General features: G+C 34.0%; 52 protein-coding genes, 1 tRNA gene, 1 rRNA gene and 1 riboswitch (1 of these 55 running past the window's edge). Of the genes, 23 read left to right on the top strand and 31 right to left on the bottom strand.

Going from position 1 to position 45,187, the window contains the following annotated elements:
- Nucleotides 1-873 carry the 5' portion of a glycosyltransferase gene (locus tag DZ858_RS14475; protein WP_117160369.1) on the bottom strand. Its footprint begins 555 nt before the window's first position, so the window shows 873 of its 1,428 coding nt (coding positions 1-873); it begins with the start codon at nt 871-873; its stop codon lies beyond the left edge, outside the window.
- A 402-nt stretch (nt 874-1,275) separates the two neighbouring features.
- Between DZ858_RS14475 and DZ858_RS14480 the strand changes: the two genes are divergently transcribed.
- From DZ858_RS14480 to DZ858_RS14495, 4 genes are all read left to right on the top strand, one after another.
- Nucleotides 1,276-2,121, top strand: a complete 846-nt coding sequence (locus DZ858_RS14480; RefSeq protein WP_117160370.1) for a T9SS type A sorting domain-containing protein — start codon at nt 1,276-1,278, stop codon at nt 2,119-2,121.
- Between the two features lie 16 nt (nt 2,122-2,137).
- Nucleotides 2,138-2,698, top strand: coding sequence for a DUF4256 domain-containing protein (locus DZ858_RS14485; RefSeq protein WP_117160371.1), 561 nt, complete (start codon nt 2,138-2,140; stop codon nt 2,696-2,698).
- A 20-nt stretch (nt 2,699-2,718) separates the two neighbouring features.
- Nucleotides 2,719-3,273, top strand: coding sequence for a DinB family protein (locus tag DZ858_RS14490; protein ID WP_117160372.1), 555 nt, complete (start codon nt 2,719-2,721; stop codon nt 3,271-3,273).
- Between the two features lie 112 nt (nt 3,274-3,385).
- On the top strand, nt 3,386-4,570 hold the full coding sequence (locus DZ858_RS14495; RefSeq protein ID WP_117160373.1) for a porin family protein: 1,185 nt from the start codon (nt 3,386-3,388) through the stop codon (nt 4,568-4,570).
- Nucleotides 4,571-4,655: 85 nt separating this feature from the next.
- On the opposite strand, the gene DZ858_RS14500 is transcribed toward DZ858_RS14495, so the two are convergent.
- Complete coding sequence (locus DZ858_RS14500) at nt 4,656-5,501, bottom strand: DUF2911 domain-containing protein (protein WP_117160374.1); 846 nt, start codon at nt 5,499-5,501, stop codon at nt 4,656-4,658.
- A 346-nt stretch (nt 5,502-5,847) separates the two neighbouring features.
- On the opposite strand from DZ858_RS14500, the gene DZ858_RS14505 reads away from it, so the two are divergent.
- The 4 genes from DZ858_RS14505 to DZ858_RS14520 all read left to right on the top strand — a co-directional run bounded on the left by DZ858_RS14505 (nt 5,848) and on the right by DZ858_RS14520 (nt 8,656).
- Nucleotides 5,848-6,312 carry an SRPBCC family protein gene (locus DZ858_RS14505; RefSeq protein WP_117160375.1) on the top strand — a complete coding sequence of 155 codons (465 nt, stop codon included), beginning with the start codon at nt 5,848-5,850 and terminating at the stop codon, nt 6,310-6,312.
- Between the two features lie 12 nt (nt 6,313-6,324).
- A complete protein-coding gene (locus DZ858_RS14510; RefSeq protein ID WP_117160376.1) occupies nt 6,325-7,629 on the top strand; it encodes a cryptochrome/photolyase family protein in 1,305 nt (434 codons plus the stop codon).
- 108 nt (nt 7,630-7,737) lie between these two features.
- Nucleotides 7,738-7,974, top strand: a complete 237-nt coding sequence (locus tag DZ858_RS14515) for a (4Fe-4S)-binding protein (protein ID WP_117160455.1) — start codon at nt 7,738-7,740, stop codon at nt 7,972-7,974.
- An 88-nt stretch (nt 7,975-8,062) separates the two neighbouring features.
- Entirely contained in the window at nt 8,063-8,656 is a 594-nt protein-coding gene (locus tag DZ858_RS14520; protein ID WP_117160377.1) for a hypothetical protein, read from the top strand.
- A gap of 58 nt (nt 8,657-8,714) precedes the next feature.
- Here DZ858_RS14520 and murA read toward each other — a convergent pair whose 3' ends face one another.
- The 3 genes from murA to DZ858_RS14535 are packed head-to-tail and all read right to left on the bottom strand — an operon-like array spanning nt 8,715 to nt 11,035.
- The gene (gene murA / locus DZ858_RS14525; protein WP_117160378.1) at nt 8,715-10,025 is read right to left on the bottom strand and encodes a UDP-N-acetylglucosamine 1-carboxyvinyltransferase; all 1,311 of its coding nucleotides are present in this window, start codon (nt 10,023-10,025) and stop codon (nt 8,715-8,717) included.
- A gap of 19 nt (nt 10,026-10,044) precedes the next feature.
- Nucleotides 10,045-10,686 carry a DUF4290 domain-containing protein gene (locus tag DZ858_RS14530; RefSeq protein ID WP_117160379.1) on the bottom strand — a complete coding sequence of 214 codons (642 nt, stop codon included), beginning with the start codon at nt 10,684-10,686 and terminating at the stop codon, nt 10,045-10,047.
- Between the two features lie 58 nt (nt 10,687-10,744).
- The gene (locus DZ858_RS14535; RefSeq protein WP_117160380.1) at nt 10,745-11,035 is read right to left on the bottom strand and encodes a DUF493 family protein; all 291 of its coding nucleotides are present in this window, start codon (nt 11,033-11,035) and stop codon (nt 10,745-10,747) included.
- Nucleotides 11,036-11,120: 85 nt separating this feature from the next.
- Between DZ858_RS14535 and DZ858_RS14540 the strand changes: the two genes are divergently transcribed.
- From DZ858_RS14540 to DZ858_RS14560, 5 genes are all read left to right on the top strand, one after another.
- Nucleotides 11,121-11,657 carry an AAA family ATPase gene (locus DZ858_RS14540; RefSeq protein ID WP_117160381.1) on the top strand — a complete coding sequence of 179 codons (537 nt, stop codon included), beginning with the start codon at nt 11,121-11,123 and terminating at the stop codon, nt 11,655-11,657.
- Nucleotides 11,658-11,662: 5 nt separating this feature from the next.
- Nucleotides 11,663-13,567 (top strand): RecQ family ATP-dependent DNA helicase, encoded by a 1,905-nt coding sequence (locus DZ858_RS14545; RefSeq protein WP_117160382.1) that lies wholly within the window; start codon nt 11,663-11,665, stop codon nt 13,565-13,567.
- Entirely contained in the window at nt 13,564-14,511 is a 948-nt protein-coding gene (gene fmt / locus DZ858_RS14550) for a methionyl-tRNA formyltransferase (protein WP_117160383.1), read from the top strand. The genes DZ858_RS14545 and fmt overlap by 4 nt, the downstream gene beginning before the upstream one ends.
- A gap of 185 nt (nt 14,512-14,696) precedes the next feature.
- Entirely contained in the window at nt 14,697-14,969 is a 273-nt protein-coding gene (locus tag DZ858_RS14555; RefSeq protein ID WP_116695066.1) for an HU family DNA-binding protein, read from the top strand.
- Nucleotides 14,970-15,103: 134 nt separating this feature from the next.
- The gene (locus DZ858_RS14560; RefSeq protein WP_117160384.1) at nt 15,104-15,664 is read left to right on the top strand and encodes a YqgE/AlgH family protein; all 561 of its coding nucleotides are present in this window, start codon (nt 15,104-15,106) and stop codon (nt 15,662-15,664) included.
- Here DZ858_RS14560 and DZ858_RS14565 read toward each other — a convergent pair.
- The 5 genes from DZ858_RS14565 to DZ858_RS14585 all read right to left on the bottom strand — a co-directional run bounded on the left by DZ858_RS14565 (nt 15,661) and on the right by DZ858_RS14585 (nt 20,472).
- Nucleotides 15,661-16,503 carry an aminotransferase class IV gene (locus tag DZ858_RS14565; RefSeq protein WP_117160385.1) on the bottom strand — a complete coding sequence of 281 codons (843 nt, stop codon included), beginning with the start codon at nt 16,501-16,503 and terminating at the stop codon, nt 15,661-15,663. The two genes, DZ858_RS14560 and DZ858_RS14565, sit on opposite strands and share 4 nt — an antisense overlap.
- A gap of 74 nt (nt 16,504-16,577) precedes the next feature.
- Nucleotides 16,578-16,964, bottom strand: a complete 387-nt coding sequence (locus DZ858_RS14570; protein ID WP_117160386.1) for an START-like domain-containing protein — start codon at nt 16,962-16,964, stop codon at nt 16,578-16,580.
- Nucleotides 16,965-17,239: 275 nt separating this feature from the next.
- The gene (locus DZ858_RS14575) at nt 17,240-17,617 is read right to left on the bottom strand and encodes a nuclear transport factor 2 family protein (RefSeq protein WP_117160387.1); all 378 of its coding nucleotides are present in this window, start codon (nt 17,615-17,617) and stop codon (nt 17,240-17,242) included.
- A gap of 61 nt (nt 17,618-17,678) precedes the next feature.
- Nucleotides 17,679-19,526 carry a cation:proton antiporter domain-containing protein gene (locus DZ858_RS14580; protein ID WP_117160388.1) on the bottom strand — a complete coding sequence of 616 codons (1,848 nt, stop codon included), beginning with the start codon at nt 19,524-19,526 and terminating at the stop codon, nt 17,679-17,681.
- Nucleotides 19,527-19,584: 58 nt separating this feature from the next.
- The gene (locus DZ858_RS14585; protein WP_117160389.1) at nt 19,585-20,472 is read right to left on the bottom strand and encodes an AraC family transcriptional regulator; all 888 of its coding nucleotides are present in this window, start codon (nt 20,470-20,472) and stop codon (nt 19,585-19,587) included.
- A 161-nt stretch (nt 20,473-20,633) separates the two neighbouring features.
- On the opposite strand from DZ858_RS14585, the gene DZ858_RS14590 reads away from it, so the two are divergent.
- The gene (locus tag DZ858_RS14590; protein WP_117160390.1) at nt 20,634-21,650 is read left to right on the top strand and encodes a zinc-binding alcohol dehydrogenase family protein; all 1,017 of its coding nucleotides are present in this window, start codon (nt 20,634-20,636) and stop codon (nt 21,648-21,650) included.
- A gap of 132 nt (nt 21,651-21,782) precedes the next feature.
- On the opposite strand, the gene DZ858_RS14595 is transcribed toward DZ858_RS14590, so the two are convergent.
- The 6 genes from DZ858_RS14595 to DZ858_RS14620 form a co-directional block, all read right to left on the bottom strand.
- Nucleotides 21,783-22,577, bottom strand: a complete 795-nt coding sequence (locus DZ858_RS14595; RefSeq protein ID WP_117160391.1) for a haloacid dehalogenase type II — start codon at nt 22,575-22,577, stop codon at nt 21,783-21,785.
- A gap of 7 nt (nt 22,578-22,584) precedes the next feature.
- A complete protein-coding gene (locus tag DZ858_RS14600; RefSeq protein ID WP_117160456.1) occupies nt 22,585-23,229 on the bottom strand; it encodes a DsbA family oxidoreductase in 645 nt (214 codons plus the stop codon).
- Nucleotides 23,230-23,322: 93 nt separating this feature from the next.
- Nucleotides 23,323-23,871, bottom strand: a complete 549-nt coding sequence (locus DZ858_RS14605; RefSeq protein ID WP_117160392.1) for a carboxymuconolactone decarboxylase family protein — start codon at nt 23,869-23,871, stop codon at nt 23,323-23,325.
- Nucleotides 23,872-23,937: 66 nt separating this feature from the next.
- Nucleotides 23,938-24,501, bottom strand: a complete 564-nt coding sequence (locus tag DZ858_RS14610; protein ID WP_117160393.1) for a TetR/AcrR family transcriptional regulator — start codon at nt 24,499-24,501, stop codon at nt 23,938-23,940.
- Nucleotides 24,502-24,748: 247 nt separating this feature from the next.
- Nucleotides 24,749-24,822: transfer RNA gene (locus DZ858_RS14615), tRNA-Met, on the bottom strand.
- Between the two features lie 114 nt (nt 24,823-24,936).
- Nucleotides 24,937-25,395 (bottom strand): Na(+)-translocating NADH-quinone reductase subunit F, encoded by a 459-nt coding sequence (locus tag DZ858_RS14620; RefSeq protein ID WP_117160394.1) that lies wholly within the window; start codon nt 25,393-25,395, stop codon nt 24,937-24,939.
- Nucleotides 25,396-25,594: 199 nt separating this feature from the next.
- Between DZ858_RS14620 and DZ858_RS14625 the strand changes: the two genes are divergently transcribed.
- Nucleotides 25,595-26,254: an HAD family hydrolase gene (locus DZ858_RS14625; protein WP_117160395.1), complete on the top strand. Its 660-nt coding sequence runs from the start codon at nt 25,595-25,597 to the stop codon at nt 26,252-26,254.
- Between the two features lie 31 nt (nt 26,255-26,285).
- Nucleotides 26,286-26,376, top strand: a riboswitch (SAM-I-IV-variant riboswitch).
- Nucleotides 26,377-26,428: 52 nt separating this feature from the next.
- Entirely contained in the window at nt 26,429-26,689 is a 261-nt protein-coding gene (locus tag DZ858_RS14630; RefSeq protein WP_117160396.1) for a hypothetical protein, read from the top strand.
- Here the strand turns inward: DZ858_RS14630 and DZ858_RS14635 are convergent.
- From DZ858_RS14635 to hisS, 3 genes are all read right to left on the bottom strand, one after another.
- A complete protein-coding gene (locus DZ858_RS14635; protein ID WP_117160397.1) occupies nt 26,675-27,367 on the bottom strand; it encodes a response regulator transcription factor in 693 nt (230 codons plus the stop codon). The genes DZ858_RS14630 and DZ858_RS14635 overlap by 15 nt on opposite strands.
- 3 nt (nt 27,368-27,370) lie before the next feature.
- The gene (locus DZ858_RS14640; RefSeq protein ID WP_117160398.1) at nt 27,371-28,144 is read right to left on the bottom strand and encodes an alpha/beta fold hydrolase; all 774 of its coding nucleotides are present in this window, start codon (nt 28,142-28,144) and stop codon (nt 27,371-27,373) included.
- Between the two features lie 115 nt (nt 28,145-28,259).
- The gene (hisS, locus tag DZ858_RS14645; RefSeq protein ID WP_117160399.1) at nt 28,260-29,630 is read right to left on the bottom strand and encodes a histidine--tRNA ligase; all 1,371 of its coding nucleotides are present in this window, start codon (nt 29,628-29,630) and stop codon (nt 28,260-28,262) included.
- Between the two features lie 122 nt (nt 29,631-29,752).
- Here hisS and DZ858_RS14650 point away from each other — a divergent pair, with 122 nt between their 5' ends.
- A complete protein-coding gene (locus DZ858_RS14650; RefSeq protein WP_117160400.1) occupies nt 29,753-30,994 on the top strand; it encodes an ABC transporter permease in 1,242 nt (413 codons plus the stop codon).
- A 99-nt stretch (nt 30,995-31,093) separates the two neighbouring features.
- Here DZ858_RS14650 and DZ858_RS14655 read toward each other — a convergent pair whose 3' ends face one another.
- The 4 genes from DZ858_RS14655 to rpsF form a co-directional block, all read right to left on the bottom strand.
- Nucleotides 31,094-31,573 (bottom strand): DUF6495 family protein, encoded by a 480-nt coding sequence (locus tag DZ858_RS14655; protein WP_117160401.1) that lies wholly within the window; start codon nt 31,571-31,573, stop codon nt 31,094-31,096.
- Between the two features lie 248 nt (nt 31,574-31,821).
- Complete coding sequence (gene rplI, locus DZ858_RS14660) at nt 31,822-32,277, bottom strand: 50S ribosomal protein L9 (protein WP_117160402.1); 456 nt, start codon at nt 32,275-32,277, stop codon at nt 31,822-31,824.
- A 15-nt stretch (nt 32,278-32,292) separates the two neighbouring features.
- Nucleotides 32,293-32,589 carry a 30S ribosomal protein S18 gene (gene rpsR, locus DZ858_RS14665; protein WP_117160403.1) on the bottom strand — a complete coding sequence of 99 codons (297 nt, stop codon included), beginning with the start codon at nt 32,587-32,589 and terminating at the stop codon, nt 32,293-32,295.
- 3 nt (nt 32,590-32,592) lie between these two features.
- Nucleotides 32,593-32,940 (bottom strand): 30S ribosomal protein S6, encoded by a 348-nt coding sequence (gene rpsF, locus DZ858_RS14670; RefSeq protein WP_117160404.1) that lies wholly within the window; start codon nt 32,938-32,940, stop codon nt 32,593-32,595.
- Nucleotides 32,941-33,175: 235 nt separating this feature from the next.
- Here rpsF and DZ858_RS14675 point away from each other — a divergent pair, with 235 nt between their 5' ends.
- The gene (locus tag DZ858_RS14675; RefSeq protein ID WP_117160405.1) at nt 33,176-33,889 is read left to right on the top strand and encodes a LytR/AlgR family response regulator transcription factor; all 714 of its coding nucleotides are present in this window, start codon (nt 33,176-33,178) and stop codon (nt 33,887-33,889) included.
- Here DZ858_RS14675 and priA read toward each other — a convergent pair.
- From priA to nadC, 4 genes are all read right to left on the bottom strand, one after another.
- Nucleotides 33,886-36,333 (bottom strand): replication restart helicase PriA, encoded by a 2,448-nt coding sequence (gene priA / locus DZ858_RS14680; RefSeq protein ID WP_158548378.1) that lies wholly within the window; start codon nt 36,331-36,333, stop codon nt 33,886-33,888. The genes DZ858_RS14675 and priA overlap by 4 nt on opposite strands.
- A 72-nt stretch (nt 36,334-36,405) precedes the next feature.
- Complete coding sequence (locus DZ858_RS14685; protein ID WP_117160407.1) at nt 36,406-36,834, bottom strand: DUF2147 domain-containing protein; 429 nt, start codon at nt 36,832-36,834, stop codon at nt 36,406-36,408.
- A 4-nt stretch (nt 36,835-36,838) separates the two neighbouring features.
- Nucleotides 36,839-37,780, bottom strand: a complete 942-nt coding sequence (locus DZ858_RS14690; RefSeq protein ID WP_117160408.1) for a YihY/virulence factor BrkB family protein — start codon at nt 37,778-37,780, stop codon at nt 36,839-36,841.
- Nucleotides 37,780-38,637, bottom strand: coding sequence for a carboxylating nicotinate-nucleotide diphosphorylase (nadC, locus tag DZ858_RS14695; RefSeq protein WP_117160409.1), 858 nt, complete (start codon nt 38,635-38,637; stop codon nt 37,780-37,782). Before nadC ends, DZ858_RS14690 begins: the two co-directional genes overlap by 1 nt.
- A 112-nt stretch (nt 38,638-38,749) precedes the next feature.
- Here nadC and DZ858_RS14700 point away from each other — a divergent pair, with 112 nt between their 5' ends.
- On the top strand, nt 38,750-39,106 hold the full coding sequence (locus DZ858_RS14700) for a hypothetical protein (protein ID WP_117160410.1): 357 nt from the start codon (nt 38,750-38,752) through the stop codon (nt 39,104-39,106).
- Here the strand turns inward: DZ858_RS14700 and DZ858_RS14705 are convergent, their stop codons facing one another.
- Nucleotides 39,107-40,384: an NAD(P)/FAD-dependent oxidoreductase gene (locus DZ858_RS14705; RefSeq protein ID WP_117160411.1), complete on the bottom strand. Its 1,278-nt coding sequence runs from the start codon at nt 40,382-40,384 to the stop codon at nt 39,107-39,109.
- A 124-nt stretch (nt 40,385-40,508) separates the two neighbouring features.
- Here DZ858_RS14705 and DZ858_RS14710 point away from each other — a divergent pair, with 124 nt between their 5' ends.
- Nucleotides 40,509-41,003 carry an RNA polymerase sigma factor gene (locus DZ858_RS14710; protein WP_117160412.1) on the top strand — a complete coding sequence of 165 codons (495 nt, stop codon included), beginning with the start codon at nt 40,509-40,511 and terminating at the stop codon, nt 41,001-41,003.
- A gap of 12 nt (nt 41,004-41,015) precedes the next feature.
- Entirely contained in the window at nt 41,016-41,681 is a 666-nt protein-coding gene (locus DZ858_RS14715; protein WP_117160413.1) for a hypothetical protein, read from the top strand.
- Between the two features lie 95 nt (nt 41,682-41,776).
- Here DZ858_RS14715 and DZ858_RS14720 read toward each other — a convergent pair whose 3' ends face one another.
- Complete coding sequence (locus DZ858_RS14720) at nt 41,777-42,934, bottom strand: THUMP domain-containing class I SAM-dependent RNA methyltransferase (protein ID WP_117160457.1); 1,158 nt, start codon at nt 42,932-42,934, stop codon at nt 41,777-41,779.
- Nucleotides 42,935-42,992: 58 nt separating this feature from the next.
- Between DZ858_RS14720 and DZ858_RS14725 the strand changes: the two genes are divergently transcribed.
- Entirely contained in the window at nt 42,993-43,724 is a 732-nt protein-coding gene (locus tag DZ858_RS14725; RefSeq protein ID WP_117160414.1) for a class I SAM-dependent methyltransferase, read from the top strand.
- Nucleotides 43,724-44,392, top strand: a complete 669-nt coding sequence (locus tag DZ858_RS14730) for a ZIP family metal transporter (RefSeq protein ID WP_117160415.1) — start codon at nt 43,724-43,726, stop codon at nt 44,390-44,392. The genes DZ858_RS14725 and DZ858_RS14730 overlap by 1 nt, the downstream gene beginning before the upstream one ends.
- Here the strand turns inward: DZ858_RS14730 and trhA are convergent.
- Together trhA and rrf are read right to left on the bottom strand one after the other, a co-directional pair.
- A complete protein-coding gene (gene trhA, locus DZ858_RS14735; RefSeq protein WP_117160416.1) occupies nt 44,389-45,015 on the bottom strand; it encodes a PAQR family membrane homeostasis protein TrhA in 627 nt (208 codons plus the stop codon). The genes DZ858_RS14730 and trhA overlap by 4 nt on opposite strands.
- A 93-nt stretch (nt 45,016-45,108) precedes the next feature.
- A 5S ribosomal RNA gene (gene rrf, locus DZ858_RS15420) occupies nt 45,109-45,187 on the bottom strand; the annotation flags it as partial.

The following is a 45,187-nucleotide window of genomic DNA, read 5'->3' on the forward strand; positions in this document are numbered from 1 at the left end:
CAAACAAGAAAGTACAGCATCTCTACGGTAAGCTGCCAAAGCTCCAGGCGTACAAAGTACAGACTTAAGCCTGCTTTCTGCCGAACGTACAAATTCAAAACTTAATACAAAACTCACATCGAGCATTCTAGGTAATAATGCTTTAGCATTATTCAGTACACGAATATTACCTGCTACTGCACCACAATCTTCATTAGTAATGAAAGGACTTACTAAATTACGGAGTGTATCTGCATTTACAACAGAGTCACTATCCACCGTTACAAATACCTCTCCTGTACCAATATTAAAACCTCTGTACAGTGCATGACGTTTTCCTTTATTTTCTGGTTGTTGGTATATAGCTACCTGCTCGCCTAATTGTTTTTTAGCTTCTTGCATCCAATACCAAGTATCATCCTTACTACCATCATCAATGGCTAATAATTGTATTTTTTCTTTAGGATAATCACTTTTTGCTAAACTCTTTAGCGTAGCCCATACTTGTTTTCCTTCGTTATACGCCGGAACAATTACTGTTACGGTTGGTAGTTCATCATCTGTAACAGACTCAACAGGCTTATACCTAAAATATAAATAGAGTTGATAAATGAAAAAACCTGCTTTATATACAAACAAAGAAGATGCTATAGCAAAAAAGATGAATCCCCAAGTACTGCTTAGGCGTTCCGTTCTAAATTGCGCAAAGTCATTTTGCATCTGATACATCAAAAAAGCACCTCCAGCAAGAAGCAAGAAGGTATTTATTAATACTAAGATATTCCACGTTTTCGTGGCCTTTTCTGATGTTGATGAAGAGGAACTAAAAATGGAGTTTGATGTAGTTCCATTCGCGTCCGTTTTAGTTTCTGAAGTAGTTTTTTTTAGATTCATCTATGCGTAATTCTGTTTTATTATAGATTAGTATGTTTCGTTCGCCGTATATATGGCAATCGCTATGCCAACACAGTTTTAGTGGCTTTCAAAGCGATTATTAGCAACTATGGATACTAAAAGTGTATACTTTTTACACAGTAGTTGTTTATTGGTAAACAACTTTTTTGGTTTTAGAAGAAAAAGGTGTGGTATGTACCTGCCACCTTTTATACGAAATTGTTTATTTACGAGACATTAGAACACTTATAGAATTATGACACAAATAGCAACTATTCAAAAAACGCAATAATTTAACTATATTTAAACCGAAACTATTTGTTTTAGCTATTGCTTTACATAATTAGCCGATAAATATATTTTTTAGATTAATTAATCATATTTTAAACAAACATTATTTTTATGAAACAACTATACTTTCTATTCTTTTTACTTTTTTTTTCTTTTCTAAACGCACAGATAGTAACAATTCCTGATGCTAATTTTAAAAACGCATTACTAAATACCGAATGTGTTGATACAAATGGAGATGGTGATGCAGATGCCGATGCCGACTTAAATGATGATGGAGAAATACAACTTACTGAGGCGGAAGCAGTTTTAAGCTTAGACGTGAGTTTTCAAAACATAACCTCTCTTGAAGGTATTTCATCTTTCACTAATATGACCACTCTATTTTGTACCGATAATGATTTAACCGAACTAGACCTTTCAGCACTTGTGAATCTTGAAGTATTGGGTTGCTGGGATAATGATGAGATTGTTGCTCTCGACTTTTCAGCTAATATAAATTTAATTTCGTTAGAGTGTGATAGTAATCAGTCCTTGGAATATCTAAACATTCAAAACGGAAATAATAGTAACCTTGAATTGATGGTGGCAAATAATAGTAGTAATTTACGGTGCATTCAAGTTGACGATGTTACGTATGCCAATAATCAAACCTGTGGTGATGACCCTATTGCTTGGTGCAAAGAACCAAACACTATTTACAGTGAGGACTGTAGTTTGGGTATTTCCGATTTAGAGGAGATCACATTTAGCATATACCCTAATCCAGTTACAAACACATTAATACTAAATACCAAATTAGAGTATAATAACGTCAAGATTTATTCAATACAAGGGCAATTAATTTCTGAAGAAAACACTGATGAAATAGACGTTTCTAATCTGTCTTCAGGTATCTTTTTTGTATCAATAACTGTCGATGGAAGGACTATTACTCAAAAGTTTATGAAAGTTTAAAAAATATCTTTGCATTATGGCTAACAAAATAAAAAACCTAACTGCTCAAGAGAAAGAAAATCTGATCAACACGTTAAAGACCCGGTTTAACGAAAATATAAACCGTCATAAAAAAATTGACTGGACTAATGTTCAAAAAAGGTTAGAAGCAAAACCAGAAAAACTATGGAGCTTAAATGAAATGGAGAAAACTGGAGGCGAACCCGACGTAGTTGGCTTTGATGATGATGAGTATATTTTTTATGACTGTTCTCCAGAAAGTCCCAAAGGCCGTAGAAGTGTTTGTTACGATCGCGAAGGTTTAGAGTCACGAAAGAAATTTAAACCTGAAAATACTGCTATAGATATGGCTACTGCTATGGGTATCGAACTTTTAAATGAAGAAGAGTACCGAGCACTACAGATGTTGGGTACATTTGATACCAAAACATCAAGTTGGATTAAAACACCTGACAAAATCAGGAGGCTTGGCGGCGCCCTATTTGGCGATTATCGATTTGCAACTGTTTTTATATACCATAACGGCGCTCAATCTTATTATGGCAGTAGAGGGTTTCGAGGTGTAGTAAGAGTATAACTTAATTATAAAATAAAATTATGAAAAAATTAATCTTCTTATTAATTGTCTGTACTGCAATTCCAACCCATGCTCAATACACTATCGAACCAACAAAAGGGTATTCGCAAGAAATTGGTACTATGGTTTCCATGTTGCAAGACCTTAAAAATAGGGTTACTCAAAGTGTTTCAACTTTAAACCAAGAACAAACCGATTTTCTATTGGACGAAAAAGCTAACCGCATTGGAGCTATGATTTTGCACCTAGCCGCCACAGAAAAATATTACCAACTTTACACATTTGAAAATCATGGCTTTACCGATGATATGCCAAAATTTTGGGAAACAGCCCTTAGTTTAGGAGAACCAGCACGTAAAAAAGTCATAAACAAACCCATAAGCTATTATCTTAAAATATGGGATGACGTTCGTACAGAAACACTACGATTATTAAAAACAAAAGATGACACATGGTTTGCCAGTAAAACTCAAGATGGCTCTATGAATAATCATTGGGCCTGGTACCATGTGATGGAGCATCAAGCCAACCATATGGGACAAATACGATTGTTACTAAGCCGTATGCCTAAATAAAATAAATACACTATTTTCGCCACTTCACGAATTTTTAAAATCAAAGGCTTCCAAAAAATTATAATAACTCTTTTTTGCAAACCTATGAATGTCCTAAAAACAATACCTGTACATGAAAAAAACAATACTCATTCTATTAGTATCATTTTTAAGCCTCAACACATTTGCACAAATTAAATTTGAAAAAGGTTATTTTATCAACAATCAAGGTATAAAAACCAATTGTCTAATAAAAAATATGGACTGGAGAGACAGTCCCACCGAAATTGAATATAAACTTTCTGAAAACGAAAAAGTAAAGAAAGCTTCTATTGCAACAATTAAAGAGTTTAAGGTTTCAGAAACACAAAAATACGAACGTCACATAGTTGAAATCGATAGGTCTAGTGATGTGTTGAGTAGGATAAACTACAAAAAAAAACCTACTTTTAAAGAAGAACAGCTTTTTTTAAAAGTATTGGTTGAAGGAAATGCAACTTTATACCTGTACAAAGACAGTAATTTAAGTCGTTATTTTTATAAAACTGAAACCAAAGAGATAGAACAGTTGGTTTTCAAGAAATATATAATTGAAACTTATAAAGTAGCCGAGAATAATAGGTACAAACAACAATTATGGAATAATTTAAAATGCGATGACTATTCAATGAACAGCATTGATAAGATAGGATATAACGCTGGTAATTTAACTAGATTTTTTGTGAAATATAACGAGTGTATTAATGCAGAGTATTATGATTACACCAAAAATCAAAATAAATTGGTTTTTAATTTGAGTATTAGACCGGGGGTAAGGTTTTCAACCTTGGTAATCGACAATGCCATACGCAATTCCTCATTCACAGATTTCGGAAATAACACTTCATTTTCAATAGGACTTGAAGGTGAATTTAAGTTGCCATTCAATAAAAATAAATGGGCTCTAATTGTTGAGCCAACTTATCAATATCTAAAAACAGAAAAAGAAAACCAACAAACTATTAAAGTTGACTATACATCTGTAGAAGTGCCAGCAGGATTAAGACATTACTTTTTCCTCAATGACAAATCGAAAATATTCATTAATGCCTCCTACGTTTTTGATTTTAGCTTAAATTCAGTAATAGAATTTGAAGAATCAACTGACTTAGAAGTAAAATCAAGTACCAATTTTGCTTTTGGTATTGGTTACAACTTCAATGACCGGTATAGCGCAGAGTTCAGAATCGCTACCAAAAGAAGAATATTGAATAGTTATCTTTTTTGGGGGTCAGAGTATAATAACGTATCCTTTATTCTTGGGTACACCATTTTCTAATTTCTGAATAAGGTTTTATAATCAACATAAAAAAGCCCCAGATTTTAATACATCTGGGGCTTTTGTTTCTTAATAAGGTCTAATATTACATAGCTCCCCACTCTTTCAATGACTTTTCATTTAAGGCTATATAGTCATCATTACCTTTTTGTTTAGCTAATTCCATAGACTTTTTAGCTGCTTTAATTGCTCCTTTTTTGTCACCCGCTTTAGCATAGATTAACGATTGTTGTCTGTACTGCCAAAATGCAGGATTTTCTGCCATATCGATGGCTTTATCAATCCAAGTCTTTGCTTGATTAATGTCTTTACCTGTTTCTAAGTAATAAACAGCAGATGAATAGTAGTCGTTAGCATTAGGACCTCCCATAACTTTATCAATAGATGCCGAAACTTCTTTATCGGTCATCACTTTTATAGGAACACCTACGTAAGTATTCTCCCAAAGCATCCCAAGATTAGCTGAATCATGAGCTACATCGTCAAACGTTATAGTAAACGATTCGATTTTCATTGGCATAGGATATACTTCTGCAGTTGTTTTAGCAGCTACTTTACTCTCATCCCATTTTTCTGGAGTTCCCCAGTTGTTTGCATCACTATAAAAATACACTTCCCAATTCTCTTTATTAGGCTTAGTGTATATAGCATATGAACCTGGTTTTAGTTCGGTTTTCCCGATCATAACCGGTTTGTCAAATGTAATGGTCGTGTTTTTATTGGCTCCAGTACGCCACACTTTTCCATAAGGTACTAAACCTCCAAATATAGTTCGCTCTCGCATAGCAGGACGCGAATATTCAAGAGTAATATCGGTCAACCCCACAGTCTGTTCAATTTTCTGAAACGGACTAGATTGTGGCGTTTCAATTTGTGCATACATTCCTGCTGAAAAGAGCACAGTACAAGCTAATAGTAATAGATTTTTCATAAAATAATTTTTGTTGATTTGTTTCAATCTACTAAAATACACTTTAACTCTTTTTTAATAGTTAACAAAACCTTAAATATAATTTGAAACCTAATACTGAATCACTGTAACCTTAGGTATATTCAAACACCTAATACGTTTATCAATAAATTGTTAAGTTTTGTTTAAAGTATTTTTTATTTTGTAAAACAGTCGTATTTTTAAAAGAAAAATTATGATTACTATTTTAAAGAATTTATTCAAATTCAGAAAAGAAAAAAGGGCTGTAAAAGTTGAGATATATAGACTTATGCGAATGAACAGAAAGCTATCTTACAAGCGAAGATAATTTCTGTAAAAAGCATACATGAAACTATATAAATTACACACCAAACAAAATGTGCCGATATCAAAAGAAGAAGCCTGGGAGTTTCTTTCAGCACCACAAAACCTGAAGGTAATCACTCCAGATTACATGGGTTTTACTATTCTCTCTGGTGTAGATAAATCTATGTATCCCGGTCAAATAATTGAGTATATCGTTACACCTATTTTAGGTATTAAAACAAAATGGGTAACCGAAATAACACACGTTAAAAACCTTGAGTATTTTGTGGATGAACAACGTTTTGGCCCCTACTCGCTTTGGCATCATAAACACTTTATAAAAGAAATTGATGGCGGGGTTGAAATGGAAGATATCGTTCACTACAAACTTCCTATGGGTTTTCTGGGCCAAATAGCACACCCCTTTTTGGTAAAGCCTAAATTAGATGAAATTTTTGACTACCGCAGAAATAAGCTTACGGAGCTTTTCGGCGAAATAAAATAATAACGTTTTACAATGCAAGATAAATTAAATATCTTTTGGTTTAGAAGAGATTTGCGTCTTGACGATAATATAGGTTTTTATAAAGCACTACACGGTAAATATCCCGTACTGCCTATTTTTATTTTTGATTCTGAAATTTTAGAAGAATTACCAAAGGATGATGCTCGCGTCACTTTTATATTTGAAGAACTTCAAAAAATGCGTAATACGCTTCAGGAACACGATAGCAGTATTGCCATCTACCATGGTAAACCAAAAGCAGTTTTTAAACAAATTTGTTCAGAATTCAATGTACAAAACGTTATAACCAACCACGATTATGAGCCTTATGCCATTAAACGTGATAAGGAAGTAAAAGAATTTTTTTCAGAAAAAAATATTGAACTCTATACATTTAAAGATCAAGTTATCTTTGAAAGAGATGAAATCGTAAAAAGCGACGGTGATCCCTATGTGGTATATACACCCTATATGAAAGTTTGGAAAAACACTTTCAATGCTGATACGCATCTTAAAATATATTACACTAATGAGCATTTAAAAAACCTCGTACAACACTCCCGCTTGCCCAATTTAAGCTTAAGTGATATAGGTTTTAAAAAATCCTCCATAGAAATACCAGATTACGATGCTACACCCACTACCATTCAGCAATATAAAAGCAAACGGAATTTTCCAGCTGAAGATGCAACATCACATTTAGGTCCACATCTTCGTTTTGGAACAGTGAGCATTCGAAAAATGATAAAAAAAGCCATTGCTGAAAAAAATGAAACTTTCTGGCAAGAATTAATCTGGCGGGAATTCTTTATGCAAATACTTTGGCATTTTCCTGAAACAGTTGACACCGCTTTTAGAAAAAAATACGACCGCGTAGAATGGCGTAACAATAAAAAAGAGTTTGAGCTTTGGAAACAAGGCAAAACCGGATACCCAATGGTTGATGCTGGAATGCGGCAATTAAACCAATCTGGTTATATGCACAATCGAGTACGGATGGTCGTTGCTAGTTTTTTATGTAAACACCTTTTAATAGATTGGCGTTGGGGTGAAGCTTATTTTGCTGAAAAATTATTAGATTTTGAACTTGCAAGCAATGTAGGTAACTGGCAATGGGCAGCAGGAAGCGGTGTGGATGCGGCACCGTATTTTAGAATATTTAATCCTACTACTCAAATTGAAAAATTTGATAAAGACGAAAAATACATCAAACATTGGATATCGGAATATGATACTGATACCTACCCAGATAAAATGGTTGACCACAAAGAAGCTCGGGAACGTGCTTTAGCTACTTATAAAAAAGCTATTTCTTAAAATTTAGTGTAAGAATATTCTTAATTAATTACACTTTATCGGATTTTTATATATATTTATCGAATATTCTGATAATTAATAGTTTACATAACCCCCAAATCAATGCTTATGGAAACGTTAGCCAATGAATTCACCAATGGTGAAATCAAAGTGACTTTTAACCCAAACAAATGCATCCATGCTGAAAAATGTGCTCAAGAACTTTCTGAAGTTTTCCGGACTTCGGTAATTCCTTGGATTAATTTAGATGGTGCTGACACCGAACGTATTATCAAACAAATACGTAAATGCCCCTCGGGGGCACTCAATTTTTGTTATAATGAAAAAGAGCATGTTGTTAAATAAATTTTAATTAGGTGTAAAATTTGGGTTATTTGAAACAATTTTTCTACTCTTGCGGTGTTAAATAACAAACAAACCGAACAAAATTACCATGAAGAAACATTTAGTAACCCTACTCCCCTTGCTTTTATGTACCGTAATCCTCTTTGCCCAAGAAAATCCCCAAACTGAGGCAAAGGATAATAGTATAGAAGGACAGTTTAAAGATGTGGTTGACGAATCGAACAATTACCAAGAATATAAGGTAATTAAAAAGTACCAGATCAATCAACTTCGTAAAAACATTTTAGATTCAATTTCAGCTTTAGAGTCTAAAATAGCAACTTCAAAAACTGAAATTGACCAAAAAGCAACACAAATTGATTCGCTTACGAGCCAATTAAAAACCACAAAAGAAAATCTTTCCGTTTCCAAAGAAAAAGAAAATGGTATTTCGATTTTAGGAATTCTAACCCAAAAAGCTACCTATAACACCATTATGTGGTCCATAATTGTATTATTGTTGGTTGGGCTGGCATTTATTTTTTACAAGTTCAAAAATAGCCATAAAGTTACCAAAGACTCTCAACTAAAATTGGCAGAGACCGAAATGGAACTCGAAACCAATCGTCAAAAATCTTTGGAGCGAGAGCAAAAGCTACGACGCAAATTACAGGACGAGGTTAATAAAAACCGAAGTAAATAAAATTAGAAAAGCCGCGATTGATTCGCGGCTTTTTTAATTCTTTAACTTAGAAGTTTTATTATTCTATTCGGGTAATCTTAGCTCCTATTCTACGCAATCGTTCATCAATGTTTTCGTAACCACGATCTATCTGTTCAATATTATGGATTGTCGAGGTACCTTTAGCAGAAAGTGCTGCAATTAATAATGAAATTCCAGCACGGATGTCTGGAGATACCATAGTCGTCGCCTTAAGAGTCGATTTAAAATTATGACCAATTACTGTAGCTCTGTGCGGGTCGCACAAGATAATTTTAGCGCCCATATCAATCAATTTATCCACAAAGAACAAACGGCTTTCAAACATTTTCTGATGTATTAACACACTTCCTTTTGCCTGAGTACACATTACAAGAACAATACTCAACAAATCTGGTGTAAAGCCTGGCCAAGGCGCATCTGCAACAGTTAAAATAGAACCGTCTATATATCCTTGTATTTCATATTCTTCTTGAGCAGGAATGTAAATATCATCATCTTTTTTTTCAAGAGTTATTCCTAATTTCCGGAAGGTATCGGGTATTAACCCTAAGTTTTCCCAACTTACATCTTTAATAGTCAGTTCGCTTTGCGTCATAGCGGCAAGTCCAATCCAACTTCCTATTTCAATCATATCAGGTAAGATACGGTGTTTACAACCACCTAAACTATCAACACCTTCAATGATCAATAAATTAGATCCAACGCCACTTATTTTAGCGCCCATTTCATTAAGCATCTTGCAAAGTTGTTGTAAATAAGGTTCACATGCTGCATTATAAACTGTAGTAGTTCCGTTTGCCAAAACAGCAGCCATCACAATATTTGCAGTTCCGGTTACCGAAGCTTGATCTAGCAGCATATAAGTACCCTTTAATCCATTGGGTGCTTCTACTCCATAAAAACGTTCTTCCTTATTATAACGAAATTTAGCTCCTAACTTTATAAAACCTTCAAAGTGGGTATCTAATCTTCTTCGGCCAATCTTATCGCCACCAGGACGTGGGATATAGCCTTTACCAAAACGTGCCAACAAAGGTCCTACAATCATTATAGAACCACGAAGTGAACTTCCTTCTTGTTTAAATAATTCGGATTCCAGATATTCTAGCTTAAGACCATCTGCTTTGAAAGCAAATTTACCTTTACCTAATTTTTGAATTTTCACGCCAAGGTTTCCAAGTATTGCAATTAATTTATTGACATCCCGAATATCCGGTATGTTTTCAATGATTACCTCTTCGGGTGTTAATAATACGGCGCAAAGTATTTGCAAGGCTTCGTTTTTGGCACCTTGCGGACGGATTTCACCTTTAAGCTTATGTCCGCCTTCAATTTGAAAAGTTCCCATTAATACTGATTAATAGAGGTTAGTACCGCTTTCTACCACGGGTATTTTTATGTGATTTTTTATTACTGCTGTTGCTATTATATCTTTTTTTGTTCTTCAGAAGATTTTTCGCTTCAGATAGATCCTCATCACTATTTTTAAGATTTATCTTTCCATCAGATAGTTCAAAAAGGTGTTTGAAAATTACTTCATCATCAACAGTATCTTTGTTCCAATTAAGGAAACATTTTTTCATATGGTTGGCAATGTTAAGGATCAATCCTTCTTTTTTATCGCCTTCTTCCCAGCTATTGGCCACATCGATCATACGCTTTATATTATTTCCATAAAACCTGTATTTTGGAAAGTTTTGTGGATAAGGCAAAGGTTGTGGCGGCTCTGACAACTCTTCTCGGGAAGGTTTTGGGAATGGAGAGTCTACGTCCAATTTAAAATCCGACATAATAATCAACTGGTCCCAAAGTTTGTGTTGAAAATCAGGCACATCGCGTAAATGTGGGTTTAAGTTACCCATTACAGCAATAATGCTTTTTGCAATTTTATTACGCTCCTCACGGTCTTCGATTGAAACTGCGTGTTCCACCATCTTTTGCATATGGCGTCCATATTCAGGAATAATTAAATGCGTGCGTTCTGTATTGTATTCTATATTGTCTAACAAAATCTAAAATTTAAGGAAGTATTCTTCTTGAAGTAATTATGATTGCAAAATACTAAAATTATAGCGAAATGACACCTTCCACTTCAGAAACTTGCAAATATTTCTCTATTACGGCATCGGGTGAATCCATGGTTACTTTAATCGATATGCTGGTGTATTTACCTTTTGAAGAATCTCGGGTATTAATTTTAGCACCTGTTTCATTAAAAATGGCTTCAATTTCGGCTATTTTTTCTAAATTTGAAGGGACTATAAATTTATATAAATACGCTGCAGGCCAAGTGGTGTCTGCTTCTAATTGCTCACGGAGACGGTTATAAAAGTCTTCTGTTTTTTTTTCGTCTTTCATCAATTTCTTTCTTTTTCTTTTACACAAAGATACACTTTTCAGTATCAATAAATATTTGCTTATTTTGTAGAAAAAATCATTCCGCTTGAAAACAAAACGAATTGTAATAACCGGAGGTCCCGGAACCGGCAAAACAACGTTAATAAACGAACTTGAAAAGAAAGGGCATAGTTGTTTGCACGAAGTATCTAGAGAAGTCATTAAAAAAGCACAAAAAGAAGGAATTGAACAATTGTTTTTAACCAATCCTATTTTATTTAGCGAACGGTTGCTAGAGGGGCGTTTACAGCAATTTAACGAAGCTGAATCATACAATGGAGCTCTTTTGTTTTACGATCGTGGTTTACCTGATGTAACAGCTTATATGGATTACTTTGGAACAACATATTCTGAAATTTTCACCAAAAGTTGTATGGACAATCAATACGATACGGTTTTTTTATTACCGCCTTGGAAAAAAATATACAAACAAGACAACGAACGATACGAAAATTTTGAAGAAGCTAAAAAAATACATACCGCACTTTTAAAAGGCTATGAAAATTATGGATATGACGTACAATTGGTTCCTACAGGTTCGGTTGAAGAACGGATTGCATTTATACTTGATAACTTGAAGTAAAACATTTGAAAACACCTCTGCAAATCCTTGAAAATTATTGGGGTTTTACTTCCTTTAAACCGATGCAGGAAGCCATTATCGCTTCGGTATTAAATGATAAAGACACCGTTGCCCTGCTGCCTACTGGCGGGGGGAAATCGATGTGTTTTCAAATTCCGGGATTGCTAAAAGAGGGTACCTGTATTGTTGTTTCACCATTAATTGCTTTAATGGCCGATCAAGTAAACGGGTTGAAAGACCGTGGTATTAAAGCGATGCATATTTCAGGAGGTATTTCTTTTTCTGACTTGCAAACCAGTATGGATAATGTTCTCTACGGAAATTATAAGTTTCTTTACCTATCGCCCGAACGCTTGCAACAAGAACTGGTTCAAAACACCATTAGGCAATTGAATGTAAACCTAATTGCAATAGATGAAGCGCATTGTATTTCGCAATGGGGAAACGATTTTCGTCCAGCTTATAAAAACATTACCGTTTTAAGGGAGCTGAAACCTTTGGTTCCTTTTATTGCTTTAACCGCCACGGCAACCCCCGAAGTGTTAGAAGACACTATAAAAGAGTTAAATTTAGAGCTTCCTGCTGTTTTTAAAAACTCGTTTGCTCGTCCCAATCTGGCATATCGAGTACGTAAGGTTGATGATAAATTATACCATATAGAACAACTTTTAAAAAATAACACCGGCGGATCAGCCATTGTATATGTTAGAAGTCGTAAAAGCGCAGTAGAAACGAGTAACCATCTTAATCAATTGGGGTTTTCCAGTACCTTTTACCACGGCGGGATTTCAAAAAAAGAAAAAGACGACCGCTTAGCACAATGGCAAACAGGTAGCATTCCTACTATGGTAGCCACTAACGCCTTTGGAATGGGTATTGACCATCCTAATGTTCGGTTTGTTATCCATATTCAACTTCCTGAAAGCCTAGAAAGTTATTTTCAAGAAGCAGGCCGTGCTGGAAGGGACGGAAATTATGCCCAAGCCATATTATTGTATAATGAATACGATAAAATCTTGGTGAAAAAGCAATTTATAGATGCTTTACCAACACCTAAACACTTAAAAAAAATCTACCGAAAACTGAACAATTATTTTCAGGTTTCATATGGTGAAGGAGAGTTTGAACAATTCAGCTTTAGTTTTACCGAGTTTTGCAGCACCTACAAATTGAACACCTTATTAGCTTACAATGCCCTAAATTCACTGGATAGATTGGCGGTAATACAATTATCAAAAGAGTTTGGCCGTAAGTCAACGGTACAATTTTTATGGCCTTCAGAAAAAGTATTGGAGTATTTTTCAGGTGATATAACAACTTCTGTTATTGGAAAAACAATACTCAGATTATATGGAGGTATTTTTGAAATGCCTACAGGGGTTGACTTGGATGTTATTTCAAAAAAAACAGGACAATCGGTTTCGGTTATCATTTCCGTATTACAAAAAATGGAGCGCGACAAAGTGATTGAATTGTTGCTAAAAGTGACCGATGCCACAATTACTTTTTTAAAACCCAGAGAAGACGATAAAACCATCAATGTAATTGCCAAAGATATTGAAGCGCTTAACCAAAAAAAGCGAAAGCAAGTTGCTTCAGTATTACAGTATGTACAAAATAGCAAAGAATGCAAAAGTGTGCAGTTAGTAAGTTATTTTGGTGATGTGGAAGCTGAAGCTTGCGGAATTTGCTCCGTTTGCGCTTCTCAAAAAAAGACGGCGAGTAAAAGTGAAATGAAGCTTATTTCAGAAAAAATATTACAATTATTGGAAGAAAACGAAATGGATGCTCGAGAGCTTTCAGAAAAAAGTACTTTTGCAGCCAAAAAGATGATTCACGTATTACGGTTATTGCTAGATAACGGCAAGGTTAAACTGAATACCAAAAACCAATATTACATACATTCATGAGAAATTTACGGATTGTTTTTATGGGCACACCAGATTTTGCTGTTGGTGTTTTAAAAAAACTATTAGAAGAAGATAAAAATATAGTCGGAGTAATAACCGCTCCAGATAGACCTGCCGGAAGAGGACGAAAACTAAAACCTTCGGCGGTAAAAGAATTTGCGTTGTCTAAAAATCTTCCTGTTTTACAGCCTACCAACTTAAAAGATGATAATTTTTTAACTGAATTAAAAGCACTTGAAGCCAACCTACAAATTGTCGTAGCTTTTCGTATGTTGCCAAAAGTAGTTTGGTCGCTGCCGGAATATGGTACGTTTAATTTACATGCTTCCCTCCTGCCTCAGTATCGTGGTGCTGCACCTATCAACTGGGCAATTATTAATCAAGAAGAAAAAACTGGGGTTACTACCTTTTTTATAGACGAAAAAATTGATACCGGAGCCATTATTTTAAAAGAAGAAGTCGCGATTTCAGAAAACGAAACGGCTGAAAGTCTTCATGATACTCTAATGAAACTTGGAAGTAAATTGGTGGTGAAAACAGTTTCAAAAATTGAAAACAATGAAGCCAAACCAATTCCTCAAATAAAGGACATAATTATAAAAGATGCGCCTAAACTTACTTCAGAAAACACACGAATAAATTGGAATGAATCGGTAGAAACTATTGACGCCTTTATTAGAGGGCTTTCCCCCTATCCTGTAGCCTGGAGCATGCTGGAGAATGAAGGAGAAACTTTAAAAGCAAAAATTTATTCAGCAACCAAAGAAGTGATTGCACATTCAGAAAAACCCGGCACTATAACGACTGATAAAAAAAGTATGAAAGTGGCTACAAAAAACGGGTATATATATATTAAGGTATTGCAATTACCTGGAAAACGGAAAATGGATATTGCATCGCTTTTAAATGGTTTTTCTTTTGCAAAAGATGCTAAATTGATGTAACCCCTTGTCATTGCTGATTTTGTTAAAAAGACTAAAAAAACACCTTTGGTTGTTAACAAACGCCCAAAGTTATTAACAAATACCCCGATTTAGTGCGCTATTCCTTGCATGAACCGATAATCCGTTTAAATTTGTAGAGCAATTAAATAAAGTTTAACCAACAATCTAATTTTAAAATTTAAACTATGAACAAATCAGATTTAATCGACGCAATGGCAGAAGATGCCGGAATTACAAAAGCAGCTGCGAAAAAGGCATTAGAGTCTTTCCTTGAAAATGTAGAGGGAGCGCTTAAAAAAGGAAACAGAGTATCGTTAGTAGGATTCGGTTCTTGGTCAGTATCTAGAAGAGCTGCCCGTGAAGGTAGAAACCCACAAACAGGTAAAACTATTAAAATCGCTGCTAAAAACGTTGTTAAGTTTAAAGCAGGATCAGATTTACAGAGTGCTGTAAACTAAGCAAGAAATTGCTTACTTAAAACACACCCTGCCTTTTGGCGGGGTTTTTTTATAAGTCCAATTTACATAACAATCACCTTAAGTGTTGGATATTCAAAAATTAATGTTTAGATTTAGTTTACAAAACCAACTATATGACTACGCTAAAACCAGCCAAAGGATTGTTATTAGTTGCTGAACCTTCAATTATAGGTGACGTTTCTTTTAACAGGTCTGTAGTGCTATTAGCCGAACACAACGAAGAAGGTTCTGTGGGTTTTATCTTAAACAAACCTCTTGAATATACCTTAAAAGACTTTATTTCTGAAATAGACTCCACACTTCCAGTTTATAATGGTGGTCCTGTTGAGCAGGATAATCTGTACTTTATTCACAGAATACCAGAATTGATTCCTGATAGTATTGAAATATCAAGTGGTATTTACTGGGGTGGTGATTTTAATTCGGTGATGGGTTTATTGCTTCAAAATAAAATAGATGAATCACAAATACGCTTCTTTTTAGGATATTCTGGTTGGGAAAGCACACAGCTTGATCAAGAATTACAACTAAATAGCTGGGTGGTTGCACCCAATGATTATAAAAATGAAATAATAGGAAAACCCTACACCAATTTCTGGAAAGAAAAAATGATTGAGTTTGGAGGCGATTACCTTATTTGGTCTAACTCACCGGAGAATCCTGCTTATAATTAACCTAACCGCGCTTTTACATTCAGTTTTGCTAATAATTCTTTTGCCACTTCTCTACTATACTCTTTTTTGCGGTATTTTGATACGGGCTGAATGCCTGTAATGACATTTGTAATAAAAATTTCGTCAGCTTTTTGAAGTTCAAAAGGTGAAACTGATTCTTCTTCTAGTACATAATCGGGCATCTGACCTAAAATTTTGATAATCTGCTTTCTAAGAATACCATTTAAACAACCATCTGTTATAGGAGGTGTTTTTATTTTATAATCTTTTACCAAAAATATATTTCCATTTAAAGCTTCCACCACTTGCTTTTTTTCATTTAACAACAAGCAATTGGCGTAATCGTTTTCTTGAGCATATACGCTTCCCAAAACATTCAATACTTTATTGGTAGTTTTTAGAGTAGAAAGCAATCCTGAATTTATATAATGGTCTTTAAATAATTCAATTTCATAAAAAGAATCACTCATAGTATAAAATGGATTTGCTAATTCTTCAGATGTAATTAGAAATTCTACATTATTCGTCGTTGGAGAATACTTCCCTCCCGTTTTTCGCCACACTAAAATTTTTGCTCGAAAGGCTCCATTTTTATTTCCTGAAGATGCTATGGTATTCAATACTTGCTCTTCCAAATATTCTGGAGTAAAACTCATGGGTATTTCCATACGCAGAATACGCATAGAAGCCATTAGCCGAAAATAATGGTCTTCCCAAAAGTAAATTTTACCGCCAGAAACTCGAAGCGTTTCAAATACAGCATCCCCATAGTTTAGTCCGCGGTTATCCGGCAAAATTGTTGTATTGTTTTCTTGTATTGTTCCGTTAAAATTGATCATAAAAAAGCCGCTTTTATTCTGATTTTTTTTTCAAAATAGTGCGGCGCAAAGATATTATAAATTAGGCGAAACTGTTACTTAGATCCCAATATCTGTTTTAAATCTGAAACCATGTTATCCCATAACATTTTTCCTTCATCAATTTCATCTTCTTCAGCATAATCGGTAATCATTAAGGAAACATCCTTGGTTATTTCATCTACCTGAATACGAAGTTCAAAAAAGTAATCGGTATCCTCGTCATCTAACCAACGGAATTTAATACGTTCGCCACTCTTCTTTCCTAGCAATTTGGCTTTTTCTTCACTTCCTTCCCAAATAAAGGTAAAAAATTCACCACGAGAATTTACGTTATCGGCATACCATTCACTCATACCTGAGGGTGTAGAAATATATTGATATAACAATGATGGAGAAACCTGTATAGGAAATTCCATCTCGTATTTTATTTTATCTTCCATAGTTTTTTCTTAGTTAGAGCCCAATATATAGATTAATTCTAATATTGGAAAGAAAGAAGATTGATTTTTTCCTTTTTAAAATTTACTGAAAGTAATTATAAAACTTTATTTAAAAAAAAATAGTTTACTGAAAAACAGCTTAATAAAAACATTAATCCGTCCTGTCTTTAAATAACAAGAAACTTAAATTAATTAAAGGGATAAAAGCATACAGCTTAAACAAGAACTAAAAACGAAAATTGTCAGATTATAAATTGTTTTTTTAATTGAAACTATCAATACATTTTATTCACATTCATCGATTTCTTCGGAATTTGTTGAATTGAATCCCAATGTTCACAAATTTTCCCGTTTTCATCAAAGCGAAAAAAATCCATTGTAATGTATTCATCATTATCTGGCCAAGTTTGATGCGTATGTAAAGCCACTAAATTTCCCTCTGAAATGCATCTCACAAATTCAATGGACTTATTAGGATATTCTTTCTGCATTCTCTCAAAATAGTCTATAAAGCCCTGAATACCATCGCTCACATCTGGATTGTGTTGAACATATACATTGCCAACATATTGCTCAATTGCCTTTTTAGGATCGCCTTCGTAAGCAGTTTTATAAAAAGCGATTGCATTCTCTTTGTTTTGCTTTATATTCATATAAAATTATGTTTTTTTACTTATTGTGGCGTAAAGCTTTTTAATAATACTTGTTACTCAATTAAATATTATTGATTTTACTACTACCAATATTCAAGTCGTCTACTAATAGCTTTTCTTGCTGTTCAATTTCTGCCCTTGCTTTAAATATGTATTCCTTTCCATTTTTTGGGGTAGTTGCCAGTCTTTTGAGACTTTGCACATCAAGATTTATAAATTTTTCAGCTTGATCGTTTGTAGCTTCTCTATCAAAACCCATAAAGTGAAGTACATCACTAGCCATTTTCACTGATGTATCTAATGACTCTCGATAGATGTGTTCAACACCTATATTATGCAAATCATACGCATCGTAACGATTTTTAGCTCGGACCAATAATTTTACACTTGGATATTTCTCCTTTACTTTTTTCACAATACCAAGGGCTGCATCTGGATTATCAATGGCACAAATTAAATAGTCGGCTTCTGCAATTCCTGCAGATTCAAGCAAGTCCATCCTTGAAGCATCTCCATAAAAGACTTCAAACCCTATTTTTCTTAAAAAGTCTACTCTATTTGAATCTATATCGAGAACCGTAGTAGGAATACCATGAGCCCGAAGAAACCTCCCAATTGTACTCCCAAAATGACCAAATCCGATTAATATTACTTTATTACTTTTTTGAATGTCGTCCATTGGCCTTTTTTCAGATTCTTTTGTGCCGATTTTAGGTAGGCATAAGTGCTCGTTCAATATCCAAAGAATTGGGGTAAGGGTCATCGTAAGTGCTGTAACAACCAACATTATATCAAGTTGTTCCCTTTCAAAAATATTCAACTGAAAAGCGAAAGAAAGCAAAACAAAAGCGAATTCACCAATTTGGGATAACCCAACCATCAATAATAAGCGTTGGTCTATTTTTAGTTTAAAAACAATGCCAACTACAAAGAGTACAATAGCTTTAATTATAATTACGGATAGTACCAGCCCTGTAATCAATAATGGGTTTTCGCCTATAACCACAAAGTTGATAGAAGCACCTACTGCCATAAAAAATAGGCCAAGAAGTAAATCTTTGAAAGGATCGAGCGTACTTTCCAGTTCGTGTTTAAATTCGCTAGTTGCTAAAACTACGCCTCCTAAAAAAGCTCCTAATGCTGGACTTAATCCCACCAACTCCATTAAAAAAGAAATACCAGCTACAATCAACAATGCTGAAGCCACCAACAATTCCCGAACTCTCGATTTGGCTACAATTCTTAACATAGGTACGATTAAATATCTACCCGCTATAATAATGAGAACAATTGACAAAACAATCCCTAATGCTTGTAACCCTAACGGTAAGCTTTCGAGAAGACTTGCGGGAGAGCTGTGTCCACCTGCATCAACTGCAGTATTATCCGAAACATTTGACAATAGAGGCAACACCGCTAACATTACAATAACAATAATATCTTGAAACAATAGAATTGAAAAAGAAGAAGTCCCGTAAACAGTTTGCATCAATCCCTTTTCCTTATTAGTTTGCAGTGTAATAGCCGTAGATGAAAGTGCCACAGCCATTGCAACAGTTAATGACAATTTCAATTCGATTCCGAAAGTATTCAAGACTGCAAAAGTGAGGGCCATTGTTCCAAAAACCTGAGTAATTCCCATTCCTAGAACCAGTTTTCTCATCTGCCAAAAGCTTTTGGGCTTTATCTCTAGCCCAATAATGAAAAGCATCATTACTACTCCAAATTCAGCAAATTCGAGGATGTCTTCCCCTTCTTGACCTACAAAGCCCAAAATATAAGGACCAATTAGCATCCCTGCCAGTAAATATCCAATTACAGAGCTTAAGCCAAATCTTTTGGCAATAGGCACACATAGTATCGCCCCAGCTAGGAAAACAATGGATTGAAAAAGAATGCTACCGCTCATAGTAAAAGTTTAGAAATCAAAATCATATTTTATTTTTTGATGAAAAATCATTTCATTTTCAATTAGAAGCACACTCACTGCGTTTTAGAAGCACGTATTCTCCATCATTTTTAAAATCACGCACAGAAATGCCCACATAACGCTTAAAGGTTTTGGAAAGATGGCTAACATCGGTAAAACCTAACTCATCAGCTATTTCCGTGAGCGTGTAATCCGAATTTAAAAGACGTATTTCCACCAATTTTAGTTTAGCTTTTATTATGTATTCTCGTAAAGATACTCCAACCTGTTTTCTAAAAAACTCACTTACATAAGTAGGTGACATTAAAAATTCTTCTGCTAAGTGCTCTACTTTCAAAAGATCTGGTTTATTAATATTTTCATTTATATAGGTAAGCATTTTCGTGGCCCTATCATCGCTACTATTCTCAACTACTTCATAATGGCTACCCTTTTTAATGTTCCTAATTAAAATTTCTAAAACACTAGTCATTAAACTAGACACTAATGAAATGGACTCTTCACCATAATTTCTGGATTCCTGTAAAATCATTGCAACAAGTCGTGTAAGGTGTTGCCTGTCTATATCACTTTTAATGACATCTCCTGGTAATTGATTGTAATTCGAAAGAATATAAGCAGCCTCACTAAACCACTCAGACCGGTCCACAGAAATCCTATTTGAATTTTTGAAGAAAGAATCTGTAAACTTCAAAAAAACAAAGTTGGTTGGTGAGTCTATATCAAATGAATGGCACTTTAACGGAGGCAGTAGAAAAATACTGTTTTCTTTATATGGATGAAAATTATAGTTAATACATTGTGTCCCCTCCCCTTCCTTAATTAAAACAAGCTCAAAAAAGTTGTTTTTAACAGGACGTTGTTTCCATTCTGACAGTTTCAATTCTTGTACTTCAAAAGGTTTATATGCTTCTAATACTTGCATTTTAGTATAATTTATGGGTAAAACTATATAAAACCAACTTATAAAACCTTAATTTAAGACAAAAAACCTTTAATAATACATAAATACCCATTTTTTATACAAGTATACAACTGAAGTTTCATTGTAATTTTGTACTATAAATAATTTTAAGAATAAGAAATATGAAAGCAATAGGATTTAAACAATCATTACCAATAAAAGAAGAAAACAGCTTTATTGAGTTTGAAACAAAAACTCCAACACCTGAAGGGTATGATCTTTTGGTGAAAGTACAAGCAAACTCAGTAAACCCCGTAGATTTTAAAATACGACAAAGTGCTGCAAAAGATGAAGAATTGAACGAGCCGAAAGTGATCGGTTGGGATGCAGTAGGAATTGTTGAGTCAGTTGGGGGTAAAGTTTCAAAATTTAAAGTAGGCGATGAAGTTTTCTACGCAGGCGACATCACCCGAAGCGGAAGCAATGCTGAATATCAATTAATAGATGAACGTATTGTGGGCCGGAAACCTAAAAATTTAAGCATTGCCGAAGCTGTGGCAATTCCGTTAACAGGCTTGACGGCTTATGAAGCACTTTTTGATCTTATTAGAGTAGATCCAGAAAAAGACAAAGGAAAGTCTGTGTTAATTTTGGCAGGTGCAGGAGGTGTTGGTTCTATTGCTATTCAATTGGCAAAAAAACTAGGGAACCTAACAGTTATAGCAACAGCATCCCGTGAAGACACGGTGGAATGGTGCAAAGATATGGGAGCAGATTTTGTCATCAATCATCATAAGGACATTAAAGAAGAATTGAAAAAGATAGGTCACAGCGAGGTTAACTACATTCTGGATTTTGTAGATCTTGAAGGGTATTGGGAAACTATGACCGAAATTGTAAAACCACAGGGTCATATTGTTTCAATTACGGGAAGTAACGAACCTTTAGATTTGAATATGCTAAAAAATAAAAGTATCACTTTCTCTTGGGAATTGATGTACACTCGTTCTATGTACCAAACAGATGATATGGCAAGACAGCATGATATCCTTAATCACCTTTCAGAATTATTGGATGATGGCACCTTAAAGAGTACAATGACTACCCAACTCGATGGCTTTACAGTAGAAAACCTTAAAGAAGCACATTGTATACAAGAATCTGGAAAAAGTATCGGGAAGAATGTGATACTATTTTAATTAGGAAGTATTATTAAAAAGAACGCCCATTGATTTACTATTTCCAATGGGCGTTTATATTATCAAGAGGCTTAATTAATATGCTTTAAAGCTTTTAAATACGGCTTTTAGTCAGTTATTTATCTATTGTTTCTAATTATCTAGAGCTATAAGTTTCTCTGAAATTTTAAGCAAATCTGGCTCATTAATTTCTGTCTCTGGTGCTAATGGAAATACCTGTTGCCCAGGTCTCTTAATAAATGCAGCACGCCAGCCAGCCCATATTGCTCCGGCTACATCCCAACCATGCGCAGCAATGAGCATACATTCTTCTGATTTCACACCCATTTTTCGCGCTGCCCAAGTATATGTGTCTGTAAAAGGTTTAAATTTACCAATGTCTTCAACACTTAATCTTTCATCAAAATATTCGGTTAAGCCCGCACTTTCAAATTGCTTTTTCACACCTTCGTTTGAAGAGTTTGTGAAGGATACTAATTTATAACCGTCTTTTTTTAATTGAGCTAAAGCTTCTTTAACTTCTGGGTGTGCTGGTAAACCACGAAATGAGTTTAATACTGTTTTGCGCGCATCTTCTTCAGACATTTTAATATCATTATTAGCTGCTACCATTTGTAAAGCTGCAGCTCCTATATTTCCAAAATGTTCATATTGACCACTTGCTGTGGTGACCAAGGAATACTGTAGCATGGTAGTAAACCATAAGGAAAGTAAATCATCTCTACCATTTAGAGCTTCACTCACTACTTGTTTCATATCGGTAAGATCTAACAAAGTCTCATTAACATCAAAGAATAAAACTTTTGGTCTTATATTGTCGCTATTTTGCATATTATTTTCTGTTTGTCCTAGTCCTATATTAGGCATCAACATTCCTGTTGCACCTAGTAATCCTAGATTTTTTATAAATTTCCTTCTGTTTTTCATAGTTCACTTAATCAGTAATCAATTCTGAAAGTACTTCTTTAAAAACATCTACAGGTTGCGCTCCGGTTACAGCACTTTTTCGGTTAAAAACAATTGTTGGAACCGAGTTAACTCCCATATTCTTCCAATAGCCTTGCTTATTTCTTAAATCATAGCGTACTTCTTCATTGTCTAGCCTAGCGAGTGCTTCTTCTGCTTTTAAACCCACATCTAATAAAGCTTGTTTTAAAATATCTCTATCTGAAACATCTTTGCGTTCACTAAAAAAAGCAGTTGTTAACCGCATTTTTAGTTCGGTTTGCTTTCCGAAGTCTTTCGCATAATCTAATAAAATATGAGCATTAAAGGTATTCACCATTCGCATATCATCAAAATAGTCGAACGTAAAGCCAAGCTCCTTTCCTACTTCGGTCATATGCTGTTGCGATTCTTTTTGTTGCTCTACCGTAGATCCATATTTTTCAGTAATATGCTCTTTCATATTTTGACCTTCAACTGGCATATTCGGGTTTAGTTCAAAAGGTTGCCACTCTATTTCTAGTTGGTCTTCAATTCCTAATTCTGAAATCGCTTTTTCCAAACGTTTATAACCTATGGTGCACCAAGGGCAAACCACATCTGACACTATATCTATTTTCAATTTTTTTTTCATATTATTTATTTTTTTGATGATTAGTAAACCTTCCGAATAAACGGAAGGTTTATAAAAACTAACCAATCTGAAATTTTAAAATAAAACGACGTTTTATTTCCTCCACTCGTATTTTTTAAATCCTTCATCAACCGGTGTATTAGCAATATGGTTTACATAATTACTAATGGTTTTTTGAGATAAGCCTAAGATAATTTCTAACACTTGTCGCTCACCATAACCAGCCTCATAAAAAGCGTCTAAATCTTTTTGAGTTACATTTCCGCGATTACGAACAATTTTTAATGTCATGGTTCGCAACGCTTCTAATTTAGGATCTTCTAATGTAGTTTCATTACGTAAAGCATCTGTGATAGTATCGTCTACTTTCATCATTTTAGCAATACCCGTATGCGCCGGCACACAATAGTGACATTCATGCTCTACGTTTATAGATTGCCAAACCACAGTTAACTCTTCATTATTAAATGATGAGTTTTCAAATAACTCATGTAGTTTTTGGTAACCTTCAAGGATGCCAGGCGCTCCGGCTAAAACCCCGTGCAAGCCAGGTATCATACCATATGCTTTTTTAGATTTCTCTAATAAATCTTTGCTCTCTTCTGGAGCAGATTCTAAACTCTGAATTTTTAAACTTGTCATAATTTTAAACTTTAATTTTTATTAATAAATACCTAAACAACCGTTTAGATTTGGGTGAAAAAATTTTTAAATGTTTTTAAATGTCATTTCAATATAGTCTTCTATTTCTTTTTGGCTATTGACTCTAGATGCTGCTGCTAGACCATGCTTGGCCAATAATAAAAAGTTTGCTTGTTTTAATACCGTCTCTGCATCTTTAGTTGAATCAGTTTTTAGCTTTTCAATAAATACCTTTTTAAGGTTATCCATAAAAACGTTCATCTGGTTTTTAATCAATATATCATCGCTTTCTGAAAATTCATTATAGGTATTGGTTACTAAACAACCTTTTTTATTTCCTACTTGATGACTAATATTTACTGAATCATAAAAAAACTGTTTTATATCTTCAACACCATTTGATGCATTTTTAAGCTTCTCGAAAATATTTTTAATTTTAGAATTATAACACTTTAAACTTTCAAGAAAGAGTCCGTGCTTACTCCCAAAACTTGAGTATATGGAGAATTTATTGATACCCATTTCTCGCTCCAGCATTTTCATTGACGTATTTTCATAACCATTTTGCCAAAACAAATGCATTGCTCTATCAATAACCTCTTCTTCTATATATTCTTTTTTTCGTGCCATTATTTTTAATACACCACAAAACTAAACAACCGGTTAGATTTAAAAAAGTTTTTAAGAAAGTTTTATAATAAACGTAGAAAGCTGTATTTAAAATTCAGTTTACTGGAATTTTAATTAAGAAAAAGGGGTTTAAGCTATAGGAAGAAATTAATGTAACGTTAGTTAAAGCTACTTAAAGTTTTGAAAATATTTAAACTAGATATAAAAAAAGGCAATTACAAATAAATGTAATTGCCTAATTGTTTTGTAGCGAGATGGGGACTTGAACCCCAGACCTCCGGGTTATGAATCCGACGCTCTAACCACCTGAGCTACCTCGCCGCATTTTGCGAGTGCAAATATAGAAACAATAACCATTGAAAAAAACCAAAAATTAAATTAATTTCTTTTTTTTAAAACCTATTTCAAACTAAGTGGTTCTTGCTAATAAAATTTTTAAGTATATAGGGTTGTAAAATTCATTTTTAATTGCTCTTCAGTTTCAAATATTTTTTTGTAATCCATCACATTTTCAATATTATCAAGCGCACACAAATACTCTACAACAGCACAAAGACCTTTAAAAAGTGTTTCTTTTGAAGTCGGGTTTTTAGGTTTCGTCCCTTTTCGGTTTAATGGAATTGAAAATCCACAACCTTTTAAAAAAGTTGCTTCTATTTCCAGCAACTGTTGGGGTGTGAAGCCATTCACCAAACGACCCAAGCGCTGATGTACCAAGCCTACGTAGTTTAATTGTAGCGATCCATGCAAGTCACTAAAGTGTTTCCAGCTATCTGTATTATTACAAATATTACCCACGGCACATTGTAAACAACACTCCGGATTGAGTGTGTTATTATGAAACGCATTATACAATTTTGAAAGTGCATTTTCTAAGCGCTGTGAAGTATTCATACTATTCAATGTTTTTATAATATAGCTATCTCACTTAAAATTAATGAAATATAGAATACATCCTATCTATTTTCACAAATTATTTGAAAACTATGGTTTTCGATAAAATTTCAGAGAGGTGTGAATTAAGGATAATTTAATACGTTCAAAAAAATAATCTTCTATTAAAACTTATATCTTCGCGTCAAAATTAATTACTATGCTACAAGCTGTTTTATTTGATATGGATGGAGTAATTATTGACACCGAACCACTTCATAAAAAAGCCTATTTTAGTATGTTTAATGATGTAAATATTGATGTCTCTGAAGAAATGTACAATTCATACACAGGACAATCTACTATTAACATTTGTAAACAACTTTGCGATCATTTTTCACTTTCAGAAGCTCCTGAAACATTAATGGCTATTAAACGAAAGCATTTTAAACACTTATTTGCTACAGATAGTGATTTGGATCTTTTAGATGGAGTGTTAGATCTAATCAAAGACTATTATAATAATGGCCTCACATTGATTCTTGCCTCGTCAGCATCTATGCCTAATATCAACCGTATTTTTGAACGGTTTAACTTAAATCAATATTTTAAAGCTAAATTTAGCGGAGCTGATTTAAAAGAATCTAAACCACATCCCGAAATTTTTATTAAAGCTGCTGAAGCTTCTGGTTACTCAAATGAAGAATGCATGGTGATTGAAGATTCAACTAACGGAATTGCCGCCGCAAAAGCTGCAGGTATTTTCTGTGTAGGTTACAATAGCTTGCATTCCAAAGATCAAGATTACTCTAAAGCAGATATCGTGGTTTCTAATTTTAATGCTATTTCGTATAAAAAAGCATCATCATTTTTTATGTAATTTTTATATTTCATAAAAAAGCTATATATTATAAACGTATCAAGAATGCATTACGCATACCAACCGAGCATATAAGCTGCGGTGGTTTAGCATACGGACATCCGTCAAAAAAATAAACAACTTTTCTTTTTTGTCTTGATACATAAAAACAATGTGTAATTTAAAATTTTTATTATGGATCAAGTGTATATTAATCACAAAGGCGATGCCAAAAAAATAGCAGAAAATTTAGAACGACTTAAAAAAATGACCGACCAAGAACTGGAAAATTATTATAAAAATGCTTTGGGGAATGGTTTCTTTGGCGTACACGCACAGAATTTATTGGCAATAGCAATGAATAAAGAGTTTAAAAGACGCTTTGGTGAAAGTCCCATAACCTATAAAGATGGTATATTGGTTAGTAAGAAAAATGAGCGGTTAAATAATCTCTAAAATCAAAGAAATTTTTACCAAATCGCTCACCGATGAAATGTTTAATTTTTGATTGATGTTTCGTCGGTGGGTTTGTGCGGTATGCGTTGAAATAAACAATTGTTCTGCTATTTCTTTTGTGGAGCTCCCATTAGCCAACAAGTGCAAAATCTTTTTTTCTTGTTTGGTTAAGGATTGAAACTGCTGCCAAGAAATTTGATTGGTATGAATAGGCCTAAAAATAGAATTAAATACTTTTCCTATTAAACCCAACTCATCAACAGTACTCGAAATATTAAAATATAAGTCATTATCTAAAATTAGTTTATTAGAATAAAAATACCTCTTTTCATTATTGAACTGAAGTTGCTGTATATAAGAGCATACAGAATCGATATCGTTAGCTTTTCGAAACTTGGTAGCCTTTGTTACGGCATTTCTATGTAAAACTAGGCACGATATTTCGTCTAGATAACTACTACCCACTTCAACTAATTTCTCCATTTCAGGAGCTTTAAATAATGGTTTATCATTGGCGTAGGTAATATCAAGGTTATCCTGTCTATTAATATGAATAGAATACGGAATATAATCGTTTAATTGGTCAAATAATTGTCGATCATTTTGGTAGAGGTTTCGTAATCTAAAAGCAAAATGCTGGCTTTGTAACAGTTGTTCTTTTTCGGTAAGGATTTCCATAATTTAAAAGACTTGAGACGCTATTTCTGAAATCGTTTTTATAAACTTATCTGGTTGTTCAAGGCTTGGGTAATGTCCGCATTCATCATAATCAATGAGCGTACAGGTTCCATTGCATTGTTTAGTTATCGTTTCCAAATAAGAAGGATTTACGGTGGGGTCTTGTGTTCCTCTTATTATAAATTTGGGTGCATCAAGATCGGAAAATATTCGCTCTTGATTGTCAAGTCTGTTTTGTATTAAATCGTTGGCTAAAACGCTACGTACCTTTGGATTGGCCTGCTTAAAATCATTTAGAATGGCTGCTGCGTTTTCTTGTTTGTGAACTGCAATTTCTGCAGCTGTAACCATATCATGTTCCGAAGGATTTTCTGTTAAAAAAGTTTGTAAAGCCGGTTGTGGTAGAAAAGCTTCTTCAAAATTGATTGGTTTTTTTACAGGAGGTGTCCCCATAATGATCAGGCCTTTGAGGTTTTTAATTTTCGGGGCGAGTTCAATAGCCAAATGACCGCCCATTGAATTTCCGACTAATAATATATCATCGTCAATTTCTTCTATAAATGAAAGTAGTTTTTCTTGGTATGATTTTATTGAAAAGTCACATTCAGCATCATATTCTTCCACATTTGCTCCATGACCTGGCAAATCGACTGTTATTTTAGTATAGGGAATTTCTTCAGAATCTACCGTTTTTTTGAAAACTTCTGAGGATGATGAGTTACCATGTATAAACAGAATAGTTCCGCTATCCGTACCTTTTATACTAGAATGTTTCATAAATAGATTAGGGGCCTTAGCTTTATTTTTAGCTTATAATCGTCCCTAAATGTACATGTTTTTCTGAAAAAGCCTGATAACTAGCGGTTCTATTATAAAAAAAATAAAGTTTAATTTATTTTAACTTAGCCCGTAACTCCGTAAAGGAAACCGCATCTTGCTTACCACTTTTCATATGTTTAAGTGTAAAGGTTTCAGCTTGCATTTCGTCTCCGCCGGCCAAAACAGTGTAAGGTATGTTTCGTTTATCTGCATAGCCCATTTGTTTACCCATTTTTGTAGCGTCTGGGTACAATTCTGCAGTAATACCTTCTTTTCTAAGTTTGGAAACAGCTTTCATAGCGTAAAACGCTTCCTCTTCCCCAAAGTTGATAAATAAGACTTTGGTATTGGCTGAAACGGTTTCTGGGAATAAACCCAATTCTTCTAGAACCAAGTAAATTCGGTCCAAACCAAACGAAATACCGACACCACTTATATTTTTTAGACCGAAAATACCAGTTAAGTCATCGTAACGACCACCGCCTCCAATGCTTCCCATTTTTACTTGCTCAGGAGCAGCAACTTCAAAAATAGCTCCTGTGTAGTAGTTTAAGCCACGAGCCAAGGTTACATCAATTTCCAACATTGCTGTTTGTAGTCCAATTTCAGAAATTGTTGAAACGATAAACTCCACCTCTTGGACACCTTGCATGCCTATTTCAGATGAAGAAAGTAAATCTTTTAATAAAGCTAATTTTTCGGAAGCCGTTCCGCTTACCTGAAATAACGGCTGTAACTTTTCAATGGCAGTTTCGGTAATTCCTTTCTCGCGCATTTCCTTTTTAACACCGTCCTCCCCTATTTTGTCAAGTTTGTCTAGAGCTACAGTGAAATCAATAAGTTTATCGGATTCCCCTATTACTTCAGCAATTCCGCTTAAAATTTTGCGGTTGTTCATTTTAATGGTAACCCCTTCCAAATTCAATTTGCTGAACACAGCATCGTACAGTTCCACAAACTCCACTTCTTGCCAAAGTGATTTGCTCCCCACCACATCGGCATCACACTGAAAAAACTCTCTAAAACGTCCTTTCTGCGGTCGATCGGCACGCCAAACCGGCTGAATTTGATAACGCTTAAACGGAAAGTCAATTTCGTTTTGGTGTTGTACTACGTAACGTGCAAACGGAACTGTAAGATCGTAACGAAGTGCTTTTTCTGAAATTTTCGGAGTTAGTTTCCCGCTATCTTTTTCAGAATATAATGCATCATCCACTTTCCGAAGAAAATCGCCACTATTCAAAATTTTAAAAATTAATCGATCGCCTTCATCACCGTACTTTCCCATTAGCGTATCGCTGTTTTCAAACGAAGGTGTTTCAATAGGTTGAAAACCGTACGTAGTAAAACAATCTTTTATGGTGTCCATAATATAGTTGCGCTTTACTACTTCAGCAGGTGAAAAATCGCGTGTTCCTTTGGGTATAGATGGTTTTTGAGCCACGTTGTATGGTTTAAAATGTAAGGTTCAATTAATAATTTTGAGATGCAAATATCTTAAATTATTAGCTAACTTGTAACTTTAACGACTGTTATTAGTCTAATGGGTAACCTTAATTTGTAACTATGTTTTCATTGTTTCGCGAAAATGTTCGTATTGCCTTAGATTCTATTAGAAGTCAATTGCTACGAACCATCCTTACTGTTGTCATTATAGCGATTGGTATTTGGGCGTTAGTCGGTATTTTAAGTGCCGTAAAGGTGCTGGAAAATACGATTGCAGACAACTTTGCCTCTATGGGCGCCAATACGTTTAACGTGCAACGTTATGAATTGGAAGTGCAAAGTCAGCGTGGTGGGGAACGCAAAAAGATAAACCCTATTATTAGTTACAACGATGTTAGGGAATTTGTGGATAAATATAATTACCCTTTAACCCAAACTGCGATATCATTTAGAGGAACTGCAGGTGCTGAAGTAAAATATGAAAGTGAGAAAACCGACCCTGAAGTTCAGGTGTATGGTGTTAATGAGCATTACTTGCTAAATACTGGAACCGAAGTAGAACGTGGTCGAAATTTCACCTTTTTTGATGTTCAGAATAATAATAAAGTATGTTTATTAGGTTCAGATTTTCTGAAAAACTTATTTGGCAATGAAAATCCTTTAAATAAAATCGTGAGTATACGAGGGGTTAAATTTAAAGTGATTGGTGTTTTAGAATCTAAAGGGTCTACCTTCGGAAACAATCAAGATCTCAAGGTGTTAATTCCCATTCAAGTGGCACGAGGAATTTTTACCGATCCAAATATTAACTATAATATAAGTGTGCGCGTGGACAATAAGGAAATCATGCAAGGCGCACAAGATGAAGCAATTATTACTTTCAGAAATATTCGCGGTTTAAACCCTGTGGAAGAAAACAATTTTGGTTTGTTACGGAGTGATGATTTATTGAATCAAATTGCTGAAATAGGCCTTTATATGTCAACAGCAGCTTGGATTATTAGTATCATTACTATTTTGGGATCATCAATCGCATTAATGAATATCATGCTCGTATCGGTTACCGAACGTACACGTGAAATTGGTGTACGAAAAGCATTGGGAGCTAAGCGTTCTACAATTTCTACTCAGTTTTTTATGGAAACTATCGTTATTGGGCAGTTTGGGAGTATCCTTGGTATTCTTTTAGGTATTCTTACTGGTTTTGTCTTTGCTAAAGCCTTTGATTTTGACTTTTCATTGCCTTGGACGGCTATAATTTGGGCTACTATTATCACATTTATCGTAGCCGTTATTGCAGGTTCATACCCAGCAACCAAAGCTGCGAAATTAGATCCTATTGAGAGTTTACGATATGAGTAAGGCAGTCCTCTTCGGCTCCGCTCAGGACAAGAAGTTTGTAGAGGCTTTGATATAATTCCGATAACCATCGGAATCACTCAGCCACCATTATTAAAAAAATCATGAAATTTTATCTAAGATATCTTCGAAAAAACGATATAACTCTCCTTTTGTAATGATGGAGCCTTGTTTAATCAATTTAAAAATATCCGCACTTCTATCGTTTGAAAATTGTTTATTCGCAGTGTAAAACTCAACTTCATCTGTCATAAAGTTCTCTTGAAGCCAAGCGTACCCATCGGCAGTTGTAATGTCTTTTGTTTTATCCATTACTTTAACTGATATAAGTTGCATTTGTTCTGCTTTAATTTTAAAAAGAAATAACTGCTGCGGTGCCATATTTTCTAGGTATTCTGCTTTTTGCAAAACTCCTTCCCAAACCAAATCACTGAAAACATCTAATTCTTGCTCAGCTACTTCAGGGTTATTTATTTTTATATCGGCCCATTCTTTTCCAGTAATGGATTGTGTGGCTAAAAAGTTTATAAACTCAGTGTGCAGTTCTTCAAATTGTTCTTTTGTAAGGCGTGCGTATTTCATAATCATAAATTTAATGTCGGGGTTTCGGTTATTTCGATACTATTTTAAACTGATTTGCCGACAGTTTAAAAATCACTCAACCACCTTACTAAGCTCAAAAAAGGTGGTTGAGTGATTTTAATGTTTTTGCACAGCAAAAGCATTAAAATTGTATCGAAACCCCGGTTTGAGTTTTAAATTAAAAAGAAAACCTTCCTCAAATAAATGAAGAAGGCTTTCTGTATTATTTCAGGTATTCAGTATAAAAACTACTGGTTTTCTGCTACTACGTCAAACGTAAATGTTTCGATAACATCTCTGTGAAAACGAATGGTAGCTTCGTATTGTCCAGTACGCTTAATAGCACCACCGGCAATAGAAATGTATTTTTTATCAATAGATACATTTTCTTTTTCTAAAGCTTCAGCAAGGTTTGCATTGGTAACAGAACCAAACAATTTATCCTTATCACCTGTTTTGGCAGTGATTTTTAGCTCTAAAATTTCGCCAAGTTTATCAGCTTCTTTTTGAGCTTCTTCAATAACTTTACGCTCTTTGTATGCTTGTTGTTTAAGCTTTTCTTCCAATGCTTTTTTTGCAGATGGAGTCGCTAAAGTTGCATACCCTTCTGGGATTAGGTAGTTTCTACCATATCCATTTTTTACAGATACAACATCATCTGTGAATCCCAGATTGTCAATGTCTTGTTTTAATATAAGTTCCATAATACTATCTGGTTTTTATTTGTATAAATCGGTTACATATGGCATCAACGCTAAATGACGTGCTCTTTTTACAGCTACAGCAACTTTACGTTGGTACTTTAATGATGTTCCTGTTAATCTGCGAGGTAACAATTTACCTTGCTCGTTTACAAAGCTCAATAAAAAGTCTGCATCTTTATAATCGATGTACTTAATTCCAGATCGTTGAAAACGACAGTATTTTTTAGCTTTTGTAGTTTCTATATTAAGCGGAGTTAGATATCTAATCTCTCCGTCTTTTTTTCCTTTTGCTTGTTCTTGAATCGATGCCATACCTTATGCTTTTGCTTTTTGTTTGTTGTTTCGGTTACGTCTTTTCTCTGCCCAAGCAATTGCGTGCTTGTCAAGTTTAACGGTAAGGTAACGCATAATACGTTCATCCCTTCTAAACTCTACTTCCATAGCGTTTATTGATTCACCGGGTGCAGTAAATTCAAATAAATGGTAAAAACCACTTTTTTTGTGTTGGATTGCATAGGACAATTTTTTTAGTCCCCAATCTTCTTTGGATATCATCTTAGCACCTTTAGAAACAAGAATATCTTCGTATTTCTTTACTGTTTCCTTTATCTGCTCATCAGATAAAACGGGATTTAAGATGAAAACAGTTTCGTAATGATTCATAAAAATCGATTAAAATTAATATTATTAACTCCTAGCTTCTTGCCAAGAGCGTGCAAAAATACTGTTTTATTTATAATTATCAAACCAATTTTTTAAAACAATAAAAAAAACACATATAGGAAATTTCTTACGCAATAAGATAAACCCCTTTTTTTTTCGACAAAAGTTAAAAAAACTTGCCTTTCATCGATATTTTGAGTATAATTGTTGTACTAAACTATCTAACTTTTTACTTGTGGACAAGCCAATATTAAAATGTGTCATCGTAGATGACTCCACCTTACAACGTCTTTCTATTGTAAAACTAATAGAAAACCATCCTTCATTAGACCTTGTTGCTGAATATAACAATGCTATTGAGGCTAAAATGGGTCTTGCCACTACCGATATAGATCTTATTTTCTTAGATATCGAAATGCCTATTCTTTCTGGTTTTGATCTATTAGATGATCTTACTAAAAAGCCACAGATTATTTTTGTTACTGGTAAAACTAAATATGCCTTTAAAGCATTTGATTACGATGCCATAGATTATTTACGTAAGCCTATTTCCAAAGAACGATTTTTAAATGCCGTGCATAAGGCTATTACCAATTACAAGCTTAAAAATGATGATGGTTTTGATGACGAAGATTTCATTTTTGTAAAAAGTAATCTTAAAAAACGTAAAGTATTCCTTAATGAATTACGCTACATCGAAGCCCTTGGTGATTATGTGAAGTTAGTTACCGAACACGATGCTTTAGTAGTACTCTCTACTATGAAAGCCTTTGAAGCGTTATTACCAGAAGATCGTTTTCTACGTATTCACAAATCGTACATCGTTAACCTTGATAAAGTAGAACGTTATAACAGTAAAGTTATCGAGCTTGACAACCAGCAGCTTCCTCTTAGTCGTAACCGGAAATCTGATTTGGTAGAAGCGCTTTCTGCCTCTATGAAATCTTAATAATTATCTACATCTATTGTTAACCGAACACTGGAGAACTCCTTAATCGAGTTAAAACTTTGTTGTACCCTATTTATATACTCTTTTGTTTTTTCCAGCGATTGTTTCTTCGGAATTTTAATTAAAATATTACTTATATAGAAATTTCGAATTCTACTCACAGGAGGTGGCTCGGGCCCTAACACTTGCTCACCCAATTTATTTTCCAAAGCTTGACCAAACCATTTTGACGCTTTTTGCATTTTTTGAAGATTACGGTCTTTACAGGTGATTTTTATAGTCCTATAGTATGGAGGATATTTATATTGGTAGCGGTCTTCCAACTGCTCTTTATACATTCCTTCATAATCATTCGTACTTACTTGTTGTAATATTTGATGATACGGATTGTACGTTTGTATCAATACCTTTCCGCGTTTGCTGGTACGTCCTGCCCTACCCGATACTTGCTGCAATAACTGAAAACTGCGTTCGTGTGCCCTAAAATCGGGGAAGTTGAGTAGATTATCCGCATTCATAACACCAACTAAACTAATGTTTCTAAAATCTAATCCCTTGGCTAACATTTGTGTACCTACCAAAATATCAATTTCTTCATTTTCCAGTTTATCAATTAATTTAGCATACGCATGTTTGCCTCGTGTGGTATCCTGATCCATTCGAGCAATGGAATATTTTGGGAAAAGAGCTTTCAATTCTGTTTCAATTTGTTCGGTACCAAAACCTTTAGTGTCTAGTGTATCACTCCCGCACGCCATACAAGACAACTGCATAGCCATATGATAACCACAATAATGGCAACGTAATTCATTTTTATATTGATGAAACGTCAAACTCACATCACAGTTGGGGCATTGAGGTGACGTTCCACAAGTAGTGCATTCAACAATGGGGGAATAACCACGGCGGTTTTGAAATAATATCACTTGTTCCCCTAACTCCAACACTTCATTCATCTCTTCTAAAAGGCGATCACTAAAATGGCCTTTCATTCGTTTTTTTCTAGTCTTTTCTTTTATATCGACCAATTCAATTTCGGGCATGAGTACATCACCAAAACGGGTTGTTAAGTTTACAAGTCCGTATTTATTATTTACCGCATTGTAATAACTCTCAAGCGAAGGTGTTGCAGACCCCATCAAAGTTTTTGCGGTATGCAGATTTGCTAAAACCACCGCTGCATCTCGTGCTTGGTAGCGTGGCGATGGATTGTATTGTTTAAAAGAAGGCTCGTGTTCTTCATCGACTAAAATAAGTCCTAAGTTATTAAACGGTAAAAACAACGAAGATCGCGCACCAATTACTATTTGTGCTTTGGGTTTAGAGTACAGTACATTGTTCCAAACTTCTACCCGTTCGTTAACGGAGTATTTTGAATGATAAACCGCTACTTTAGCCCCAAAATAGTTCTGTAGTCTTGTAATTAATTGTGTTGTTAACGCAATTTCAGGAAGCATATACAACACCTGTTTTCCACTTTCAATAATTTCGGAAATAAGCCGAACGTACACTTCTGTTTTTCCACTAGAGGTTACACCATATAGTAATGTGACATCTTTTGTTTTAAAACTTTCTTTTATTTCGGAAAAAGCAATTTCTTGCGCTTCATTCAGTTTTTTTATATCTGAAGCTGCTTCGCCACTATACTGAACTCGATCTTTTTTTACGTAATACTCTTCTAGTATTTCCTTATCTACTAAAGATTTTATCACGCTTGAAGACGTATCACTTTGTTTTTGAAGCTGTTTTACGCTAATGGGTTTATTTGCTTGAGCCGAAAGCATAAACAAGTTTAGTAATACTTCTTTCTGTTTAGGGGCCCGTGATAGTGTTTCTAAGAGTGCTTTCAGGTTTTCTTCAGAAGCATATTGCGAAGTAAGTTTTACATATCGTTTCAGCTTAGGTCTGTACTGCTCATATACTTCTTCTTGAACTTGGATTATCTTTTTCTGAAGTAATTTTTCCAGTACCGCTACTACATTTTTCTTATCTAGTACAGAACGGATATCATTTATATGAAGTGATGATTGATGTTGTAATGCTTCAAATACTAAGAATTCTTCATCATCTAATTCTTCTTCGGAAACATTACTTTTTGATAAGGAAATAATCGTTTCACTCTCCAACAAAAAAGCACTGGGCAGCGCAGCACGAATTACTTCGCCCAATGTACACATATAATAGGAAGCCATCCACTCCCAATGTTTAACTTGAGTTTCTGTAATTACTGGCTCTTCATCTAAAATTCGATCTATTTCCTTGGTTTCATATCCAGAAGGAGCGGTTTTATGAACCTGATAAACAATTGCTGTGTATACTTTCGATTTTCCAAACGGTACAGCTACCCGCATACCCTGACGCAGGAAAGCAGCTTCGTCCATATTAACCTGGTAGGTGAATTTTTGTTTTAATGGAATTGGGAGGATGACGTCTATATAATACACAGATACTATTTTCAGAAAAAAATTAGTCCACTCAAATTTGAGTGGACTAAAGATACTATTTTAAATAAAAAATTATTTTACACGATGCCAATATTGTGTTCTTCCTAATAAAGAAAATCCTATATAACCTCGTACTTTAAGTTTATCAGTTTCTTCTAATTCTATATAGCATTTATATAATTTACCACTGCTAGGGTCTAGAATTTTTCCATCATTGTACTCATCACCATCCTTTTCAAGACCTTTTATAATAACCAATCCCATTATTGGTTTTCCTTTATCTGCTCCAGGACAATCTACACAAGTAGCGTCTTTTTTGTCTGCAGTAAGTATTTCAACTACTTTACCGTAAATTTTGCCATTTTCTTTGTAAACCTCGACAATGGATTTTGCTTCTCCAGTTTCATCGTCTATTGTTTTCCATTTTCCGGTTACATCTTGTGCTACTGCAGTAAGTATAGTAGTAGCTACTAAGGTCATTGTTAAAAATAATTTTTTCATTTTTTTAGGTATTAGTGTTATTGTTTTTATTTCTATCCTTCAATAATTGTAGGGATACATTTAATTCAAACCCCAATAATAGTAAGTTTGAATTTATCCAAATATAGAACAACATGATTAAAAGTGCCCCAAGTGATCCATATAATTCATTATAATTTGAAAAGTTATTAATATAAATACCAAATAAATAAGTAGTTACTAAAAATAAAATAGTTGTCAATAATGCTCCAAAAGAGAAAAAGTGGGACTCTTTACCTTGCTTAGTACCAAAATAGTATAATATTGATATAATGGTGTATATCATACTTATAAAAACAACCAATTGCATAATTGTAACTAAGTAAACATTGTTTTCAACATAGACTTTTCCTACCAATTCATTTATTAGATATTCGCCATATAAAATGACTCCTACTGTAGTTAACAATAACAATGCCAACAAAATAGCCACTCCAAAAGCTACAGCATATTGTCTAATGAAAGTTCGGTTTATAGTAACGTGCACGGAATATTCAAAAGCACTGAAAATAGCATTTACTCCATTAGCTGATAAAAATATCGCTAAAATAATAGAAAAGGAAAGCAGTCCTCCTCTTGGGTTTACAGCGATATCGGCAATTACTGGGTAAAACAAATCAGCGGTTTGCGGTGGTAATAACTCTTCAATAAATATTAAGAATTGCGTTAAAAAGCCATCTATAAAATCAAAGTATGGAATCAAGTTTAAGATAAATAATAAGAAAGGAAATATAGCTATAAAGAAACTATACGCAATGGAACTTGCTCGAGATGAAAAGGTTCCTTTTATAATTCCAGTACCATATATTTCTAGTAAATGATATAAAGAAAGACCATTGGTTCCTGGTATTTTAACCTTTTTGCACCATTTTGCCAAGGTACGTATAACTGGCAGCTTCTCTATATTAAACACTTCATCTTCAGACATTAAACTGCTTTTAAGCTTAAATCCATATTATAAACTGAATGTGTTAACGCGCCACTACTTATATAGTCTACCCCACATTCGGCGTATTTTCGAGCTGTTTCTAATGTTATACCGCCACTGGATTCAGTTAGGCAGGAATCGCCAATCATTTGAACCGCCTTTTTTGTATCACTATAATTAAAATTATCAATTAAAATTCGGTAAACACCCTTGTTTTCCAGTATCTCTTTAATTTCATCTAAGTTTCTTGCTTCTACAATTATCTTTAAATTTAAGTTATGATCTTTTAAATAGTTTTGTGTTTTTTCAATTGCTTTTGTTATTCCTCCACAAAAATCAATGTGGTTATCCTTTAGCATTATCATATCGTACAGGGCAAAACGGTGGTTTTCACCACCTCCTATTTTTACCGCCCATTTTTCTAGAGCGCGAATTCCTGGAGTGGTCTTACGAGTATCCAAGATTTGAGTGTTGGTTCCTTCTAAAAGCTCTACGTATTTATTTGTTTTAGTAGCTATTGCACTCATTCGTTGCATAGCGTTTAAAACCAATCGTTCAGACTTTAAAATAGATTGTGATAATCCTGATACGTAAAAACAAACATCTCCTTTTTTTACACGGCTCCCATCTTCTATTTTAATATCTATTTTCAAGCCGGTATCTACAAATTCAAAAACCTGCCGAGCAAAGTCTATTCCAGCTATAATACCATCATCCTTAACCAATAATTTGGCTTTTCCAGTTGCATCTTCAGGAATACAAGCTAGCGAACTGAAGTCGCCATCACCTACATCTTCCCGTATGGCATTGGTTATAATTAAGTTTATTTCTTTCTTGAATTGTTTTTCTGAAATCATTACAGTCAATTTTTAGCTAAAATACTAAAAACAGCCCTTATTTTCAGTATTAGTTGCACTTTGGAACACATTTTGATTTTTTCAGAAATAGAAACCATTTAAAAAATTTATTATGAAAACAGATTTATACACCAAAACCATCTTAACCATTATTGCAATTTGTCTCACTATCAATGTAGTTAAAGAATTTGAAATTATTCCAAAGGCATATGCTTCAAAAGATTCTATTGAAACATCTTCAGATTATAAATTAGTTCCTATTAGTGAAAACAACACCCTTGATGTTCGTATCGTTGATATTGACACTTACGATGAGCTTGACGTAAACCTAAAAAGCATAGATACCTATGACGAACTAAAAGTAAACATTAACAGCGTCGATAGCGATGAGGAGCTTAACGTGAATATTAACGAAATAGGAGGTCAATATGTTACTCACGGCGGACCTATTCCTGTTAAAACTAATTAATTAAACATCCTTTCTAAAAGGTCGAATAATCAATCTTGCTGCACGATCGTAACTAATATAACTGTATGTCCAATTAAAAAAAGTAACTACACGATTACGAAAACCCACCAAAAACCAAAGGTGGATAAACATCCATATAAACCATGCGATAAAACCACCTAAATGCATTTTTTTAATATCGACCACGGCTTTGTTTCGACCTACAGTTGCCATGGTACCTTTATCAAAGTATTTAAAAGGTTCTAATGGTTTATTGCGAAGTAGTTTTTTAAAGTTGTCACCTAGGTGTTTCCCTTGTTGAATAGCGGGTTGGGCAACTTGAGGATGTCCTTTAGGGTACGCTTCCGTTTCCATTAAGGCGATATCACCTAATGCAAAAATAGCATCGGTATCTTCAACTTTATTAAATTCGTTTACGTAATATCGGTTAATCTTTTTCATTAATGATGTTCCATCAATTCCTTTAATAGGATTTCCAGTAACTCCTGCAGCCCAAATAAACGCTTCGGTTTCAAAGCTTTTTTCACCTTTTGTGGTTACTATTTTTCCATCATAATCTTCAATCATCGTATTAAGATGAACGTGTACACCTAAGCGTTCTAAAGCTTTTTGCGCCAATCTAGAGGCCTCCTCACTCATTGGTGGTAACACTCGATCCATACCTTCCAATAAATGAACTTGCATTTCAGCTTCGTTCATTTCGGTATAATCATCTTCTAAAATTCCGTTTTTAAATTCTGCCAATGCCCCTGCAAGCTCTACTCCAGTTGGCCCAGCTCCTGCTATAACAAAATTTAAAAGCCGTTTTCGTTCTTCAGGATCTTCAGTCATATCAGCTTTTTCAATATTCTGAAGCATTAAACTCCGAATATTTAATGCCTGCGGGACTGTTTTCATCGGCATGCTGTTTTTCTCAATATTTTGATTCCCGAAGTAATTAGTTTTAGTTCCTGTAGCAATCACCAAATAATCATAGCTTAACTTTCCTATTGAAGTTTCAATTTCCTTTTCTTCTTTATTAATGTACTCTACTTCAGCTAAGCGAAAATGAAAATTTTTATTTTTTCTGAAGATTTTCCGAAGTGGATACGCTATCGAGTCTGGTTCCAATCCGGAGGTAGAAACTTGATACAATAATGGCTGAAAGGTGTGATAGTTATTTTTATCGAAAAGTACAATTTGTACGTTTTCATTTTTAATCTTTTTTATAAATGAAATTCCCGCAAATCCTCCGCCTATAACGACTACACGAGGTTTTTGGGTTTGTGGTATATTCATAGCTTTTTGTTGTACTATAAAGTTACTATTTGTTTAGTAGCCTTGCATAAAAAATAGTAATTTTTGTGATTATTGTAACAATCTTGTTTCTTACACTACTAATGAAACAGCTAACAGTATTGCATTGACGAAAGAACTCGAACATAGTTTTGTAACCCAACTGGAGGAAAACCAGAACATCGTGCATAAAATATGCAGATTATATACCAATGATCAAGATGCTCACAATGATTTGTTCCAGGAGATTACCATACAGTTATGGAAGGCATTTCCTAAATTTCGAGGAGATTCAAAGTTTAGTACATGGATGTATCGGGTTGCATTAAATACTGCTATTACTTTATATCGAAAAAAGAAACGCAGAATTGATACTGCAAGTTTTGAAAGCATCAGTTTTAAAATAAAAGCTGAACCCTATGATGATACCATTGAAGAGCAATTAAAATTAATGTACAGTGCGGTAAAAACTCTTAATGATATTGACAAGGCATTGGTGTTTTTGTATTTAGAAGATAAAAATTACAAGGAAATTTCTGAAACATTAGGTATTACCGAAGTGAACGCAAGGGTAAAAATGAACCGAATTAAAGGGAAGTTACGTAACATATTAAATCCATAGGAGGTTATACACATGGACGAACTAGAATTATTAAAAAAAGATTGGCAAAAAAGGGAGCAAGAGCTACCTAAGTTGTCATATAGTGATATTTACAAAATGTTGCTTAAAAAATCTTCTTCCATAGTGAAGTGGATTTTCTACATAAGTATTGTTGAAATTGTTCTTTGGACAGTTTTAGCATTGGTCACTCCTAATGTAAGTGAAAACTTTAAAATAAGTAACCAAATAAATGATGCCATGGGGCTTCATAATATATTAATTGCAATTAATATAATCAATTATTTAGTGTTTGGCCTTTTTATATATTTGTTCTATAAAAATCACCGAAATATTAAAATTACTGATTCAGTTAAAGAACTGATGAAGAATATTTTAAAAACTAGGAAAACGGTTAAGTACTTTGTTATATATAATGTGGGAGCAAACGCCTTGATTATGCTGGCAATCAATATTTATTATTATCTAAATAAGGATCATTTGTTCGCATTAATGAGTGAAAAATATGAAGGCTTTTCTAATATTTCTCAAGAAAGCTTTGCTTCTGTTTTCTTTTTGGCACAATTTGTTATCGGACTCCTCTTTATAGGGTTAATCATATTATTTTACCGAGTGGTCTATGGGATTTTACTAAGACGATTAAATAGAAACTATAAGGAGCTAAAAAAAATAGAAATGTAAAAATTATTGGCTATTGAAAACCAATGTGCCAAAAGCTTAACAATCTGCAAACCCCGTCCTTTCTAAGAAGAGGGTGATAAAAACTGAGAATTAAATTACTGTTTACTAGCTTTACGGCTTCCTTCGTACATTTCGTAACGAACTAAACGGCTTTCGAGTTTTCCATTATAAAGTTTTATCTTTTTTGAAGTTTTTAACCCTACATTTTTAAGCGCCTCCATGTTACTGGTAATCATCCAAGCCTGTGTGCCGGGGTAGCTTTGTTTTAAAGTATCACCAATTTGTTTGTAAAAAACATCAATGTCTGCTACTGATAAACGCTCATCATAGGGTGGGTTAAAAATCAAGTACATAGGTTTGTCAACCGGTTTTTCACTTTCAAAAAAGTCTTGTTGTTGTATTTCTATAAAATCTTGAAGGTTGGCATTGTTAATATTTTCTTTCGCTTTATTCAAAGTATAACCATCCTTATCTGAACCATAAATTTTAAAATGGAAGTCTTTTATTTTTTTAAGAGCTGCGTTTTCAATAACTTCAAATAAATTCACATCAAAATCAGGCCACGTTTCAAAACCAAATTCGTCCCTATTTAAGTTTGGAGGAATGTTACAAGCAATCATAGCGGCTTCGGCTAAGATAGTTCCGCTACCGCACATAGGATCCATAAGATTGCATTGTCCTTCCCAACCAGATAACATAATAATTCCTGCCGCTAACACTTCATTTATCGGAGCAAGACCAGTTTCTGTTTTATAACCACGCTTATGTAGTGATTGGCCACTACTATCCAATGAAACGGTACAAATATTACGGTCTATATGCACATTTATACGCAACGTAGGATGGTCTAAATCTACATCGGGTCTTACTCCCTCTTTATCCCTAAAACGATCTACAATAGCATCTTTGGTCTTCAAAGCTACATATTGTGAATGTGTAAATTGTTTAGAAAACACAGTAGCATCTACCGCAAGACTACCATTTGCTTCCATATAATCTTCCCATTCAATTTTATAAATACTTTTATATAAATCTTCTTCGGTAAACACATTAAAAGCAGTAATAGGTTTTAAAATTTTAATAGCTGTTCGGCAGCATAAATTTGCTTTATACATAAAACCGGTATCTCCTTCAAAAGCAACGTTTCGGGTTCCTTTTTCAATACCAGAAGCTCCTAATTGTCGAAGTTCTTTAGCTAATAAATCTTCTAATCCAAATAAGGTCTTGGCAACCATTTTAAAATTACTTTCCATAATGTATGTTACAATTTGATACAAAATTACAGTATTTTTGCAGGGCAAAACCCACTTCATGCAAAAAGAAACAGATACCTGGTACACTTCCTGGTTTGATACACCGTTTTATCACATATTATATAAGGATCGAGATTATGAAGAAGCTGGTTTTTTTATGAAAAAACTTACCTCTTTTTTAAATCTTTCTGAAAAATCAAAAATATTAGACCTTGCTTGTGGAAAAGGTCGTCATGCTAAATACCTTAACAAAATAGGATATGATGTTACTGGAGTAGATTTATCTGCTTCGAGTATCGAATATGCTAAACAGTATGAAACTAAAAATCTTCATTTTGAAGTACACGATATGTGCCTTCCCTATCCTGACAAGTTTGATGCGGTTTTCAATTTATTCACTAGCTTCGGTTATTTTGAAAAAGAAAATGATAACCTTCGAACCATAAAATCTATTAAAGAAGAGCTTAAGCCCAATGGTTATGGAGTTATTGATTTTTTAAATACAGATTATGTTTTAAATAACTTAGTCCCTTCTGAAGTTAAAACTGTTGATGGAATTGATTTCTACATCCATCGGTATCTCGACGACGGCTATATCTTTAAAGACATTCGATTTACATATGAAAATGAAAGATACTTCTATACGGAACGAGTAAGAGCGCTAACATTAGAAGATTTTAAAAATTATTTTTTTGAAGCAGGGGTGAAATTAGTGAATTGTTTTGGCGACTACCATTTAAATAAATTTGATAAAAATAAATCTGAACGATTAATACTTATTTTTAATTGATGAATTATCTACTACTTTTTCTAGCTGTAGCATTAGGGTATGGAGTTGCTCTATTTTTAAAAACAAAAAAAATAAAGCAGATATCTTTATATCTTGCTTTTAGTGGAGCTTTTTTATTAGCTATAACTGTTTTTGAACTCTTACCCGAAGTATTTGAAACCCCTTCAAAATCCATTGGCATCTTTATAATGGTAGGGATTTTACTTCAAATCTTCTTAGAATTTTTCTCTAAAGGAGCAGAACATGGTCACGTTCACCTGCATGCCGACACAAAAGATTTCCCTTGGCTATTATTTATTAGTCTTTCAATACATGCATTGTTGGAAGGTTTTCCTATTTCCGAAGAAAATAATCTATTAATTGGAGTTATCGTTCACAAGATACCTGTTGCAATAATTTTGTCATTCTTTTTTATAAAAGCTGGATACTCTAGAATTATTACGGTTTTGTTTTTGTTCCTTTTTGCTTTAATGACTCCTATTGGTAGTTTTATTTCTGAAAATAGCGTCTATATTGATACATATCATACCGAAATAACTGCTGTGGTCATTGGAGTATTTTTGCACGTTTCAACTACTATTCTTTTTGAAAGTTCAAGTAACCATAAGTTTGATTTATCTAAAATGATTGCTGTTGTAGTTGCTATTCTATTGGCATACTTTCTTTAAATTACTTCTAAGAAAATGAATAAATAGTGTAATATACTTCCAGTAAGTACAAAAACATGCCAGATTACGTGGCTGTATTTAATTTTATCTAGCGAGTAAAAAATAATACCAATGGTATAAGCTGCGCCTCCCCCCATTAATAATAGTAACCCTGTTTCGTCTACAGCAGATTTCAAAGCTGAAAAATCAAAGACGATTAACCAGCCCATGGCTAAATACAACAGTGTGGAAAAAAGTTCAAATTTTCCTGTAAAAAAAACTTTTAAAATTGTTCCTACAAGTGCTATGCTCCAAACACTCCAAAACAATATCCATCCTAAACTATCTGGCAGCACTATTAAAACTACTGGAGAATATGTCCCCGCGATTAATAAATAGATGCTTATATGATCTAGCTTTCTATATAAAAATTTTCTAGTAATATCTTTTTCATAATGATAGATTGTTGAAGCAAAGTAAAGTGCTGCTAAGGAAAATCCATATAATGAAATTCCCAGAATACCTTGCCAGCTTTCGTAAGTATGAAAGATAAAAAGAAGGATAAAACCCACTAAGCTCAATACGAAACCTATTCCATGTGTGAGTACATTTAACTGTTCTTCTTTTTGGGTTTGTATTCTCATATCAATTTCAAAATTAGGTAAATTTTTAAAACTAATAGACTTAGTTTTTGCGCATAAAAAAACCCCCTCATCGGTATGATGAGGGGGTTTATAAGAAGGCGGCGACCTACTCTCCCACGGTGTAGTACCATCGGCGCAAACGGGCTTAACTACTCTGTTCGGAATGGTAAGA

The organism is Marixanthomonas ophiurae, assembly GCF_003413745.1.
Classification (GTDB): Bacteria; Bacteroidota; Bacteroidia; order Flavobacteriales; family Flavobacteriaceae; genus Marixanthomonas; species Marixanthomonas ophiurae.

Coding starts and splice junctions, on each gene's coding strand:
- DZ858_RS14625 (WP_117160395.1), top strand. CDS start 25,595: ATGCTACAAGCTGTTTTATTTGATATGGATGGAGTAATTATTGACACC.
- DZ858_RS14585 (WP_117160389.1), bottom strand. CDS start 20,472: ATGCAAGTATTAGAAGCATATAAACCTTTTGAAGTACAAGAATTGAAA.
- DZ858_RS14505 (WP_117160375.1), top strand. CDS start 5,848: ATGAAACTATATAAATTACACACCAAACAAAATGTGCCGATATCAAAA.
- DZ858_RS14600 (WP_117160456.1), bottom strand. CDS start 23,229: ATGAAAAAAAAATTGAAAATAGATATAGTGTCAGATGTGGTTTGCCCT.
- DZ858_RS14730 (WP_117160415.1), top strand. CDS start 43,724: ATGAATTATCTACTACTTTTTCTAGCTGTAGCATTAGGGTATGGAGTT.
- rpsR (WP_117160403.1), bottom strand. CDS start 32,589: ATGGCATCGATTCAAGAACAAGCAAAAGGAAAAAAAGACGGAGAGATT.
- DZ858_RS14640 (WP_117160398.1), bottom strand. CDS start 28,144: ATGAAACATTCTAGTATAAAAGGTACGGATAGCGGAACTATTCTGTTT.
- murA (WP_117160378.1), bottom strand. CDS start 10,025: ATGGGAACTTTTCAAATTGAAGGCGGACATAAGCTTAAAGGTGAAATC.
- DZ858_RS14500 (WP_117160374.1), bottom strand. CDS start 5,501: ATGAAAAATCTATTACTATTAGCTTGTACTGTGCTCTTTTCAGCAGGA.
- DZ858_RS14655 (WP_117160401.1), bottom strand. CDS start 31,573: ATGAAATACGCACGCCTTACAAAAGAACAATTTGAAGAACTGCACACT.
- DZ858_RS14555 (WP_116695066.1), top strand. CDS start 14,697: ATGAACAAATCAGATTTAATCGACGCAATGGCAGAAGATGCCGGAATT.
- DZ858_RS14725 (WP_117160414.1), top strand. CDS start 42,993: ATGCAAAAAGAAACAGATACCTGGTACACTTCCTGGTTTGATACACCG.
- DZ858_RS14535 (WP_117160380.1), bottom strand. CDS start 11,035: ATGAAAGACGAAAAAAAAACAGAAGACTTTTATAACCGTCTCCGTGAG.
- DZ858_RS14580 (WP_117160388.1), bottom strand. CDS start 19,526: ATGAGCGGTAGCATTCTTTTTCAATCCATTGTTTTCCTAGCTGGGGCG.
- DZ858_RS14610 (WP_117160393.1), bottom strand. CDS start 24,501: ATGGCACGAAAAAAAGAATATATAGAAGAAGAGGTTATTGATAGAGCA.
- DZ858_RS14700 (WP_117160410.1), top strand. CDS start 38,750: ATGAAAACAGATTTATACACCAAAACCATCTTAACCATTATTGCAATT.
- fmt (WP_117160383.1), top strand. CDS start 13,564: ATGAGAAATTTACGGATTGTTTTTATGGGCACACCAGATTTTGCTGTT.
- DZ858_RS14595 (WP_117160391.1), bottom strand. CDS start 22,577: ATGAAAAACAGAAGGAAATTTATAAAAAATCTAGGATTACTAGGTGCA.
- DZ858_RS14720 (WP_117160457.1), bottom strand. CDS start 42,934: ATGGAAAGTAATTTTAAAATGGTTGCCAAGACCTTATTTGGATTAGAA.
- DZ858_RS14510 (WP_117160376.1), top strand. CDS start 6,325: ATGCAAGATAAATTAAATATCTTTTGGTTTAGAAGAGATTTGCGTCTT.
- DZ858_RS14605 (WP_117160392.1), bottom strand. CDS start 23,871: ATGACAAGTTTAAAAATTCAGAGTTTAGAATCTGCTCCAGAAGAGAGC.
- rpsF (WP_117160404.1), bottom strand. CDS start 32,940: ATGAATCATTACGAAACTGTTTTCATCTTAAATCCCGTTTTATCTGAT.
- DZ858_RS14515 (WP_117160455.1), top strand. CDS start 7,738: ATGGAAACGTTAGCCAATGAATTCACCAATGGTGAAATCAAAGTGACT.
- DZ858_RS14490 (WP_117160372.1), top strand. CDS start 2,719: ATGAAAAAATTAATCTTCTTATTAATTGTCTGTACTGCAATTCCAACC.
- DZ858_RS14620 (WP_117160394.1), bottom strand. CDS start 25,395: ATGAATACTTCACAGCGCTTAGAAAATGCACTTTCAAAATTGTATAAT.
- DZ858_RS14520 (WP_117160377.1), top strand. CDS start 8,063: ATGAAGAAACATTTAGTAACCCTACTCCCCTTGCTTTTATGTACCGTA.
- DZ858_RS14650 (WP_117160400.1), top strand. CDS start 29,753: ATGTTTTCATTGTTTCGCGAAAATGTTCGTATTGCCTTAGATTCTATT.
- trhA (WP_117160416.1), bottom strand. CDS start 45,015: ATGAGAATACAAACCCAAAAAGAAGAACAGTTAAATGTACTCACACAT.
- rplI (WP_117160402.1), bottom strand. CDS start 32,277: ATGGAACTTATATTAAAACAAGACATTGACAATCTGGGATTCACAGAT.
- DZ858_RS14560 (WP_117160384.1), top strand. CDS start 15,104: ATGACTACGCTAAAACCAGCCAAAGGATTGTTATTAGTTGCTGAACCT.
- DZ858_RS14715 (WP_117160413.1), top strand. CDS start 41,016: ATGGACGAACTAGAATTATTAAAAAAAGATTGGCAAAAAAGGGAGCAA.
- DZ858_RS14685 (WP_117160407.1), bottom strand. CDS start 36,834: ATGAAAAAATTATTTTTAACAATGACCTTAGTAGCTACTACTATACTT.
- DZ858_RS14570 (WP_117160386.1), bottom strand. CDS start 16,964: ATGGAAGATAAAATAAAATACGAGATGGAATTTCCTATACAGGTTTCT.
- DZ858_RS14495 (WP_117160373.1), top strand. CDS start 3,386: ATGAAAAAAACAATACTCATTCTATTAGTATCATTTTTAAGCCTCAAC.
- DZ858_RS14590 (WP_117160390.1), top strand. CDS start 20,634: ATGAAAGCAATAGGATTTAAACAATCATTACCAATAAAAGAAGAAAAC.
- DZ858_RS14565 (WP_117160385.1), bottom strand. CDS start 16,503: ATGATCAATTTTAACGGAACAATACAAGAAAACAATACAACAATTTTG.
- DZ858_RS14635 (WP_117160397.1), bottom strand. CDS start 27,367: ATGGAAATCCTTACCGAAAAAGAACAACTGTTACAAAGCCAGCATTTT.
- nadC (WP_117160409.1), bottom strand. CDS start 38,637: ATGATTTCAGAAAAACAATTCAAGAAAGAAATAAACTTAATTATAACC.
- DZ858_RS14705 (WP_117160411.1), bottom strand. CDS start 40,384: ATGAATATACCACAAACCCAAAAACCTCGTGTAGTCGTTATAGGCGGA.
- DZ858_RS14630 (WP_117160396.1), top strand. CDS start 26,429: ATGGATCAAGTGTATATTAATCACAAAGGCGATGCCAAAAAAATAGCA.
- DZ858_RS14485 (WP_117160371.1), top strand. CDS start 2,138: ATGGCTAACAAAATAAAAAACCTAACTGCTCAAGAGAAAGAAAATCTG.
- DZ858_RS14575 (WP_117160387.1), bottom strand. CDS start 17,617: ATGAATATAAAGCAAAACAAAGAGAATGCAATCGCTTTTTATAAAACT.
- DZ858_RS14480 (WP_117160370.1), top strand. CDS start 1,276: ATGAAACAACTATACTTTCTATTCTTTTTACTTTTTTTTTCTTTTCTA.
- DZ858_RS14690 (WP_117160408.1), bottom strand. CDS start 37,780: ATGTCTGAAGATGAAGTGTTTAATATAGAGAAGCTGCCAGTTATACGT.